This is a genomic window from Streptomyces sp. NPDC001980 (genome assembly GCF_040296885.1).
Classification (GTDB): domain Bacteria; phylum Actinomycetota; class Actinomycetes; order Streptomycetales; family Streptomycetaceae; genus Streptomyces.
Map to the genome: position 1 here is coordinate 56923 of NZ_JBEOYD010000030.1, position 57671 is coordinate 114593.

Genomic DNA, 57671 nt, shown 5'->3' on the forward strand with positions numbered 1-57671 from the left:
CCACCGCGGCAGTGTCTTCAGGTCCGCGACCGCCTCCGCCGCGGGCACATCCGGGTTGACCAGCGGCACGCCTTCGGGAAGCACCAGTTCATCGCGCTGTTCCTGCAGGCCGTTGCGCCGCCGGCGCGGGGCGAACTGGTAGACAAGCGTGAGGGCGCTTGCCCCGACCGATCTCCCCCGGATTCCCTCGACGACTATGAGATCGCATTCCCTGGGTCTGAGGCGGACCTGGGAGTAGAGCGTCGGCGATGCCACATGCAGCATCGGGAAGATCACGAATTCAAGCGGCGTCTGCGTCCGTCGCATGGTGATCACGGCAGACCGGTCGGCATACCCGGTCACCTCGATGATCTGCATGACCCCCTCCTTCGCAGGCCGCCGGGTTTGCCTTCCGCCCGCAGCAGGGCACGAACCCGCCCCGGTCCATGGTTCCCTGGCGACGGCGATGCGCCGGCCGTCGACGGTGATCGAGCTGCTGTTGCGGATGACAGCGCGTCCGATCCGGCCGAACGTCGAGTCGTACGGCAGGGAATGACGGAGAGCTCTGGCGGCCGTCGGGGGTCTCCGTCACTTCGCTCGCCGCCGGGAGCACTTGCCGGGGCAAGCCTCGGAGACGGCCATCTGAACTGCTCCCGATGTACGGGGTATTGACGCACAGCTGGTCTAGTCCATACCGTCTTCAACCATCGATAGTTCAGAAGTGGAACCTTCGTTCAGTTACGTGAACTTCCGCCTGAGCTCCCGAATGCTCCGCCTCGGCACCCCCACCTCGCGCTTCCCGCGTTCATGACAGGAGCCGTCCTGTGATCAGATCCGCTGCCAGAGCCCTCACCACCATTCCCGCTCTCCTCGCGACGGCTGCCACCGTCCTCGTCGCCAGCGGCGGCTCCGCGAGCGCCGCGACCAACCCCGGCCCCGGCTTCCCCGCCCACTACGCCGCGCCGTACGTCGAGACGTGGAACTCGCCCTCGGCCATGACCAACGCCCGCAACGCCACGGGCCTGAAGTACTTCACGCTCGCCTTCGTCATCGATGGCGGCGGCTGCAACGCCATGTTCAACGGCGACACTCCCGTCACCGACGCCGGCTGGACTTCGGCGATCAACTCCCTGCGCGCCGCGGGCGGCGACGTCATCGCCTCCTTCGGCGGCGCCTCCGGCACCGAGGAGGCCCAGGCCTGCACCACCGTGGCCTCGCTCAAGGCCCAGTACAAGAAGGTCGTCGACGCCCTCAACCTGACGCGGGTCGACTTCGACATCGAGGGCAGTGCGATCGCCGACACCTCCGCCAACGACCGCCGGAACAAGGCCCTCGCCCAGCTCCAGCAGGAGTACGCCGCCGCCGGGCGCAAGCTGGACGTCCAGTACACCCTGCCTTCCATGCCCAACGGCCTGGACGACAACGGCACGAAGCTGCTGTCCAACGCCAAGAGCAACGGCCTCAACGTCAATCTCGTCAACATCATGACGATGGACTACTACGACGGAACCCGGGACATGGGCAAGGCGGCCACCGACGCCGCCACCGCCCTGCGCACCCAGCTCGGCACCATCTGGCCGGAGAAGTCCGACGCGCAGTTGTGGGCGATGGAAGGCAACACCCCGATGATCGGGGTCAACGACGACACCAGCGAGATCTTCACCACCGGCAACGCCACCACGCTCGCCAACTTCGCCAAGTCCAAAGGCATCCAGGAACTCGCCTTCTGGGCACTCGGCCGCGACAAGGCGTGCGCCACCAACGGCCAGCTCTCCGACACCTGCAGCGGAACGCCGCAGAGCGCCTGGCAGTTCTCCAGCACCTTCAACACCGTGACCGGCGGTACGACTCCCCCGCCGCCCACCGGATCCACAGGCCAGATCACCGGCCTCGGCGGCAAGTGCGTGGATGTCGCGGCGGCGAGCAGCGCCAACGGCACCGCCGTTCAGATGTATGACTGCAACGGCACCACGGCCCAGCAGTGGACCGTAGGCTCCGACAACACCATCCGCAGTCTCGGAAAGTGCATGGATCTCACCGCCGCCGGCACCGCCAACGGCACGAAGGTCCAGTTGTACGACTGCAACGGCACCGGTGCTCAGGTCTGGCAGCAGAGCAGCGGCGACACCCTGGTGAACCCCGCATCCGGCAAGTGCCTCGATGTCACCGACAAGTCGACGGCCAACGGAGCCCGGCTGCAGATATGGACCTGCGCCGGCGGCACCAACCAGCAGTTCCACTTGCCTGCCTGACAGGCAAGAACATCCGCTGCGGCCCGGCGCAACGAGAACGCGCCGGGCCGCAGCGGATGAGGACCGGCCCATGAAGCTCACCGGTCTCAGGCACATGCCGGTCTCGACACCCTTCGTGAATCAGAACTTCGCGGGCGAACCGGACCGCTGCCCAACGCGCGCTCGCAGGTGTCCTGGTGCCGGAGCCACCCTTGCTGACCGTTGCTGACCCCGGCATCTGGCACGGTAATGGATGGCGATCTCTTCGTTCCGACGCTGCCGAGACCTGTTCATCAGTCCGGCAGGCAGGAGCGGAATCGGTGGAGCAGTTCAAGTGCGGCAGGGCTCTCTGCGTCGAAGGTCTGGCCTTGTTGTTCGACAGGAATACCCGGCCCCCAGATACGGGCACCATGGCAGCGGAAGCAGAAGGCGATCTCGAAGAGCTGATCGGTGGAGCTGTGCGCCCGGATTCCCCAGCCTGGGAGGAAGCAGCGGTACAGCTCACTTCCTGGTAGGTCGGCGATCAGGGACAGGGCCTGCTGGGCTTGGTCTCCCTCCCAGATCGCGGCAGTATCGCCGGCCAGGTTCTCCGAACTGAGGTGCCTGACGGGGTCGGTGATGCGGACGACCTCGATGAATTCGGTCTTCCCATGGGTTAGCGGCAGCAGCATGCCCCCAGGCTCTCCGATCGTGACTTCGCTGACCAGGGACGGCCGCGGCGGCCGAGGCGGCGGGTACGGAGATGGCGGCGCCGACGTTGATGTCAGTGGAACAGCACGGGCATCGGGCAGGTCTCCAACAGCTCCTCCGGCCGGTCGGCCCAGCGCCACCAGACATGCCGACTGGTACACCTCCACAGCGCCCGGCAGGTCCGCCGGCCATCGTCCTTCCGCTTGACGAGGACGAAGCCGCCGAAATTCATGGGCTGGCTGCACTCGGGACAGGCCGGGGCGTCGGTCATGTAGCGCACCCCAAGGGAGCGACCGTTTCATCCCGAAGCAACTTGGGTGGGGTACTGCCCTGGGCTGGTGTGGCTCTCACCCGTGCTGATCGTCCGTAGGCGTTCACGCTTGTTCGCCATCGGTCGCCGGCGTGGTCACGCAGTTGGACACTCACACCTCTGGCCCGGGGCGAGGGTAGCTTCTCGTTCTTGGGGTTGCTCAGAAGGCACTCTGCCACCAACGATGCGGAGGATGGCCGTACGGCACGGCGTCCGGACGTTTGAGGATCCTCCTATCCAGAGGCTCCACGATGGCGCGGAGCTCCCGAGCGCTCTTCTTGGGAAGCGCACAGATAGCGAGCTCCAACAGGTCTCGCTCGTCCGCCGGCTCAGGACAGCAGTCGGGTACACCACATCGGTCGCTGAACGGTGAAGGGAGCTGATCCCGCGGGGCCCTTGCGATGGCGGCCCACCGGGAGAGGGCCTGCTCGATGATGCCTGGCTGGAGCCGCGTCCGCTCCAACCGAATGACCTGCGCCTGGGCTGGGCCTGAAAGCCGACCGATCTTCGAGTAGGTGCCACGTGCAGCAGGAAAATGCCTGCTCTCTGCCCGTAGGCGTGAAGGGCGCCTACGCGGCATGGCCCTTTCGGTTGTGAGTCATGAACGGCAGTCTGGCACACGCACTCTCAGCTTGGGAAGCGACGGCGCTTGGGGGGTCGGATAGCTACTGACCTCGTGTTATGCGTCCAGGCCCTGCGCCTGGGGGGGTACGTCAGGACCGCTGTTGACCGTGGTTGACCGGTGTTAAGGGCACGCTGCGGGCACGCCCTCGGTTCGGCAGCGTGAGAGAAGGCCACTCGGGGCTCGATCCCGCCCAGGTTATGGAAGCCGGCAGCGGCTGGAAGGCCCTCTCGCAGAAGCACACCGAGTTCGGAGCAGTCCAGCATTCTGCCGGCCCGCCCCAGGTCCGCAACGAGAAGGTCCCGCTCAGCGCCACCCGTCTTCGGATGGGTTGCACTCGACCCGACCGGCATGGATGCCGTCACTCGACGCAGCCTTGCAGTCACACATCGCGGACGCGCGCCCGGAGCGCCACCCCTCATGTGCACAGCGGTCCGCTCAGCGGACTTCTGGCGTACTGGAACCGGACCGTTTGGCCGAATAATGAGCCCACTCGGTTCCAGAGGTCCCGCTGAGAGGCGGCTTCATGCGTCATACCGCCGCGAGAGCACCGACCGCACCCGTCGAACCCCACGCATGACTCAGGCCGACCTCCACAAGAGCTGGCCGAGCCGAGTACTCGCAGCGCAGAGTGCGACATCACGCACACCGACCGCAGTCCGGCGCTTGCTCGAAGTGCCGCGTCCACGCCACCCGTCGGCGGCCTTCCGGACACCCGCCCACACAGAGACCGTCCTGCCGCCCCAACCTCGCGCGGACCCACACCACGGAGCATCCACCACGACGGTGACCTCCTTCCCCACGCCCGGTGAACCCCGCGTTCCCATTCGATGCCTCAACGCCGGAGGTTCAGATGACACGCTTGCGCCTTACTCTCACAGTCACGGCCGGTGCCGCCGGGCTCGCGCTCCTGACCACCGCGTGCGGTGGCGGAAACAGTGCCTCGTCCGGCACCGCGAAGGCCCAGGACCCGAACGTCCTGACGGTCGCCTCGGCCATCGCACCCAACAGCCTCAACCCGGCTCTGGGCGGTTCGTCCGACCCCCAGCAGTATTTTTTCGAACTGGCATACGACACACTGATCCGCCAGGCGCCGGACGGGAAGTACACGCCCGCTCTCGCGACCAAGTGGGGCTTCGTCGGCTCCGACAGCAAGACCTTCGACCTCACCCTGCGGTCCGGCGTGAAGTTCAACGACGGCTCCGCACTCACCGCCGAAGGCGTCAAGAAGTCGCTTCAGTACTACGCCAAGGCCGGCGGCCCGCTGGCGGCCGACCTGGCCCCCGTGGGATCGATCGACGTCCTCTCCGGTCTCAGGCTCCGCCTCCACCTCAAGACGTCCGATCCGCTGTTGCCGCTCTATCTCTCCAGACCGACGACCGGAGAGATCATCAGCCCCACCGGCCTCGCCAAGTCGGGCGAACTCGGGACCACCACGCACGGCGCGGGGCCGTACATGATCGACACGTCGCAGACCGTCTCCGGCCAGACCTATACGTACGTCCCCAACCCCACGTACTACGACAAGTCGCGCGTGCACTGGAAGAAGGTCGTCGTCAAGATCATCAAGGACGAGAACACCACGCTCAGCGCCTTCCGCTCCGGAGAGGTCGACTACGCGCTCGGCGACTCCACCACCGCGAAGGCCGCGAAGTCCGCCGGATTCCAGGTCCTGTCGAGCCCCTACTCGATCATGCAGCTGATGATCCAGGACCGGGCGGGCACCATGGTCAAGGCCCTGGGTGACCTGCGGGTACGGCAGGCCATGATGTACGGCATCAACCGGGACTCGATCGCCAAGGCCCTGTACGGCTCGTACGCCAAGGGCTGGGACTACCCCGTCCTGGCCGGCACGAGCGGCTACACCGAGGGCAGCGAAGGAAAGTACTCCTACGACGTCACCAAGGCCAAGAAGCTCCTGGCCGAGGCGGGCTACCCCAACGGCTTCACGCTGCCCATCACCGTGAACCTCACGGGCGTGGGAGAGTCCCAGGCCGCGGAGGCCTTCGCCGCGGAGATGGCGAACATCGGCATCAACGTCAAGATCAACGTCCCGGCGAACGTGAACGAGCTCTTCTCCACCTACTCGAAGTACGCGGGGATGATGTTCGACTACGGCGCCGGCATCGCCCCGCCGTACGCCCAGGGCAACGATCTCCTGTACAGCTGGGGCAACCCGCTCAAGGTCAGCGACAAGCAGCTCGACACGCTGTACAGCCAGGCGTCCTCCGCACCGACCGCCCAGCTCCAGGAGCAGGGCTGGCAGAAGTTCGAACAGCGACTGTCCGACCTGTCCTGGACGATCCCGATGGTCTCCATGGAAAAGATCGTCTACGTACGGCCCGGCCTGAAGGGTGTCGACCTCTCGACCACGAACCTCACGCCCGACCTGACGTCCTTGTACGCCGCCAAGTGACCCTCCCGAGAAAGGCACCCAGTCATGTGGCGAACCAGCGGAATGCGGATCGTGCAGGCTGTACCCCTGCTGCTCTTCGTCTCGGCGCTCACCTTCTTCCTCCAGCTGTTCATCCCGGGTGACGCCGCCCGGTCCATAGGAGGCCTGACCGCCTCACCCCAGGCGATCGCCGCGCTGCGACACCGCCTCCACCTCGACCAGCCGGTCTGGGAGCGCTACTGGGCCTGGCTGAAGGACGCGGTGCACGGCGACCTCGGCCGGTCGATCAGCAGCAACGAGTCGGTCTCGGGCGCGCTCAACACCCGCCTGGGGGTGACGCTCTCCCTCGTGATCGCGACCACCCTGCTCGCGCTGGTCGTCGGAGTCGTACTGGGCCTGGCCAGCGCCCGCGGCGGGCGCACCACACGGGTCGCCGCGGACACCGCGTCCATCGCCGGCATGACCATCCCCGCCTTCTGGGTCGGTCTGCTGGGCATCTGGATCTTCAATACCCGGTTCGACCTGCTGCCCGCGAACGGATACGTGTTCTTCGGGACGTCCGCCGGCGGCTGGGCGCGCTCGCTGGTGCTGCCGGTGGCCGCCCTGGCCTTCGCGCTCATCACGGTGATCGCCAAGCAGACGCGAGAGCAGTTCGCCGACGTGCTGAGCCGGGACTTCGTGCGGAACCTGCGGGCCAACGGGGTCAGCGAGCGGTCGATCCTGTTCAAGCACTCCCTGCGGCACATCTCCGTCACGGTCCTCACCGTGGCGGGCAACAACCTCATCGGACTCCTCGGGTCGGCCGTGGTGATCGAGGAACTCTTCGGCCTGCCCGGCCTGGGCAGCGCGGCGGTCACGGCCGCGTCCAGTGGCGACATCCCGGTCATCCAGGGAGTGGCGGTGTATTTCACCCTCATCGTGGTCGGACTGAATCTCCTGCTCGACCTCGCCATCGGCTGGCTCAACCCTCAGGCGGTCGCCGCATGAGCGCACAGGAGACATCGATGACGAAACCCGAGCGTCCCGACCCCGAGCGTCCCGAGCAGGTCGAGAGTGCTCCGGCCGCCCCGGCCGCCTCCCCGGCGCGCTCGCCTCACGTGTCCGTCCTGCGCCGCGTCCTGCGCCGGCCGCGCATCGCGGTTCCGGCCGTGATCCTGGTCCTGGAGCTGATCGCGTCGTTCGGTGCCCGGTGGCTCGCGCCGTACCCGCCGCAGCAGGCGGACTTCACCGCGGCACTGACCGGACCGAGCGCGAAGCACCTGCTCGGCACCGACCGGCTCGGCCGCGACGTGCTGTCGCGTCTGATGTACGGCGGTTCGGACACGTTCCGGGAGATCGCGATCGCCGTGGGCATCACGCTGGTGATCGCCGTTCCCCTCGGCCTGGTCGCCGGCCTGCGTCGGGGCCGTATCGACGCGGTGCTGATGCGGCTGGCCGACGTGGTGATGTCGATCCCCGGCATCATCCTGCTGCTGATCGTGCTGGCCCTGTTCTCGCAGAGCATGACCGCGGCCATGGTCGTGATCGGCCTGCTGTCGGTACCCGGCATGATGCGGGTCGTCCGGTCGGCGTCGCTGGCGGTCGGCCGGGAGACCTACGTCGCCGCTGCCCAGGTGTCCGGACTCGGCACCTGGCGCGTGGCCCGTCGGCACGTGCTGCCGCGCATCACCGGACTGATCCTGGTGAACGCGGCGCTGGCATGCGTCAACACCCTGCTCATCGCGTCCGGCCTGAACGCCATCGGTCTCGGCGTGAAGCCGCCCGCTCCGTCCTGGGGCGGCATGATGGCCGACGCCGCGCAGACCCTGAACCAGAGCCTGTGGCTGGCCATCCCGACCGGCGGACTGGTCGCGGTCACGGCCGCCGCGCTGATCGTCCTCGGCGACGGCCTGCGCGACATGCTCGCCGAGCGCTGGTCCGGCGTGTCACCTTCGGCACCGACCCGCCGCCGCAAGGCAACCGCCGCAGCCGTGGCTGCCGCAACGGCACCGGGGTCCGACGCTGCCTGGCTGCTGGCGGAGCCGAATCCGGTAGTACGGCTCACCGGGGTGACCGTCACCGCGGACACCGCCGCCGGTGCGGTCGACCTGATCAGCGACGTGAGCCTGTCCGTGGGGCAGGGCCGCACGGTGGGACTGGTCGGCGAGTCCGGCTGCGGCAAGTCCATGACCGGGCTGGCGTTGCTCGGCCTGCTGCCGAGCGGAGCCCGCGTCTCCTCGGGCACGATCGGGATCGACGGCACCGACGTCGGCTCGTTCAGCACGGCTCAGTGGCGGGCCCTGCGCGGCGGCACCATCGCCTTCATCTCGCAGGAACCCATGGTCGGCCTCGACCCCCTGTTCACCATCGGCCACCTGCTGCGCGAGGCGGTACGCACCCACGAGCGGCTCTCCCGCAAGGAAGCCACGCTCCGGGCCCGTGAACTGCTCGTCCAAGTACAGCTCGCCGATCCGGACCGGGTCATGAAGCTGCGCCCGTCGCAGATCTCGGGCGGTATGGCGCAGCGCGTCTCCATCGCCGTCGCGTTGGCCGGGCGCCCCCGCATCCTCGTCGCCGACGAACCGACCACCGCGCTCGACGTCACCGTCCAGCGCGAGATCGTCCAGCTGCTGCGCACGATCCAGCGGGACACAGGCATGGCGCTGCTGATGATCAGTCACGACTGGGACGTCATAGCGGAGGCATGCGACACCGCCCTGGTCATGTACGCGGGCCAGGTGGTGGAGGCCGGTCCGACAGAGCGCGTCATGACCGCGCCGGTCCATCCCTACACCCGCAAGCTGCTCGCCGCGAACCCGCGGCTGGCGACGGTGGGCGAGCCGATCCCCACCATCCCGGGCACCGTGCCGCCCCCGGGGCAGTGGCCCGTCGGCTGTCACTTCGCCGACCGGTGTCCCGACCGTGTCTCCCGGTGCACCGAGGCGCCGATCGCCTTGACACAGCCCGACGACCAGGGTGTCGCCCGCTGTGTCCTGGCAGGCGAAGGGCTGGGCGAAGAACTGCTGGAGGTGTCCTCGTGAGCACGACCGAACGGCCCCTGCTCGACATCCGCGACCTGTCCGTGTCGTATCACCGTCGTGGCAAGGGCACTGCGGCCATCCGGGACGTGTCCCTGGACATCCGGCCCGGCGAGACCGTCGCTCTGGTCGGGGAGTCCGGTTCCGGCAAGTCCACCCTGGGCCGCGCCGTGCTCGGTCTGACGGCCGCCACACAGGGCACGATCCTCTTCGACGGCCAGGACATCACGCATGCCGGCGCCGCCCGGCGCAGGGAGCTGAGCAAGAGCATCCAGGCCGTCTTCCAGGACCCCAACGGTTCGCTCAATCCGGCGCTGACCGTGGGCCAGACCCTGGCCGAACCGCTTCTGGTGCACTCGCGTGACGAGCGGTCCGTGGTCCTGGAGCGGGTACGGGAGGTGCTGGCGCTGGTGGGGCTGCCGGCCGCGGCGGCCGACCGTTACCCGCGCCAGTTCTCCGGAGGTCAGCGGCAGCGGATCGCGATCGCCCGGGCTCTGGTGATGTCGCCGAAACTCATCGTGTGCGACGAGCCGGTCAGCGCGCTCGACCTGTCGGTCCAGGCACAGGTCCTGAACCTCTTCACCGATCTCCAGCGGGAGACGGGCGTCAGCTACCTGTTCATCTCCCACGACCTCGCCGTGGTACGCCACCTCGCCCAGCGGATCGTCGTCCTGTACCGCGGTGACGTCGTGGAGAGGGGTACGACCGAGGAGGTCTACGCCGGCGCGGAGCATCCCTACACCCGACGGTTGCTGGCGGCGGCCGGGGTCGACGGAACCCCGGCGTCTTCGGCCCGTTGACGCGGGCGGTCCCCAACTCCAGTACACGGAGGCACACATGCAGCAGTTCGCCGACCGTTTCGGCGTCACCAAGCCCCCGGAGCGGTCCGGTTTCAGCGCGGAACGGCTGGGGCGGATCACCGAGTTCTTCGACCGGCAGACGGAACTCGGGGTCATCCCGGGCTGGTCGGCGCTCGTGGCCCGCAACGGGGAACCCGTCTACGCGGCGGGCGGCGGACTCCGGGACCTCGAACTCGGACTACCGGTCGAGCCCACCACCCTGTGGCGTCTCTACTCCATGACGAAACCGGTGACGTCCGTCGCCGTCATGATGCTGGTGGAGCGCGGACTGCTCGGACTCGACGACCCGGTCGGCGCGTACATCCCCGAGTTCGCGGACATGACGGTGTACGACGGCGGGGCACCGGGGAGCGTACGGGTGCGCCCGGCCGCTCACCCGGTGACCGTGGGCCACCTGCTCACGCACACCTCCGGGCTGACCCTCGGGCTGGCCCACATGAACCCGGTGGACGCGCTGTACCGCCAGGCCGGCCAGGACGTGCTCCCGCTGCCGGGCACGACACTCCAGCAGATGTGCGCCGACGTCGGCGGGCTGCCGCTGCTGTTCGAACCGGGCACCGCGTGGAACTACTCCCTCGGTGTCGACGTACTGGGCCGGATCATCGAGGTCTGCAGCGGCGAGACCCTCGACAGGTTCATGGAAACCAACGTGCTCGGCCCGCTCGGAATGACCGACACCACGTTCTCGCTCGCACCCGAGCGGGTGACGGACCTGGCCGAGGTCTACAGTCCGGAACCCGAATCGGGCCGACTCGCCGTGAACCAGGAACTGCGTCCCACCTTCCGCGAGCCCGCGCAGTTCCCGTCCGGCAGCGGCGTTCCCGGACTGGTGTCGACCCTGGAGGACTACCACCGGTTCGCGACCATGCTCGTGCGCGGCGGCGAACTGGACGGCGAACGGCTGCTCGGCCCCCGGACGCTCTCCCTCATGACGGCCAACCACCTGCCCGGCGGCGCCGATCTGAACTCCTTCGCGCGCTACCCCGACGACGAGCACCGCGGCTGCGGCTTCGGGCTGGGGTTCTACGTCGTCACGGATCCCGTGACCGCGGGTTCGTTCGGCAACAAGGGAGAGTTCGGCTGGTCCGGTGCGGCGAACACCCACTTCTTCGTGGACCCTCTCGACAGCGTCACAGCCGTGTTCTGCACTCAGGTCGTCACCTGGGGCAAGCACCGACCTCCCCTACGCCGCCAGTTGCGGACCCTCGTGTACCAGGCCATGACCACCTGAACCGCGATCGGGACACCATGGCCCGCGGAACACGTCCCGTACGACGGCGGCGCCGCCACCCGTGATCATGTCCTCCCACCCGCCGACCTCGAAGAGGCACGCAGAAGTCAGCTCATCCTTGAATGGAACGAGACAACAAAGAACCCCCGGGTCCACGACCTGGGGGTTTCGCGTGGAGCGGGTGACGAGAATCGAACTCGCGCTCTCAGCTTGGGAAGCTGCGATCATCTGGCGCGGGGATGGCTACTGAACTGGACGTTCGTCCGGCACCGGGTCTCATCGCCCTTGGTCGCCTTCACCGTGGTTCCCCGCTGTTCCCCGACCCATCTGGTGCGCTTGTGGTGCGTCGGTCGAGTCCTGGCCTGGTGCCGTCGGCTCGTCGGCTCCCTGGTACAGGTTGGCGCGGAGACGCTCCTTGGCCTCTTCAAGACGTGGGCTGTAGGCGGGCATGAAGATCTCGCTCAGCGTCTTATCCAGCGTTCCGGAGATCGCGTACATCTGGCGACCAGACGGCTCGGTCGTGCACGATCCCCTCAAGGGGCCTTTCCCAACATGGCTGGGGGCGCCGGGTTGGCGTGGCAGAACGACGAAGCTCCTGGTAGAAGGGTTGTCGACCAAGATCAACCTTCGCTGCCGGAAGCCACCGCCCACCGCTACGTCACCGAGGCCGTGGACGTCCTGGCCGTCCTCGCCCCCACCCTCCAGCAGGCCATGGCGGTTGCCGCACGCAAGACGTTCGTGATCCTGGACGGAACCCTGCTGACCGTCGACCGCATCGCGGCCGACCGCCCCTTCTACTCCGGCAAGCACCGCAAGCACGGTATGAACGTCCAAGTCCTCACCGACCCGTTCGGGAAGCTCATCTGGGCTTCGCCAGCCGTAGCGGGCGCGGTCCACGACATCAGGGCAGCCCGCTCCCACGGCCTGCTCGACGCCCTCAGCGCCGGCGGCATCCGGTGCTGGGCCGATAAGGCGTACCAGGGCTCCGGCCCCGCCGTCCGCGTCCCCTTCCGCGGCCTCTGGAACAAGCTCTCCGCCGGCAAGAAGGCCGTCAACCGCGCCCACGCGAAGATCCGCGCACTCGGCGAACAGGCCATGGCCACCCTCAAATCCTGGCGCCTGCTGCGGAAGCTCCGCTGCAGCACCACCCGCGTCACCGACCTCGTCGAGGCTGTCCTCGCCCTGGAGCTGACCGCCTCAACCTGAGGAGGGAGCCTCACTGCCTCCTATAGTCCTGGCGTGTTCGCTGTCCTGTGCCAGCTGCCGTTGACTGCTTGCCATCGAAGATTGGGCGGTGGGGACCACCCATCCTCCGGCGAGCCGAGGATGCAATCAGTCATGACGGCGCGCTCTACCTGACTGGACCTTCGTCTTCTCCTGGCTGTTCGTCAGGCATGTCCAGGATGGCCTCTCGGGTGTAGTGAGGGCTCCCTGGGGGTGGGGCCGCCCCAGGGGCCATGAGTTCGGCGAGGAGCCTGCTCAGGTCATCCGTGGACAGCGCCAGTCCCAGGGTCTGCACGATGCGCAGAGCGCAGTCCCGGATGGACTGAGCGCTCTTCTCGGGCGCCGCCGTGCTCCTGATCTCGTCACACACTCGGCTGAACTGCTCAGCGCTGATCGTTGGCCGACTTACCGGTTGCGCCATGGTGCGTTCCTCCTGGAAGAGCGGGCCGTTCCACCCGCTCTTCCAGAAAGCGCTGAGCGCACCCCAACGGCAACTGGAGAGAGCCAGCGCGCAGACGCTCGACCAAAGCCGCATGAGGAATCGTTGGCACGCGCTCAAGGTGTGCTGTCACAGGGCATCCGCCACCTGACACGGTCTCTTTGCCGGCCTGAAAAATCGAACACATGCTTGAATTTGGCCATACGACCGTTTCCCGACCACCTTGCCCAGGCGCAGCAGGAGCGGAGTGCCATCTACCGGCAGCTTGCCGAGCGCCCCGGCTATACCGAGTTGCGCCGGCGTCTGTACTGGCTGTCGGCTCAGCTGTTCTTTCATCCCTACTGGCAGCAGCAGCGACCGAGCCCTGCAGCGTGGCGGGAACTGCGTGATCTGGGACGCTCGGACGGGGACGTGAGTGAGCGGCTTCATCGATGACACGCTGGAATGCGGGGCCGCATGTCCCGGATGATCCTGAACGCATGTCCGGACCGATTCACGTGATCGTGCATCCGCCGTCGTCCACGGGTGGCCGGCGCGTACGCGTGGACGGCGAGATCCTCGGCCTGGCCCACAGCGTGGTCGACGTTGCGGAGGTCCTGCGCCGGGCCGGACTGGAGATCGACCCGGTGGAGGTAGCAGGGGCCCCGTGGAGCGACTGGCGCGGAGTAGGGCCGGAGCGCTGGGGCCCGGAGACGTGATGCCCTGGGCGTGTCGCGCCGGGGCTATCGCCTTGTGATCCGTAGCTTCACCCAGATCGGTCGGTGACGGTCACTCCGGTCGATTCGAGGCCCCGGAGGGACGGCAGCGGACAGGCGCGGTCGCTGGGGTTGCGGTACTGCGCTGCCGTACAGCTCGCTTCGCTGCCGTTTTCCGAGCGTGAGCTTCGCGTCGTAGTCGGCGCTCGTAGTCGGCGATCTGACGGGCCACGGGGAGGCTGGTAGCAGTTCGGATCAGCCGCTCGTTTTCACGATCCACCAAGAAAGGACCGTTGCCTCCCAACCGAGGGCGCTGTCCGATCTGTCCATCACAGGCCGCTCCCCAGTAGAAGATCCACCCGAAGGGCAGGGCTGCTACGCGCAAGATCTGAAGGTCGTACTCGATGCAGCCCCGTATGCCTTCGATCTCGGCAAGCACCAGTCGGCGCGCGTCCTCCTCAGTCAGCATCACTCGATGATGACATGGTGCCCTCCACACGCGGGGACGTCTCACGCGCATCGAGTACCACCGCTTTAGGAGTGGGATTGGAACCTTGCCGGGGGGTGCTCGACGCTGCTGAGCGGTGCTGTTTTCACTGGTCAGCAGCGTGCAGATGCGTGCTCGATCCCCCGCATGACGCTTCGTGCCGGACAGTCCGCTCACGCATCGCGCACGCACGAAGCCCGCGTTCCGGAGGGTAAAGGTTCAGATGGTGGCCAGGCTGGCCTACTCAGGGACGGTTTGCTGCCAGCCCCCGAGCGAGTGGCGGAAGCGATGACGCGACACTTCTTAACGTGGCGGGGAAGTGAGGTCGAGTGCTCGTTGAGCGTTCTCGATCAGTCTGTCGTAGGTGGTCACGCTCACCCGGGAATGATCGGAGTTGTAGGTGCGGATCGCCTCGTCAACTTTCTTGGTAGTCATATCTCCGCCTACGAATCTGCTGTGCCCGATCACGACGGTCATGGAGGCACGCCGACAGTCGATTCCAAGGTCCGTGAGAATTTGGGAGCGATGCTCGTCCAGCTCGCGCAGATAGTTGATGGCTTGGCAGACTGCTTCATGGACCTTCGGGCCAGGGATGAGATGGTTGCGATGGCCAGTTACAAGATCCTCGATGTTGGCTCGCTTCAACTCGACGCCGTGCAGAGTCCCGTCGGGGCGGAGCAGCGCTAGGTCGAGTTGATCCCGCAATGTTAGATTGCGGCGGACCGTGCCAGGATCGAATTCGCTACCGAAAATCCAAGTCATGCGCTGGATCAGTTTTTGCAAATCGTTCTCGTTGCTGCCTGGATCCTCCACCGCTGCCCGCAATTCATTCAGATCTGCTTGCCGTCGGGATCGCTGGACAATAGCCGTGAGCACTTGCGCCTCATGGAGTTCTCCCAGCGATGCCGCGACGTCCGGTTCGCGCTCCAGGAGGGTTAGCAAACGACGGACTGCTACGTCTGCTTGACGATCGCTAGATGCGTGCAGGCTGAGGCTGATACGGGGAGCCGATCGAAACGCAATCCCGTCGATCGCTCCTATTGGTACTCCGCTCAACTGTTGTATTCGAAAGAGTGGCGCCTTGACGACCCGCACCTTTCGCTTGTCCCACCGGTATGTCCGCTCACCTACTGAGACCCACTCATGAACGGGTCGTTTCGAATCGATGGCGAACTCGCCGATATAGAGACTCTCGGTTTTCTCTGAAATAAAGACACGAAGCGGCACGCCGCGGCGGCGGTGGGCCAGCACGGCCAGGTTTTCCGTCGACGGGCTACGCAAATCTTGCCCATGTCCGAGAGCCTTGCTTGAGGTGCCATCCCACTGAGGGGATCGTCCATCTGCCTGACTGTTTCTGAGGAAGAGGAACGCATTCGGTGTTTTCCCGCTGGAGGAAGCTGTAACCAGGGGGTTGCCGCCGTACACTTCATGCAACTCGGCCCGCTTTACCACAGAACCCGGTGGAATATTCCAAGCGGCTGGCCAGGAATCGGGCTGTTGTACTTGACGGGAGAGTCGGTTTAATTCTTCCCATTCATGGTCCGTGAGAGTGAGGGTCTTAAGGTCGGATCTTGCGTTTGTGGCGCGCGCAAGTTTTGCCACATTCTGGAATCCTGCACCTTGAAGCGCCTCCCTGGTAAGGGGGGTGGAGAAAATGAGGTGTTCGAATTCCAGCGTTACTCTCACAGGGTCCGGTTCTAAGGTTTTTTCACTGTCGCGCCCGCGCATTCGAAGTAAGGTGAGTTCACTGCCAGACAGGTCGGTGGTTTTTGTGATCTCGCCGATCGCGACTACACCGCCGCCTCGGCCCCCGCGCCAAAGTAAGACTCCGTCCCCAGCGGCAGCGTCAACATTGGCAGTGGCTGACAGAGTCATGTCCAATTCCTCGGAATCCCGAGCCACGTCGTACGCTGCTGACTTATGTTCGGTGTTCAATAGCCAGTACTTCATGCGTGCTCCTTCTAATTCGTCATGTATGGCGAGCGCCGGACGGAATTGTCGATGGGAGATGGTTCACCCAGTCCAGATGCGAGTCTCTCAGGCTTGGATGGTGAAGGCTGGTTCGTAGCCTTCGTCGATTTTGATGTCCTCGTAGATCACGGTCTCGCACAGGCGGTTCCACCGGTTGCCGAGTAGGACGGCGAGTCCCATCGGGCAGGCGAGGAAGAGATGGATGCGCCGAACAGGACGCGCTACGCGGCGGATGTGGTCACGGATCCCAACGGCCAGGGCGTTGGCGGCCGAGCTGTCGGCAACTGAGCCGTCCTTCGCCACACCTCCAGGCGGGGCGTATACCACCAGCTTGGAGACGGGCAGGTTCTGTCCGCGCAGGTACTCCAGGACGTCATCAGTCAGATCGGTCGCGACTGCGATGCCGACGGCGAGTTCGTCGCCTTTGAGGACGTCGTGGTCGACGTAGGGTTCCCCTGCCATGTTCCGCTCACCTTCCGCTCAATTGGGTCAACTCGGCCGTAGCGCCAGGCATATCACCTGCCACTGACAATCCCGTCTGAAGTTGACAGCAGGGCGGCGCGCCGCCCTGCGGATCCGGGCGGACCCACCCCCCTGCCGGTGATGTCGGCGAGATCACTTCTCAGAGCCCAGTCGCGGAGGAGGGCCAGGTGCTCAGTCCGTTCATGCCACTTGCTGCTGCCTTGCTATGGCGCGAGGCCGACATCGCGGTGCAGTACGAAGGCGGTTCAGGGAAGCGCCGCACCGCTCACACTCGGCATGTCCGCGACTGATGGGCCCATACGTTCATTGCCCAGGCCAAAGAAAACGGGGATGGCCTGTATCCGAGGCGAATCTGGCGATCGCCGAGGCTGCAGCCCGTACTGCGTGCCCGCGCTACCTTTCTCGCCCCAAAGCGGATCTTGAGCCCGGAGCGCGGATGAGCTCGGAGTTCGTGCCGGAGTGCTGATCCTTTGGAGGATCGGGAGATGAACTGCCCCCGTACGTTCAGCAGGGCAGTCTGCGTTGGACACCATGCGCAGGTTAACGAGGCGGCAATTTCAGTATGGCGCCGGCGGCCCAGTGGAACTTGGTGAGAGCGAGGCGGGTGAGTCGCACATCCGGATGATTTGGGCCCAATTCTCGGAGCCCTCTTTCCAGGAGATCCGAGAGGATCGCTATAGCCCCCGCGAGGTCCCCGGACTTGCCCTTCCAGTAACCAAGATTATGAAGGAGGGCTCGGATGTTCGGATGGTGGGACTCAAGTTCTGATTCCTCCTCCAGGAGAGCGGTATAGTCAGCGATTGCTCCCGAGATATCGCCCGAGCATCCCTTCCACCAGGCAAGGCTTGTACGCAGGGAACGGACGGTTCCGTGGTTCAAGCCTAGATGCTGGCCGAGCCCCTCAACAAGTTCGGCGTATTGATCGACTGCTCCCGCTGCGTCTCCAGCTCTCCCCTGCTGTTCGATGAGGCTGGTGAGCCCGCTCAGAATTGCCTCGAATTCCTCCTCCGTCATGCGTTCGGGATCGATTTCCTGGTGGCGCATGGAGAGCACTTCTTTGATGCCGTCCGTGGCCAGCGTCGTGTCACCGGTCAGTCCTTGCCAGTAGGAAAGGTTATGGCGAACGTCCATGGAAAAGGGATCGGTTGCCCCATGGTCCTTCACGGCATCCTCAAGAACTTCCGCGAGTTCTGCTATGGCAGTGGATACCTCTCCGGCTTCTCCTCTGACGTTGGCTAGGACCCGGCGAGTTGCCAACGTGAGGTGGTCTGACGACCCGACTACGCGTCGTGTGTCGCCCAACAGATCTTCGAGCGCGGCTGAAGCACCACCCAGGTCTCCCGCGCGCCACTGCCAGTAGGCGAGGTTGTATCGCATTGCGAGCGTGTGCTGGCTGTCCGCACCTAGTCGGCGGTTGGTTGCGTCCACCAGTTGGCGAAAATGATCCAGAGTGGCATCGAATTGGTAATCGGCCCCAAGACTGGCGCCGAACAGCGCGAGCAACGGGTGCGGCTCAGGGCTCCACAGGTCGCTCTGTGCGTTCTGAATCACCGATTGAGCATTGGCAAGAAAGTGCCTCCTATTAACCCTGTCGCCTCGGAACTCGCTGACAGTAGCCAAAAGCGAGTCAGCGGCTGAACGCGTTGCATCAGCGTGATCGATGGGTGAGAGTGACTCGCGTGTGACGCGTTGGATGAGTTGATGGACTCGAACGCGTGGGTGGATCGCGTCCGGTGAATGCTCGATCAAGCTGAGACGGTGCAGGGCTCGCAGGGCCGCACGTGCTTCGTCGCTAGAGACGCTGTGCTCCGCCTGATCGCCATCAGAGCAGGCTCTGTGAGCGGTGAGGTAGGCGAGGGAGGGCTGGCTGGTAAGAACGTGTTCAGGAATACCGTTCGGGTCCATGGCCGAGGCAAGCTGGAGCACCGGCCGGGCCAGACCAGCGGGGCGCAAGGTATCGGCGCGGTCGAGGGACAGGCTCCAGGCAGCAGCCACGGTGTGAGTTTGGTCGTCGGGCAGGACGTCGGGGGCAGCGTCGGCCAGGGAACGAGTGCGGTCGGCCAACAGGTCCCGGTATTCCTGGCAGCTGATGCCAGCGTCTATGAGGTAGGCGGCAGCCTGGGACAGCGCAAGCGGCAGCTGGCCCAAGTCGCGGGCGAGGGCGGTGAGCTGCTCTTCGGGCTCGATGCGGCCGTGGTCGGCCAGAGCACTCGTGAGGTAGGCCAGGGCTTGGGTTTCAGTGAACAGACCGATCTCGATCACGCGTCTACCGGCCCCGGTCAGGGCGGCGTCCTTGCGGCGAGTGGTAGCCAGGGTGCGGCCGTGCGGGCTGGCTGGCGGCCACCACCCCCTCAAGTCGACGGGGTCGGCGACGTCATCCAGAACCACGAGCCAGCGGCACGGGCTCGGCTGCGGCTTGGGCTCCAGCCAGGCCAGGAACGTCCTCGCAGCCTCCGGATCACCGGAGTCGGCGCCCAAGATCTCTACCGCAGCTTGGGCATAGCCAGCTACGACGGCGCTACGGCTGCTCGCAGTGATCCACACCAGCAGATCCAGCGTGCCAGCCTGCCATGCAGTGCGCGCGTAGTGGGCGGCCAGCTGAGTCTTACCAACTCCGCCCATCCCTGCCAGCACCCCGCCCGCCGGCACTTGGTCTGCAGATTCGACGACCGCGGTCCCCCCGCTGGTCAGCAGCTGGGCCAGTCGGCCGGTCTCGACCCGGTCCTGGAACCACTCCGCTTGCGATGGGATCACTCCGACCTGATACGGCCATGTGGCTGGAGCGCGCGGCGCGGCGTGAAGGTGTTGGTTGACCTGGTCGATGCGCCCGGCCGCGACGCTGTGGTCTGCTGCGGTGACGACCACACTGGCGGCTGTCGTGTCGGGGAGCGGGCTCGCGTTGCTGGTGCCGGGGACGGTCAGCCCTTCTCCGAACCCGGCTGGCGAGGGTCTGCCACAGACCCGATCGATACGTCTCCCATGGTCAGCGCCGCCGCCGAGCCACTCTCCGCGTGGATGTCGACGTTCCCGCCGACTGCGGTTCCACCAGCGGTTACCACCACCCCGTCGGCTCCGGGAGCTGTGGCCGTGGCGGTCTGCAGCTCCTTCACGAGCTTCTCCAACTCTTGAGTGAAGCCAGGGTCGCGTTCTGCGGCTTCCTCCAGGGAATCGGTAAGTCGCCGCCGGGTCCGCTCCGTAGGCTCCGGCAGCCCCTGCTCGGCTTCCTCGATTGCTCGCGTCAGTGCAGGGTCGTTGCCGAGTCTGCCGCTGACCAGGTCGTGGAGGCGGTTCATCCCCGCGTCCAGCGAGCGGTCAACCTCCGCGTCCGCACGCTCACCGACCCGCTTGGCCTTCCGGAGCAGCCACGCGAACACGTACCCGACCGCGATCTCGACTCCCGTCATCACCCACCCCAACTCAGTGCTGACCTCGCATCAGACAGTACTGGCCACCATAGCCCCGGCCGCCGATCCTCCGGATTCGCTGGACGCAGGACTGAGCTGCCGAGTGATTCCAGCCAGGCCCCGAAAAGACGAGCCGGTGCTGGACCGACCACTGGCAGCGAGAGGGAAGATCATGAGGGTGGTAGCAGCCTGTCGGCTCACGAGTATCCGCTCACGTTGGGCCTGCAAAGCCTTGAGACGCATGTCCCGGCATTACCCCTGTCATCGCCTGCAACGAAGTGACGCAGAACCGGGCTCCGACGGTGCGGTGGTCATCCGCACCCCAGGCGCGCGTCATGGAGGCCAGTACTTCCTTGTACTCGGCGACAGCCTCCGCTAGATTCCCAGTCTTGACCCGCCAGCGGGCGAGGAGCATACGACTGGCGATGGTGTCCGGATGGTCCGCGCCCCGCGCCGAAAGGAAATCAGGCAGCAACCTCTCCAGCTCGGCCACAGCTTCTGACTGCTCCCCTGACATTCCCTGCCAATCAGCAATGACCATGCGAGTGGACAGCGTTTCCGGGTGACTCTCACCCAACTCTCGCTTAATGTCGGGCAGTAGTTCTTTTGCAGCGGCTACGGCGCCGGACGGATCTCCCGCCTTGCCTAGCCAATCGGCGAGAATTAGGCGAGTGGAGAGCGTCAGTGTGTGACTATCGCCGAACTCGCTCTTAATCTTTGGCAGTAGTTCCTCGAATGCGGCCACAGCCTCCGACGCATCCCCTGACGCGCCGCGCGAGTGGGCTAGGCTGAGTCGGGCGGAGAGGGTCTCCTTGTGATTTTCACCGAACTCATCCCTCATCTCGGGCAGCAGCTCCTTGATGGCAGCTAGAGCCCCCGACGCATCCCCTGAAATTCCGCGGTAATCGGCCAGGAGTCGACGGGCCACGAGAGCGTCAGGGTGGCCTGCCCTGAGATAGCGTGAGGCGGCTTCCGCCAGGTCTTTGAAATAAAGCACGGCGGCGTCGGCCAGACCGCTTTCCCCGAGGCTTTGTCCAGCGCGGTATTGGACGACGTGAATGTTCGGTTGATAAAGGGAATTTGTGGTGTGAGCAGTGAGTGCGGTGGCGTTGGCGCGCAATGTTGCGGCCAAGGCGGCGTCACGTTCGGCCTCAGGCCATGTGGACATCAGGGCGTCGGCGGCGGCGCGAGTGAGCTGGTGGTACTCGTCGAGGGCGAAGACATCATCACGGGTGGCGCGCTGAGTGAGCCGGTGGACGCGGACCGCCTGGTGAGGGCTGTCGGGTGTGTGGTCGATTAGGCTCAGGCGATGCAGGGCCCGCAATGCATCCCAGGCGTCCTGTTCCGTCACCTCGGCATCGCGGTCCAGTGCGGATGGGGTCGCAGAGCGGTGATTAGCGAGGTAGTCGCGTGCGGGCTGGCTGGTCAGGATGTCCTGGGGAATGCCGTTGGGCTCTAGCATGGCGGCGAGTTGGAGTGCCGGGCGTGCAAGGCCGAAGGGGCGGAGAACATTAGCCCGCTCGATAGAAAGCGACCATGCGGCAGCGACGGTGGTGCTCTGATCGTCGGGCAGGGCGCCCGGCTCAGGCAGCATGCTGGCGAGTTTGATGGAGCGGTCCGCGAGCCGACGGCGATAGCTGCGGCACTGTTCATGGGTACACCCAGGGCAGCCGACGGGGACGCCGGCGTCGACGACGTATGCAGCGGCCTGGGACAGGGCTAACGGCAGATAGCCAAGGTCCCCGGCCAGTGCGCTGATCTCGCCCGAGTCGTCGTGCCGTCCGTGCTCGGCCAGGAACCCGGTCAGGTAGGCGGCGGCCTGCTCTGGAGCGAACACGCTGAGAGCGATCCCGCGTCCGGGCACGGCAACGTCGCGGCGACGCGTGGTGATGATCGTGCGGCCGTGCGGATTTTTCGGTGGCCATAGGCCGGGCATGTCGGCGGGATCGGCGACATCGTCCAGCACGACCAGCCACCGGCAGGATTGTTCGGCTCCCGGCGGCCTAGCTTCCAGCCACGTCAGGAACGCCTGTGCGGACCGCTCGGAGCCCCCGGGGTCGAGGCCCAGGAGCTCTTCGGCCGCCTGGGCGTAGGCAGAAACGACGGCGGGTCGGCTGCTGGCACTGACCCACACCAGCACGTCCAGTTCGCCAGCCCGCATGCTGCTGCGGGCATAGTGGGCGGCAAGCTGGGTCTTTCCGACGCCGCCAGCGCCGCGTAGGACATGGCACAGCACCGCCATGCCGCCGTTGGCCACAGCGGCCCGCAACTGTTCAGTCTCGTCCCGGTCTTGGAAAGCCTCCGCTTCGCGGGGTATGGCACCGACCTGGTAGGGCCAGGAGGCCCGGGCGCGGGGCGCGGCCTGGTAGATGACCCCGACCGCTGCGCTGTTGTGGGCGGCATAGACAGTAATGCTCTCCGGCCTAGCGGTGCCCGCGGGCGGCGGTGGGCTTGGAGCTGCCGGTCCGTTCAGCCCTGGGACGGATCCGGCGCCGGAGGGCGGCCGATCTGCGCGCCTCCATGGATGACTCCGGCAGCGATCGAGCCTCCCTCGGCGCGGATGTCCACGTTGCCACCAACAGCCAGCCCGCCCTGGCCAGCCGATACCCCGCCGTGGGGGGTGTGCTGGGCCAGCAGAGCACGCAGTTCGTCGGCGGCCTGGTCGCGCTCCGTCGCATCCAGACTCTCCAGCGTGGCCTCGATCCGGGCCTGCCAGGCCGCCTCTTGGCGGATGCGTACCCGATCCACAGTGCCCGCATCAGAGGCTTCGAGCGCGGATGCGGTCTGGTCCAAGCGCTCCAGCTCTGCCTGCTCGCGTTGCTCGGCGCCCCGCCCGAACCACCGGGCAATCGCCTGCCGCAACCCTGTCCATGCCTCCGTTCCTGCGGCCTCGACCACGGCGATGCCGCCCGCTGCAGCCGCAGCTACCAATGCCTCTTCCAGCACCTTGCGCTCCCTTGCTTTTGCCGATCCGCGATAGGCGGCTGAAGAGTGCATTGGCCAACTATCGGTTACTCTGAACCTCCGACTGGATCACGCTGGGCAACATCTTATATGTCGAGGATCCGCCCGAAGCTCAATCCTCGGGCCAGTAATCGACGTCTCGAATCACTAAGCCAGCGATCGCACAGCACCCCTCGACATCGAAGGCGCCTTTCCGGGCCGCCGCGTTCACGTCGGGCCGTTCGGAGACGGTCGGGCTGTTCGTCGGGCCGGTCAGTGGCTCGCGCAGATCATTACAGTGAGCACTGGCGAGGCCGGTGGCGGCTGAGACCCTTTGGACGCTCAGAGGGTTGTACGGCAGACGTCCCGCACGTCGCGTGCCGTCGTCGGATCCAGGGAGAGCTTCGTGGAGTGCCGGCGCAGCGGGTGGGGTGCCTTCACGACACCAGGATCGCATCGCGTGGTACGGAGTCCTGCTCCCGTGTGTGACGGTTGTGGAGCACAGCGAGTTGCGAGATGTGCGATGAGGTCGGTGACCAGGTGCCGTTCAGGGTAGTGACGGGCTGCGTGCGGTTCGTCCCTCCCTCGCAGACGCCCGAAACGATGCCGGTCTCCCGCGACGGTCGTCGCGTAGGACCCCCGGGCGCGCGGGCCGCCTCCCACCAGTGGAGACGGCCCGGCTCTCTGCGATGGCGTGACTACTTCATCCGTCGTGCCTCACCAAGGTGCAGGGGCGGGTGGCGGGGCCACCGGGGGACGGTCGTCGCAGGTGATGGTGTTCGGCAGTTCCCAGGACGCCAGCCAGGGGCCGGTCGTGCCACCGCCGTCGTTGCCGCCGAGGTCGTTCACCGCGAACTCGGAGCCGGAGGGGGGAAAGTTGAAGGATCCGCAGTTGTTGATGCCGACCGCGCCGACGTTACGGGCGTCCACGTTCTCGAAGGACGCCGATCCGGCGGAGCGGGCGCTGAGCACAGAGGTGCCGGTGCCGTCCACGCGGATGTCCTTGAAACGGACGCCTCGGATCGCGTACTTGTCCTTCACCGGGAAGTCGGAGACCAGCATGATCGCGTTGTAGGTGTTGTCGAGGAAATGGTCGCCGGTGACCCGGATGTCGGCGTCGATGTCACGCTCCAGGGCGTAGAACCAGATGGCTCCCAGGCCGATCTTCCAGTTGAGCTCGAACGGCCCTGAACGCACTGTGGTGTTGTCCGAGATCTCCAGATGTCCGGTGAACGGCTGCGCGCCGAACCGGGAGCCGACCTGGATGGCGCTGCCCTCTCTGATCGGGTCGGCTATGAGGTTGCCGGTGACCGTGTTGTCGGTGCCGCCGTACAGGGCGATGCCGTTGGCGAGGACCGGGGTCTGCACGGTGTTGTGGGCGAAGACGTTGCGCGCGTCGCCCGTCTTCTCCGACCACATGGCCAGACCGTCGTCGCCGGTGTTGCGGACAAAGGTGTTGGAGACACTCGAATCAGCAACACCGGTGTGGAAGTTGAGACCGTCGGCGATCTGGTCGGCGATCTGGGTGCGGGTGACTCGCAGACGGGTCATCGGGCCGTCGAACCACATGCCGACCTTGGTGTGGTGGAGGTAGAGGCCGTCGATCGTCGAGTCGCTGAACGCCCCGCCGAGGGCGTTGACCTGGTCGGTGTCGATGCGTTCGCGTACGTCGCCCTCGACGGCGAAGCCGGACAGGTGGACGTCGTGGCTGCCGCCGTCCGCGGCGTCCTTGCCGTAGAAGCCCACGCCGGTGTGGACCGAGCCGTCGGGGGCGGGGGTGTCGAGGGTGACCTGGTGGCCCTTGACGATCGTGTACCAGCTGCCGGCCCCGACGATCGTCACGTCGTCCACGGTGATGTGGCGGTTCACCTGGTAAGTGCCCGGCGGCAGGTACACCTTGAGGTGCCGCTTCTTGGCGTAGGCGATGGCCCGGTCGAAGGCGTCGCCCGCGTCACGCCGGCCGGTGGGGTCGGCCCCGAAGGCGATGACGTTCGCGGCATGCGTCTCGACGTGGGGCGCGCCGACGAGTTGGGTGTCGAGCAGGTCGATGACGGTCCAGGCGGCCGTGGTGCTCTTGGGCGCGGTGAGACGGACGGTGTCGCCGGCCGCGTACCGCTTGCCGAGCAGCAGTCTCTGCTCGTCGTAGAAGTGACTCGGCCTGAACGGCTTGTCGATGGTGGGCGCCGGGGTGGTGGCAGCGGGAACGCAACCGCATTCGGTGATCCACCAGTCGGGGTGCAGCAGGTCGCCCTGGGGGTCGTTGCTGAACGGGTACTGGTTGTAGAGCCAGGAGTACTGCGAGGTGAGGGTCATCGTGGTGCGGTGCCGGCCGTCCACGGAGACATCGAGGGGTGCGGTGATGCCGCCGCCTGCGGGAGCGTCGGGGATGCTGTATCGCACAGTGAGAGCGTTGGCCGCGCGCGGCAGGGTGAACTCGACGTACTGGCCCGGCTGCAGGCGCACCGCCGTGCGGCCGGAGGCCTCCGAGGGCAGTGTGTAGGCGGTGCGGTCCGGGCCGATGACGGTGCCGTCCGTCGCCGCGTTCTCCGCCTCCTGTTCGTCGAAGTCCACCGCGGCGCCCCGCCCCGCGACAAGGGCGGGGTCGAGCCCGGCCCGGGTCACCGCCGGGAAGCCCTCACGGCCACCGTGCCACGACGCCGCCGGGGACGGAGCGCCGAGGCCGAGCACGAGTCCGGCGGTGACCGCGGTCAGCGCCACCAGGGTCCGAGCCGGTCTTCGGGCACGGCCTCTCAGCCGCTCCGCAGCCACGTGGTTGGTGTACCGCGCCATCGGATTCTCGTTTCTCTAGGAGCGGAGGTCACCGAGGGCAGCTCGGTGCGCGGCAGCACGACGGGAACGGGCCGTGCCGCTGCGTACCGGGACATTAGGGCGCGACAGGACAGCCGGACAAGACAGCGGGCGCTTCTTTCCATCTATCAGTAGAGATTCTGCGGATGACTGTCGATTATTTGCGAGTCATCCCGTTCCATGGAATGCCGCGCTCACGCTTCGGGACCGCGGTGGAGGGCGACGCGAGTGGTCGATGCGGCGGTGGCCGGACCGCTTGCGGCGCTGCCGGCCATCCACGTACAGAGGTCGCCGGTCAGCGCTCCTCTGCCCGCCGGGGACAGAAGCAGCAGGCGGTCTCGAACCGTTGCTCATCGGCCTGTGACCTGCGATGATCCAACCTCGATTCGTGATCACGGGGGGAGTCCGAGCGTGGGACCTTTGAGACCTGGCAGTCACAACACCCTGTCCCGTCGGAGCGTGAAACGAACACGTGTCACGCTCCTGGCGGCGCTGGGCATCACCGCCATCTTCGTTACGGGGTGCGGAAGTTCCGGCGATGAAGGACTGCCGGTGCGGTTGGTCAACGAGTCGGCCTGGGGTGCTCACGTGCTCGGCTGTCCGTCATGCGGCGAGCGCGGTGTCACGGTCGAGGGCGACCCTGACAGAACGCCGGGCGGGGGCGGCGGTACCTACTTCGGGTGGACCGAAGAACGCGCATGGCCTGTGACGTACAAGGTGGTCGTCCGGGGAGTCGAGTCGGTCTGCCCCGTCATCGACCCCGAGCCCGGCAAAGCAGACGGCGAACTCGGCACCCGAGACATCATCTACGTAGTGGACAAAACCGGGACGTGTGTCGCAGGACCGGCGAGCATGGACGACGTCTGACGTCGGGATGTGCGGGGTCGCCCGTTTCCAAATACGAAACGAGGTCGTCCGCAGGCGGCCGTCGACTCGCAGACCCGTCTGCCCGGGGCCGCGGCGGAGGTCGACCTCGGAGAGTTTCACACCATGCGCGCCGGAAGCCGAAGTTACACAGCCACCAGCGCAGGCTCCCGTGCGATTTCACCCTACGGTGACCGCTTCGGGTCACATGATCCTACTGGGAAGCCGCTCCTCGCGAGTCAGGGGGCTGCCGCGCAGGGTGGACGGTGAGGCAGCGGTGCCCCTGGTCGGACCCGCGCTCGGGGTGGGCAAACTGGTCAGCGATCACCTCAACAGGCAGCGGATGACCATGCTCACCAAGGCCCACCGACGGGCCGCCTGTCGGGGCGCCTGGCTGGCCGGGGCCGGCCTGGCCCTCCAAGGCGTCGAGATCGCCCTGAAGTTCTACGAGTTGGCCACCTCCGAGAAGCGGCTGGACCAGGCCGTCCGCGCGCAGCAGTGGCTGGACGCCCTGCGGTCCGCCCAGGAGACCCCGCTCGCCCGGCTGGATCACGGCTTCCGGGTCATCCGAGGCTCAGTACGAGGCGGTGCTCGCCTCCTACCCCTTCCACGCCCCTCCCGGCACCCTCGCCGAGGAGCTGCTGCTCACCCCTGGCGGCCGGACCCACCCACCGCTGCTGATCCCCGCCGACCCACTGGACCTCCCCGCCCACAGCCCCTGGACGGGAGTGCGCCACCGGACCGTGGGCGAGCTGCGGAAGTACCCGGGTGCGCCGGACGTGCGGGCCGCCGACCGGCCCTTCGAGCGGCCTCACGCCGAACTCCTCCGCCGCGACCTGGACGCCGTCCCTGCGGTCTACCTCCAGCTCGGCATGGCCGGATACGACTTGGTGGTGCGGCTCGGCGGCAGCGCCCTGCTGCCCGGCGAGATCCTCTCCGTGCTGCCCGCCGTCACCCTCCAGCGGGTCGGGTACCGGGAACCCGAGGAGTGGACGGCGGCGGAGCTGGCCGCGCTGGGTGCCCCGCGCAACCAGGACGACCTCGTGCCCCGCCTCGGCCAGCCGCGCTCTGATGGTTCCGCCGATCGCTCCCGCTCCGATGACGAGGTGGCGCATGCCGGCGCGGGAGACTTCCCGATCTTCGTGAGCGATGTGATTCATGATGGCTCTCTCGGAGTTGACGATGGCCGTTGCAGCACGTGACGGGGTGGGCGCCGTCTCCAGGGGGGTGTCGGCACCGAAGGAGCAGGTCCCCCGCGCGGCGTCGGCTGTCCTGCACGGCACACCCCCAGCAAACGGCACTCGCCGGCCGGCGGCAGTGCCTGGTCTTCCGGGTAATGCCAGTACCCGCCTCGTCCCCGGCCCTTCGCCCAGCGTGAAAGGCGTGGACGGCCGCACCGAGATCAAGGTTCCTCGCCTCCCGCCGGGTCCTCGTCACCCCCGAGCAGGCCGGACTCCGATCGAAGCCGTCCACCGCACCAGCACTCCCCCCAGCATCCCCGACTACGTCAGCGAACGCAGGCACGCCTTCCGGTGCCACGCGACGATGGCCCTGGTCGAGCATCGCACCACTTCGAAGTGCCCGATGCCATCTACGGCAGCGCGCGTTGTACGGCGCGTCGAGGACCTCGTCGACGCCCGCAATGCCCTGGCTGGTGGCGGGCGCACCTGGCATCTGGCCCAGCCGGATTCGATGCGTGTCCGCCGCTGGGCTCGGGCACCGGAATGGTCCTGGCCTCCGGTGGCCCGGCGTCCGTCACGTGGCGGACAGACTCCACGCCCCGGCCGAGCGGACCTAGTTTCGGCTGGAGACATAGACACCAAGGCGGTGACCGACCCGGTCGCCGCCGTCCGCGTCGACGTCGACATCCTCAGGCAGAGGCGAGCCTGATCCGGTTGGAGGCGCTGGACCGTCGTCTCGCCTACTCGGTGACAGTGGCCGAGGTTCCCGCGGGGGAACATACGTTTCAGTGGCCGGGCCGCGGCTACTACCCCGCATAATGGACGTCGCCCGGACCAGCTCATCCGTGTCGATCACCGTGACGACAGCCCCTTTGCGCTAGGAGCCCGGCCCCCGGCGACGCCGACGGGACCCCCGGACACCCCCCACCGTGGACCGCCACGGCCCCTCACGCCCACCCGATCGTGTCCGCCACCGGTCGGCCCGGGCGCCACGGTGGTGCGTTCCTGGGGTGCGGACGAAGGTGGCCAGTGGGATTCTGTACTTCCTGGAAGCCAACGGGCGACAACACGACCCTAGGCACCGGCGGCTGCCCGAGGTGGTTGAAGTGATGGGCATCATGAGAACCGGACGTCCACGACGACGGCCCCTCACGCCGCTGGCCGCCGTGGTCGACGGCGTCGTCGCCGGTGTCGCGGGGACGGTTTGCATGGATGCCACGCGCTATCTGCAATATCGCGGCGCAGGAGGCACCGAAAGCCCCAAGGACTGGGAGTTCGCGCCGGTCGAAGGCTGGGACGAGGCCCCGGATCCGGGCAAGGTGGCGAAGCGGCTACTGGAGGGGTTCACACAGCGCGAGGTCCCCGACCGGTGGGCGTGGCTCATGAGCACCGCGATGCACTGGTCGTACGGCTCCGCCTGGGGTGCGCTGTACGGGATCGCTGCCGGATCGGCCCGGCGCCCGAACCCGTTGCTCGGCATTCCCTTCGGCGCGGCTGTGTGGAGCAGCGCATATCTGCTCCTGCCGCAGGCCGGACTCTACAAGCCGATCTGGAAATACAGCCCGAAGACATTGGCTGACGACCTGAGCGCGCACCTCGTGTTCGGGCTGGGAGCCGGCACCTGCTTCTGGCTCACCAGCAGACACTGTTGACGTGGCGCTCTGCCAGAGTCTCCGCGCGCCGCGCCAACTCCGCTGTCGCACACCACCAGCGGAGAGCGCACCCTCATGCCGTGACCGCCCAGACAGCCAATCGCCCATGAACGCAGGTGAACAACCCCGTCCGAAAGCCCCCGCAAGACGACCACCACAGGTGGACGGCGTGTGGGTCAGTGCAGCTGCTCGGCCAATCCGACGATGATGCCCTCCGGGCCGCGGAGGTAGCAGAGCAGAAAGCTGTCCTCGAACCGGGCGATCTCGCCGACCAGTTCGGCGCCGTGAGGGCGCAGACGGGCAACGGTGTCCTCAATGTCGTCGACGGCGAACATGACGCGGTGCGTGCCCAGAATGTTGTGCGGCCGGTTGCGCGGACCGGCGCTGATCGCCGCGGGGCTGCGGTACTTCGCCAGCTCAAGCCGGCTGTGACCGTCCGGGGTCCGGACCATCGCGATGTCGCACCGGACGCCGTCGAGTCCAGTGCACTGGTCGGCGAAGCGGCCCTCTACCTCCGCCCTGCCTTCCAGCTCCATACCGAGCTCCACGAAGAACGCGATGGCGGCATCCATGTCCTCGACGACGATGCCGACGTTGTCCATCCGCTGAATCGCCATGCTGGTTTCTCCTCCTTCCTCGTGCGGCCAGTGGTGGCCGCTGTCGTCCCTGGGACGGGGCTGGTGGCACGTTCTCGACATCCACAGACCACCGAGCTCCGAAGGATCTGGATCGCGCCTCAGGTGAGACTCATCCACATGTACCGCCCCTCCGCCAGCACGATGAAAATGGCTCCCTCGTAGGTCCACACCCTGGTTGCCGCGCGATGCGAGGTTTAGGTCTGTGTACCCGAACCGGGCCCGGGTCTCCACGGTCGTCCCACCCGTTGCGGTGGCCTGGCCGACGACGGGACGGTCCGCCAGACACCGCTGGCGGCAGCAGCACACACGCGAGGTTCTCCATCGGACAGCAGGACAGCAGATGCCGATCGCTGTGGGAGGCACGAGCGTCCGGCGCTGCGCGCTTGCCGGACGGCTAGAAGAGATCGGCCGAGGTGCCCTGCGTGAGGTTCTCGAGGATCGTGCGCAGCCACGGGCTGCGAGCGGCTGGTAGCCGGGCCAAGGTGTGCTGGAACGTTCCCCGGTCGGCACGGAATACGTAGGTGGGGAGCAGCGGGAGCGGGTCGTCGCGGAGGACGTCCTGGGGCATGCGGCCCGACGCGGGAACCGGCGGGTACGGCTCGGGACAGACCAGCCACAGATACACCCCCAGCGGCAGGGGCACCAGGTATGCCGACGCGACCGGGCCGGCGGGGGTCCAGGTCCGGCCCGTCTGGGGACGGACCGGTACGAGGAGGATGTCGACGCCCGCGTCCGGGGAGGGCCGTCCCGGTCCAGCCAGGGCGGCGCGCCGCTTCGGGTTGCCTGCAGGCAGCAGGGCGTCGAGCGCGCGTTGGAACACGTTCGCGGTCAGACCGGCCGGGACCTGCACCGGCTGCCCTTGGGAGGCAACCAGCAGGTGGGCCAGCGCATGGCCGGCTGCCGCCTCCCACTGCGGACTCCACGACCAGTAGTGGCTCGACCCCAACCGTCCTCCCCACGTGGCGATCGGCTCGAACGGGGGCGTCTTCTCCCCCTTCTCCGCCAACTCCGCCCAGGAGAGGGGCGCAGTGTGGACGCCGTCGACCGGGACACGGCGCACGGCGTCCGAACTGAGCCACACTGCCTGCCGGAGCGAGCAGTCGTCGACCCTGGTCGCCACGGGAAGGCCGCATGCCTCGCAGGCCATGTTCGGCCCGTCGGCTCCGTCGAGACCACAGCAGGCACCGCCACGCTTCTCGGGAATCAGCCGGGTGCCACGGATATCACCGGGCGCGATGACACTCGCCCCTGGTGTGCTGTCGGACAGGGCGTGGACCGGTGCGTAGATGCCCGCGTGCCTCGGCCTCGCCCGGATCGATCTCGTCCCACCTCCGCCAGGGCCATCCCCACGGGTCCGAATCCACCGCGAACGTCCCTGACTGCAGGAGCACCGGAAGCTGGGCCCCGTTCCCGTACTTCTGACGGGCGTGGACCGGCAGTGAGACCTGGGACAGCGGAGTGGTCAACTCGGCGCCGCATCCCGCACACACGAAAGCGAACAAATGTCCTCCGCCTGGGAATCAGGCGCATCGTCGCAGCTCGTCGGCAGCCGGCCAACAGGATTTCTCATCTGTGCCGGAACGGCACCTGCCGGTGTCGTGGAGTGTCGACGCGGCGCGGGCCACTGCCGGCTGTCGCCTCCGGCCGCGACGGCCCGACCGGGGTTCGAACTCCCGGCGTGCTGTCACTTGCCCGTTGTGCAGCCCGTCAGGGCCGCACAACCCGAGGGGCGTGCTGAGGGCGCGGTCACAGGCTCAGGAGAACGCGGCCGAAGGGGCCGCCTTCGATGAGATGGCGCTGGGCCTCGGCGGCCTGCTCCAGCGGGAAGACGCGATCGACGAGGGGAGTGATCTCCTTGCCGGCGACCAGATCCAGGAGCGCCGCATTGGCCGCGTTGACCTGCTCCTGCGTGAACAGGGCGAACAGGAAGCCGTGCACGTGGGCCGCCTTCCAGATCAGGTCGGTGACGTTGATGTCAGCCTGCGTGCCGGCGGAGTAGCCGATGCTGATCAGGGTGCCGCCCCAGGCGAGCGCGCCGAGGGCCGGCCCGGTGATCGGCCCGGCGACCCCGTCGAGCACGACGTCGACGCCCTTGCCGTCGGTGAGCCGGGCGACCCCGTCGCCCAGCGACTCCCGGCTGAGGTCGATGACCTCGTATCCGGCGGCCCGACTCCGCTCGGCCTTGGCCGTGGAGGTGGCGGTGGTGATCGCGAGCGACGCGCCCAGGTGCCGGGCGATCTCGACGCCGCCCTGGCCCACCGCGCCGCCGCTTCCCGGGGCGAGCACGGTGCCGCCCGGCTGGAATCCGGCCAGTTCGGTGAGCGCGAGGTATGCGGTCAGGTAACCAGCGCCTGTGGACAGCGCCGCAGCGGCGGTGTCGTCGATCCCGTCCGGGACGGCCAGCAGGTGCGCCGGGTCGACGGCGACGTACTCGGCCCAGGTGCCGTCGGCGGAGACGCCGTACCGACCGCCGCTGATCACGACCCGGATGCCAGCCGCCGGACCGCTCCGACCGGGCTCTTCGACCGTCCCCACGCCGGCGCCTCCCGGAGTGATCGGGAACGGCTTGACCGCGCCCCGCTTGCCGCTGCGCACGGTGTCGTCCAACGGCTGGATGCCCGCCAGGGTCAGCCGGACCAGGGCTTGCCCGCTACCGGGCTCGGGCCTGGGCACGTCCACCGGGCGAAGGACGTCGTAGTCGCCGAACTGGTCGTACTGGATTGCTCGCATCGTCCTGGCCTTTCCGCTGTGCCGATGCGCGAGGCTCGAGGCGCTTGTGTGCGGCGCGCTCCGTCGTGGTGCGGCGTTGACGAGGGGCCCCAACGGCAGGAGCACAATCCACTGTTCGACCGTAAGACTCCGGGTGATGTCGAACAAACCGACATCGCGACCTCGAACGCAAGGCCGTCCCGAAGCCCGGCGTCTCCGTGCCCGAGCGGCCGCAGTCCCACGCCGCCGGCCGCGAGTCCGGCAGCCGCCGTCGACCCGCTTCATCGTCGAACGACCCGCGAGTGCCTCAAGGACCGCGCTCATCCACACCAGCGGCTGCACCAAGGGGTTCACGGGAGCCGGCCCGTCAACGCCAGCCTTGCCCGCCAAGCGCTCATGAACGACCCCAAGGGTTTCACTGCCTGCGGCGCCTGCCGTCCGGACACCGAGCTGGGCCTCGACGTCGCATGACCGGTCAAGGCGCCGACTCCGCCACTGCCCGCCCTCGCGCCCTGGGCGAGCCACGCAGCAGCCGCCGCGCCAGCGCCACACCTGCTGGCAGAAGGCACCGGAACCCGGCCCGGCTCATGGCAGCGGGCGGGCAAGACGCTCGGGCCGGGCCAGGCCGCCGCAGGTCAAGGGAGGGACGATGCCCCGTACCGGATTCACTCGTTTGACGGAGCGGCCAGTTGCGCCATCAGGAACTGCAGACCTGGCTCGCTGTACACCGCAGCGGAGAGGGATCCGCCTGACCGGCGGATCGCCCCCGCGATAGACCTGCGAGCGGGCCCCACGACTGATCTTCGTCCGACTCGTGGTGCTCTCTCGGGAACCTGCTCCGGCAGGATTCCGGCCGGAGCAGGCTGTGGGCCGCCGCCGACTCCGTACCCTGGCGGCATGCGCATGCGCCCCACCCTGAGCTGGACCCCTGCCGCGGATCTGCCGCCGGGCACCACCGACCTGGAACCGGTCGTCCACGCGCTGAGCACCGGCCGTGTGCTGGTGCTCAGCGGCGCGGGAATCTCGACGGAGTCAGGCATCCCGGACTACCGGGGCAAGGGCGGGAGCCTGAGCCGGCACACCCCGATGACCTACCAGGACTTCACCGGCAGCGCCCACGCGCGGCGCCGCTACTGGGCGCGCAGCCACCTCGGCTGGCGCACCTTCGGCCGCGCCGTCCCCAACGCCGGGCACCGGGCCGTGGCTGCTTACGTGCGCCATGCCCATGTCTCGGGTGTGATCACCCAGAACGTCGACGGCCTGCACCAGGCCGCCGGCAGCGAGGGCGTCGTGGAACTCCACGGCAGCCTCGACCGGGTCGTCTGTCTCTCCTGCGGCCTCTTCAGCCCGCGCAGCGAACTCGCCCGGCGGTTGGAGGCCGAGAACCCGGGCTTCGACCCGGTGGCCGCCGGGATCAACCCGGATGGTGACGCCGACCTCACCGACGCGCAGGTCGGGGATTTCCGCATCGTGCCCTGCGCCCACTGCGGCGGCGTTCTCAAACCGGACGTGGTGTTCTTCGGCGAGGCGGTTCCGCCGCAGCGCGTCGAGCACTGCCGGCGGCTGGTCCGTGAAGCATCCTCACTGCTGGTCCTGGGCTCCTCGCTGACGGTGATGTCCGGGCTCCGGTTCGTCCGCCAGGCGCACCAGGAGGGAAAGCCGGTGTTGATCGTCAACCAGGACCCGACCCGGGGCGACCCGCTCGCCCTCACCCGGGTCGCGCTCCCCCTCGGGTCGGCCCTGACGACCGTGGCCCACCGGTTGGGCATCCCGGTCGACGGCGGGTCTGCGGTCTGAGGCGGCGCCCACCCGGTGCACGGTCACAGCCGTTTCATCTGGAGGCGTAGCCGCAGGAGAGGACGGTGTCCGGACGTACCGGCCGCGGGCCCGGGCCGTCCTCGTGTCCGGCAGTGGTGGAAAGCGGCGCATGCGAACAGAATGGTGATCCGTGGGACCGTCTTCTCACCGCCGCGCGCCGCAAGGCCGGTGTCCCGCCGACGGAAGGTGGAAGACATGCGGCACTACGATCTCGTCATCCTGGGGGCAGGCAGCGGCAACATGCTGCTGTCCGAGGAATTCGATCGTCTGCGGATCGCCATCGTCGAGCCGGGCCGTTTCGGCGGCACGTGTCTGAACCGGGGGTGCATCCCGAGCAAGATGTTCGTCGTCGCCGCGGACGCCGCCGAGGGAGCGCGGGAGGCGCGGCGTCTCGGTGTCCACGCGAGCGTCTCGCACGTCGACTGGAAGTCCGTCCGCGACCGCGTGTTCGACCGCATCGATCCGCTGCACGAGAGTGCGGTGGCATACCGGAGAAGTCAGGGCGTCGACGTGTTCACCGAGGAGGCCCGCTTCGTCGGCCCGAAGGTGCTGGACGTCGGGGCGGAGCGGATCACCGCCGAGACGTTCGTCGTCGCGGTCGGGTCGCGGCCGGTGGTGCCGGACATCCCGGGCCTCGACACCGTGCCCTTCCACACTTCGGACACGATCATGCGGATCGACGACCTGCCCGCGTCCATGCTGGTGCTCGGCGGCGGCTTCATCGCGGCCGAGTTCGGCCACGTGTTCGCCTCGTTCGGCGTGGACATCACGATCGTGCAGCGCGGGCCACGTCTGCTCATGGCGGAGGACGAGCAGGTGTCGCAGCGCTTCACCGATCTCGCCTCACAGCGGCACCGTGTGCTGCTCGGTTCCGAGGTCACCTCCGTCGGACCGAAGGGGGACGGTGTGGCGGCACGGGTGGCGTGTCCGGACGGTGAGCACGCCGTCGAGGCCGACATGCTGCTGGTGGCCGTCGGCCGCAGGCCCAACACCGACCGGCTGCGGGCCGTCGACGGCGGGCTGGAGCTGGACGAACACGGCCACATCGTCACCGACGACGCCTACCGCACGTCCGTGCCCGGGGTGTGGGCACTCGGCGACGCGGTGAACCACTTCCAGCTCAAGCACGTGGCGAACGCCGAGTCGCGGGTGGTGCGGCACAACATCCTCCATCCGCAGGACGTGCGGACGCTGCCGAACAAGGTGGCGCCGCACGCGGTGTTCACGCACCCGCAGATCGCCAGTGTCGGCCTCACGGAACAGGAGGCGCGACGGCACGGCACCGACTGCCTGGTGAGCGTCCGCGACTACGCCGAGACCGCCTACGGATGGGCCCTGGAGGACACCACCAGTTTCGTCAAACTCCTCGCGAGCCCCGCCGATCGCATGCTCCTGGGCGCGCACATCATCGGGCCCCAGGCCGCCACGCTCATCCAGCCCCTGATCCAGGCCATGTCCCTGGGACTGACGGTGGACCGGATCGGGCACGACGTCCTGTACATCCACCCGGCTCTGACGGAGGCCGTCGAGCAGGCGCTGCTGGAGCTGTAGTCAGGCGTGGCGGACGGGACGCGTGACGCCGGGTGAGTTGTGGGTGACGTGACGTTCGGGGGCACGAGGAGGTGAGCCGCCTGGGGCGGTGACGGCGGGGACGATCAGGCGGTGACGATCAGGCGGTGACGTCGAGGACGACGCGGAACCGTGCCTTGCCGGAGAGCATCCGTTCGTAGGCGTCCATGGCCCGCTCGAAGGGCATCGTCTCGATGGAGGGGTGGATGCCGTGGGCCAGGCTGAAGCCGAGGTTGTCCTCGTTCTCGATCGACGAGCCGGTCAGGCTGCCGACGATGCTCCGGGTGCCGAAGATCAGGTCGGCGGTGTTCACCGACAGCGGGTCGGGCGCCGCACCCACGACGACGAGCTTCCCGCCGGGCGCCAGGCCGCGCAGCAGCGGGTTCATGGACGCGCCGCTCGACGCCGTGGCGACGACGAGCGAGGCGCCGCCCAGGCCGGCCAGTGCCGTGCCGGGGTCGGTCTCCGAGCTGTCGATGTACTCGTGAGCGCCCAGCTCACGGGCGAGCGGCTCCTTGTCCTTGCCGCGGGCGACGGCGGCGACCCGGTATCCGAGGCTGCGCGCGTACTGGAGGGCGAGGTGTCCCAGCCCGCCGATGCCCTGCACGGCCACCAGGCTGCCCGCCCTGACGGAGTCCTGCTGGAGCGCGGAGAAGGTGGTCAGTCCGGCGCACAGCAGCGGGGCGGCCTCTGCCGCGGGCATGCCGTCGGGGATGCGGACCAGTCCGCTGGCGCGCGCGTAGGTCACCTCGGCGTAGCCGCCGTCGACGTTCGTGCCGGTCTGCCCCTGGTCGAGGCAGTTGACGAAGTCGCCCCGGCGGCACGGCTCGCACTCCCCGCAGTGCCCGTTCAGGAAGCCGACCCCGACGCGGTCGCCGGGGTGCCAGGCGGTGACGCCCGGTCCTACGGCGTCGATCACGCCGACGATCTCGTGGCCGGGCACGATCGGACTCGACGGGTCGGCGCGCAGGCCCTCCACGGCGAGGACGTCGGAGTGGCAGACACCGCAGGTCTCCACTCGGAGGCGGACGTGTCCGGGCGCCGGGTCGGCCAGCTCGCGCTCGACCAGCCGCAGGTTGTGGACTCCGGTGGCCTCGAAGGCTCGGTAGGTGGTGGACATGGAGGCTCCTTGGTGCCGCCCGCCGGGCATGGGCCGACGGGCTCGATGTGACGATACCGAATCAATATGACCGGTCGTCTTAGATGGCGTCAAGCCTGGCCGGCATGGGTGCGCAGGGCCCGCCGTCCGAGCTTGACAGCCGTCAAGACGACCGGACATATTGAACGAGAGGTGATCCGAATGGCACGTGCGTCGAAGCGCGAGGAGATCGCGCAGGCGGCACTGGAGCAGTTCCGCACCCGGGGGTTCAACGCCACCGGCATCAGCGACATCACCTCGGCCGCCGGCGCCCCGAAGGGTTCGTTCTACAACCACTTCGCCAGCAAGGAGGACAGCGCCTTGGAGGCGCTCGACCGCTACGCCGCCGGTCTGCGCTTCGACATGCTCGACGCGGCCGGGCGTCCTCCGCTGGAACGCCTCCGGGCGCACTTCGAGTTCATGGGCTCGGACACAGTGGACAGCGGCTTCGTCCGCGGCTGCCTGGTCGGCAATTTCGGTGCCGAGGTGGCCGACCACTCCGAGGAGATCCGCTCGGCGGTCCAGCGCGGCTTCCGGCAGTGGGCCTCGCACATCGAGCGCGTACTCGCCGAAGCCCAGGAATCGGGTCAGGTCGGCGCCTCGCTCGACGTGCCGGCGACCGCGCTCTTCGTCCTCAGCGCCTGGGAAGGCGCCCTGATAGCGGCCCGCGCCGACAAGTCCTCCGCCCCCATCGACGCGTTCTTCCACATGGTGTTCGACGTCGTGCTGCGCTGAGCCCGCCCGTCACCGTCCCGGCCGCTCTTCGGAGGTCGACAGGGTCGTCCGTCACCCGACCGAGACCCGCGTTCGAGAAAAGCAGCGAGGGTCATACCGCTGTACAGATCATCGGGGCCGCGGCGCTGAAATGAAGCCCGCGTCGTCACTCGCCCGAGTTGCACAGTCACGCACGGATAGATAGCGTTACTGACAGTGAAATGCCGCTGGCGCCTCACGAACCAGGCGGCGCGCGATTTCATCCTAGAGTCGCTTCGCGCTTTCTCTCCGTGCCGACGAGTCGACTCACTGAATCAGCACTCCCTTCGCACGCTTCGCGACTGCGGGCCCACCCAGGAATTCTTCAGGGAGATCCACTATGTCCGAATTTCTTCGTTCGTACTCCCGCAGGAACTTCATCTCCACGTCCGCGACCGCGGTGACCGCCGCGACAGGGGCTTTCGGGCTGCGAGCATGGAGCAATTCCGGAAAGGCTGAATCGCTGAGCGAGAGGGAGAGCATCCGCCCTTTTCGCGTGCACGTCCCGGAGCAGGATCTGGCTGATCTTCGTCGGCGCATCAAGGCGACCCGATGGCCCGACCGCGAAACCGTCCGTGATCAGTCCCAGGGTGTCCAACTGGCCACGATGAAGGAGCTCGTCCGCTACTGGGAAACGGCATACGACTGGCGGAAGATCGAAAAGACGCTCAACTCCCTGCCGATGTACATAACGGAGATCGACGGGCTCGACATCCAGTTCATTCATGTCCGCTCTCGCCACAGCGACGCCCTCCCGGTCGTCCTGACCCATGGTTGGCCGGGTTCCATTCTGGAGTTCCTGAAGGTCATCGGGCCCCTCAGCGATCCCACCGCCCACGGGGGGCGTGCCGAGGACGCCTTTCACCTCGTCATACCGTCGATGCCCGGATACGGCTTCTCGGAACGGCCGACGACCACCGGCTGGAATCCCGACCGCATCGCGCGTGCTTGGGCCGTGCTCATGGAGCGCCTGGGATATCGGCACTATGTCTCCCAGGGTGGGGACTGGGGTGCCGTGATTTCCGACAAGATGGCCGTGCAGAAGCCCCCCGGACTGCTCGGAATCCACGTCAATTTCCCCGCCACCGTCCCGCCGGACATCGCGAAGAGGCTCGCCTGCGGTGACCCGGTACCCGCCGGCCTCAGCCCGGACGAGAAAGCGGCCTATGGCCAACTGGCCGCCCTCTACAAGACGGGATCCGGCTACTCGGCCATGATGGTCACCCGCCCGCAGACCGAGGGATACGGACTGACCGACTCGCCCGTCGGACTGGCCGCCTGGATGTACGACAAATTCGCGGCATGGACGTACAGCGGCGGCCACCCCGAGCGCGTACTCACCAAGGACGAGATACTCGACGACATCACCCTGTACTGGGTGACGAACACCGCGGTCTCCTCGTCGCGTCTCTACTGGGAGAACAACGCCAACAACTTCAACGCCGTGTCCGTGTCCATCCCGGCCGCCATCACGGTGTTTCCCGGCGAGATCTACCAAGCCCCACGCAGCTGGGCGTCACGCGCTTACCACGACCTCTTCTACTACCACCGTGCCCGCAGCGGGGGCCACTTCGCGGCCTGGGAGGTCCCGGGCATCTTCACGGACGAACTCCGGGCCGCCTTCTCACCACTGCGCAAATCGCAACAGTCCGCCGGCAAGTAGGCACCCACCCGGCACAGGGCGGACACTGACCAGACGCCGGTGCGGGCAGGAATCGGCTGATCGAGGGGCATTCAAGCGTAGGCGTCCTCTACGGCGACTCGTCGCACTGTACGCAGTGTCGACTGAAGGCTGTCGAGATCGGTTGAGCCCAGGGCGAGGCGGATCGCCTGCGGTGTGTGGATCGTGGTGGTGAACGGCTCGGCCGTGGTCACCGAGATGTGCTGACGCGCGAGGGCGGCGGTCAGTCGATCGGCGCGTGCGTCGTCGGGCAGCGGCAGCCACGTGAAGTAGGACGAGGGGTGGCCGACGAGCGGCAGGCCTGCCAGCTCTTGCCGGGCGAGGGCTTGGCGGACCTTGGCGTCGTCTCGTTTCTGCGCTTCCAAGTGGTCCACCGTGCCGTCGTCGAGCCAGCGGCAGGCGATCGCAGTGGTGAGGGCCGGGGTGTTCCAGGTGGTCGCCCTGATCGCGCGTTCGAGCGACGGCACCGCGGACGGCGGGGCGACGACGAAGCCGACCCGGAGGCCGGTGGCGACGCTCTTGGACAGTCCCGAGACGTAGACGGTGATGTCCGGCGCGGTTGCGGCCAGTGGCGGTGGAGGGTCCTCCACCAGGTAGGCGTAGGAGGCGTCTTCGATGATGAGCGGACCGTGCTGTCGGGCGATCCTGATCAGGCGGGTCCGGTCGGTTGCCGACATGACCCAGCCCAGGGGGTTGTGCAAGGTGGGCATGGTGTAGATCGCGCGCACAGGGCGGGTCGCGCACAGCTTCTCGAGGACATCGAGATTCGGTCCGTCGGCGGTTGCGGGTATGGGCTCCAGGTCGAGATGGAAGGCATGGGCGAGCACCTTGAAACCCGGGTAGGTGAGTGCGTCGACCGCTACGACGTCGCCGGCGTTGAGCGCGGCCATGACGGTGACGGCCAGACCGTGCTGCGCACCGTTGGCGATGAGGATCCGGTCCGCGTCGGTGGTGATTCCCCGACGCCTGAGGTGCCGTGCGATCGAGGCTCTGTCCTGCGGGCGCCCTCGATGTGGCTGGTAGCGCAGCAGCGAGTCGATGTCACCGGAGGTGGCCACCTCTCGCAGGGCCTGCCGAAGGAGATCCGCCTGCCCGGGCAACGACGGATAGTTGAAGTTGAGGTCGACCGCATCCGTGGCGACGACCTGCTGGTCGATGCCGTGGCCGGCGGGAACCGCGATGTCACGCACGAACGTACCGCGGCCCTGTTCCCGGCTCACCAGGCCCATCGTCTCCAGCTCGGCGTACACCCGGGTCGCGGTCACCACGGCGATGCCCTCACGAGCGGCGAGCCCCCGGTGTGTCGGCAGCCGCACGCCCGCGGCGAGCCGCCCGGCCCGGATGTCGGATGCGAGCGCGTCGACCAGCGTCTTGTACCGCGAGGCTGCCATGCACCGGATTGTACGCATGACAATTCTTTGACTGTCCTGATCGCGGCTCCTTACCGTCAAGCCCCACCCACCCATGCGGAAGGACAGCCGCCGTGCACATCGCCATCCTCACCTTCGAGGGCTACAACGAGCTCGACTCCCTGATCGCACTCGGGGTGCTCAACCGCATCAAGACCGACGACTGGCGCGTCACCATCGCCACCCCCAGCCCCAAGGTGATGTCGATGAACGGGGTGGTCATCGAGCAGATGTCCACTCTTGAGGAGGCGTGCGCCGCCGACGCCGTGATCGTCGGCAGTGGCATCGCCACCCGCGAGGTCGTCGAAGACCCGGCGATCATGAACATCCTGCGCAACCTGGACCCCTCGCGCCAGCTCATCGCGGCGCAGTGCTCCGGCGCGCTCGTGCTGGCCAAGCTCGGCCTGCTCGACGACATCCCCGCCTGCACAGACCTGATCACCAAGCCCTGGGTCATCGCCGCCGGCGTCGAGGTGCTCAACCAGCCCTTCTACGCCAAGGACAACATCGCCACCGCCGGCGGCTGCCTGGCCTCGCACTACCTCGCCGCCTGGGTCATCGCCCGCCTCAAGGGCAAGGAGGCCGCCGACGGTGCGCTGCACTACGTCGCCCCGGTCGGCGAGAAGGAGGAATACATGGAGCGCGCCTGGCGCAACATCACCCCGTACCTGCCCGCTCCCACACCGGCGCTCGTCTGAACAACCACTCGCAAGCAGCAACCGGCCCGGAAGCCACGACCCCGGCAGCCTGGCCGGTCGTTCGCGGCCCGAACACCTACCGGGCCCCTGGACAGGGAGGTCTCAAAGCGATGAACGACGCGGAGAAAGACACGGCGCACGGCAGCACGCCACCGGCGCCGAGCGACAACCGACCGGGCATGAGCCGCGACGAGGTGACGGCTGCGATCGTCTTCAGCAGACTGGCCAAGGGCTTCACGTGGCAGCAGCTGGCTGACGCAATCGGCCGGCCGCTGGTGTGGACCACCGCGGCGCTGCTCGGGCAACATCCACTCCCACCGGACAGCGCACGTCAGATCGCCGAGCTGCTCGATCTGCCTGCGGAAGCTGTGCCGGTGCTCGCCGCCGTTCCGTATCGCGGTGGCCTTCCCACCGCGGTACCCACCGATCCGACGATCTACCGCCTCTACGAGACGCTGCAGGTCTACGGCCCGGCCTTGAAAGAGCTGATCCACGAGCAGTTCGGCGACGGGATCATGAGCGCGATCAACTTCAAGCTGGACATCGGGCGCGCGACCCACGACGGGGCCGAACATGTCGTGATCACCTTCGACGGGAAGTTCCTGCCCTACGACTGGCCCAGCGACTGAGGTCTTCCAGCGCGGCCATCGATCGGATGGCAGAGGCACGACCACAACGCGCAAGGCTCCCGCGAGCTCTCGCCGCACCAGCGTGCCCTCGTCACTCTGGTGTACCTGTGCAGGCACGAGCCCCTCGCGCTGACCGCCGCCGGGTTCAGCATCTCGGTCGGGACCGCACACACCTGTACGACCGCGGTCATCGGTCTGCCGGCAGCCCGTGCGCCCGGTCTGCTGCGCGCTCTGCGCGAGGCAAACCCCGGGTTCGTACTGCTCGACGACGTCTTCGGGGTGTTGCACAGGAGTCCGATCGTCGCGGGCTTCTGCTACACGCAGTTCATGGACACCGCCCAGGAGACCAACGGCCTCCTTTGCGCGCACGGTTCGCCGAAGCTGCCGCTGGAGACGATCCGCCGTAGCGTCGCCGGCACCGAGTCCGCCCCCGAGGAGAAGCCCCGGTCACCGGCGCTGGCCGACGGGGTGCAGTGATCCGCGGCAGGCCTCGGCACGCCGACCGCGCCGAGGCCTGCCAGGCCCTGTCGCCAAGCACGACATGCGCGGCAGGGCCCGCTCGAGTAACCGCCCTTCTACTTGTACGCGATGGCCGCGGCAGCGCGGATGCTCTGCGCGGGCAGGGTGATCCGCAGGAGTTGAGTGTCGGCGTCCCAGTGCCAGGCCGAGGTGGTCGATCGGGCGCCGCCCACCGTGACTTCCTTCGGTGGTGCGGTCACGCCGAGGAAGGACACGGTCCAGGTGCGGCGGCCGACCTGTCCGTGGAAGGTTCCCTTGGCCGGTGCGATCGTCAGCAGGTGGGTGCCCTTGTGTTCGGCGTAGCGGATCCGGGTGGTTGCCGTACGTCCGGGAGCAGGGCTGGTGCCGTCGTCCTCGTAGAGAGAGAACGCGCCGGATGTGCCCTGGGCCACCGTGACGCTGACCTTGTCGAGTGGGCTCTGGCTGTCGTTGGGCACGTTGTCGGACCGGGTGGTGACGATGCCGCCCGCCCGGACGAAGACCGGCATGGTGTCCAAGGTGGTCGTGATGTCGTGCGTGGCTCCGCCGGCCGGTGCGGTGTAGGTGCGGCCGGTGAAGTAGTCCGTCCACCGGCCCGGAGGGAACCACACCGACGTGGTCGTGTCGGTGCCGGGGGTGGTGACGGGGGCGACCAGCATGTCGGGGCCGTAGAGGTACTCGCTGTCCGCCTTGGTGTAGGCGTTCCCCTCCTCCGGGTACTGCAGGTACAGCGGGCGCACGATCGGGGTGCCGGTGGTGGTGGCCTCGTGCGCCAGGGTGTACGTGTACGGCACGAGGGCCTCGCGCAGCCGGAGGAACTTCTCGGCGGACTTCTGTGCTTCGGGGCCGTACTGCCAGGGAAGTCGGTCGCTGTGGTTGCTGTGCAGACGGTCGACGGGCTGGAAGGTGCCGAACTGCACCCACCGGGCGTACAGGTCGTCGGGCAGCTTGGTGGTGCGGTGGGTCTGGCCGTTCGAGGTGTAGGTCTCGGCCCCGGGGATGCCGTATCCGTCGTTGTGGCCGCCGATGTCGTGGCTGACGGCGGCGAGGCCGGTGGCGGCCGACTCCCCCGGTGTGTAGCCGATTTCGGCCCGCAGGGTGCCCCAGTTCGAGGTCGTGTCACCGGTGAAGTGGAGAGTGCTGCGCTTGTCGGCCCAGGGGCCGGTGGGCAGGCCTACGCCTCCGCTGTAGCCGCCGGCCTGCAAGGAACCGTAGGCGCGGGACAGGACGAAGCCGCGGTCGCCGGTCTCCGAGGAGGTGAGGTCGGCGTACTCCTGGTTGATCCATGCGTCCGGGGTGGCTCCGGACCGGGAGGAGCGGGAGGCGTCGCAGCACCAGTCCAGCCACCAGAAGTCGTTGCCGGCCTGGTCCATCGGCCGGTGCAGGTCGAGGTAGGCCTTGAGCTGGTCGGGGTCGCCGAAGTCGAAGGTGTAGCAGTCCGAGCCCGCGCTGCCCGCGCAACCGCCCTTGCGCAGCTTGCCCTTGGCCGTGTCCTGGGCCTTCGCGAACTGCGGGTCGGTGCCGAGGATGCTCGGGTGCACGTTCAGGGTGTTGTGCAGCCCTTGGCCGGTGGACCAGTCGAAGAAGGCCTTGGGGTCGGGGAACTTGGCCGGGTCGAAGTTCCAGCCGCTCCAGGTGTTGGGCGACTTGAAGTCGGTGTCCGTCACCAGCACGTCCAGGGGGACGTCCGCGGCGCGGAACGCGGGCAGGATGGTGTTCTCGTAGTCGCTCGCGGTGCGGTCGATGTATTCGGAGTACCAGACGCCGTAGGCCCATCGGGGCAGCAGCTGTGACGGGCCGGTCAGGGTGGCCAGGTCGGACAGGCCCTGCTGGTAGTCGTGTCCGAAGGCGAAGAGATAGCCGTCCTGGTAGGGCCGGCCGCCGTGGGCGGGGCGTGGGGTGGCCTTCTTGGTGCCGGTGTCGTAGACCGCGGAGGGGGTGTCGTCGAGCAGGTACCAGCCGTCGCGGTGCAGGAGACCGGGTGTGGTCCAGGGGGTGGAGTCGTTGTCGCCGTTGAGTCCGTCGAGGCTGCGGCGGTAGCCGCCCAGGGCGAGGTGGGGTGCGGGGGCGGGCTCTCCTTGCCGGCTCAGGGCGAGGGTGTCCAGGTTGACGTGGCAGCTGGTGGACTCCGGGCAGCTCAGGGTGACTTGATCGGTGCCCGCCGTCAACTCGACGGGGACGGACGCCGACTGCCAGGCGTCCCAGTCGTCGGTGGCCGGGAGCGTGAGGGTGTGGGAGGTGCCGTCACCGGTGCCGACTTCGATCGTCCGTGGCTGGTGCAGGCCGTCGCCGCCGGTGCCGTTGGCGTAGCGCAGGGTGAGCAGGTAGGTGCCGTCGGCGGGTACGCCGGTGATCCGGTCCGAGACGGCGGATCCCTGGTTGAGTTCGGCGGTGAAGCCGTAGCCGGCGTGGCTCTTGTGATCGGTGGCGGTGATCGCGGAGCCCGACAGGAGGGCGTCCTCGGCCTCGCAACTGGTCCCGAAACGGCAGCCGTTGACCGTGGTCTGAGCCCGGCCGGGGTAGGTGGCGCCGGTGGTGAGGAGGGCGAGGCTGTCGATGTTGACGGTTCCGGAGTCGGTGGCGGTGCGGTGCAGCCTGACGGTGTGGGGACCGGGGTCGAGCGTCAGCGGCAGGCGGGCCACACCCCAGGTGTTCCAGTCCGATGTCGCGGGGAGCGTGAACGTCCTGTCGGCGCCGCCGTCCACGCTGAGGCTGAGGGTGCGTGCCTCGTGGTGGCCGTCGCTGCCCACCGCGTTGGCGTAGCGCACGGCGAGGTCGTAGGTGCCGGCGGACGGTGCCCGCACGTCGGCGGCGAGGGAGTTGTCGTCCACCTCGAAGCCGGCGAGGAAGCCCTTGCCGGTGAACCCGCTGTGATCCGTGGCCAGGCCCGGACCGTCGTACAGCTGGTCCTCCGCCTCGCACAGGGCGCCGACGGCGCAGACGTCGTGCTGCCAGGGTGCCGCGAGCGCCGGCGTCGGCCCCGCCTTGAAGGACGTCGTCAGGTTGTCGGCGTCGAAGGGGCCGGAGCCGACCCGGTAGCGCAGGGTCATGGCGCTGGTGGTGATGGTCAGGACGCCGCCGCTGACGGACGAGGTGTAGGGGGGCGGGGTGAAGGAGTCCCGGCCGACGGCGTTGAAGGTGGGGCTGTCCTCGAAGCGGCCGTCCCCCGCGTACTCAGTCCGGATCAAGGTCGGTGACAGGACTTCGAAGCGGGCGTCCTGGACGGTCACCGCGGCGGGGTGAGTCGGCCGGCCGCCGGTGTCCGCCGCCCCCACGCCCGGGGTGACCAGACAGAACCCCAGTGCCGCGACGGCCACCGTCTGGACGACGACGGGGCGGCGCAGCCTGCGGCGGGATCTCGGCAAGGAAGGTTTCACAGCACTCTCCGTCTCCGGCCCAGCCAGGTCTGGGCGACCACCACCACGGCCAGGAACGCCCCGCTGACGACCTGCTGGTAGGCAGAGTCGAGCGAGCCGATCTGGTTGATCACGTTCTGGATGACCTTCAGCAGCAGCACCCCGACGAGGGAGCCGCTGATGAAGCCGAACCCACCGCTGAGCAGGGTGCCGCCGATGACCACGGCGGAGATGGCCTCCAGCTCCATGCCGCTGCCGAGAATCGTCACGCCGGACAGCAGCCAGGCCGCGTTGAGGGCGCCGGCGAGCCCGGCGCACAGGCCCGAGAGCGTGTAGACGGAGATCTTCGTACGGGCCACCGGTGCGCCCATCAGGGCTCCCGCGTCCTCGTTGCCGCCGACCGCGTAGACGTACTGCCCGAATCGGGTCCGGCGCAGCACGACGGCGCCGAGCACGAACAGCGCCACGGTGATCCACACGGGCACTCCGATGCCGCCCAGGGAACCCTGTCCGAGGGCGGCGAAGAAGGAGTCCTTGTCGACGAGATACGTCGTCGAGCCCTCGTCGGTGATGGCCAGCAGGATGCCCCGGGCGCCCAGCATCGCCGCCAGGGTGACGATGAACGGCGCGAGCCGGACCCGTGCGATCAGCACTCCGTTGACCAGACCGATCAGTCCGCAGACGGCGACCGGCAGCAGCAGGGCCACCGCCGTGCCGTACCGCGAGCCCCAGGCGGCGAGGACGCCGCCGAGGGCGAACAGCGATCCCACCGACAGGTCGATGCCGCCGGTGACGATCACGAACGTCATGCCGAGGGCGACCACGGCGAGGAACGCCGAGGACAGCGCCATGTTCTCCAGGTTGTCGCCCGTCAGGAAGGTGTCGAAGCTCAGCGATGCCACGGCCATGGCGATCACGAGGGTGACCAGGGCGCCGTGTTGCTGCGCGAGCCCGCTCAGCCGCTCGGAGCGGTTCATGCGCCCCGGCCCGGCGCCCCTGCGGCTCGCGGTGTCGGCCCGCATTCCGGCCTCTTCGGTCTTCGTGGTCATCGCCTGCCTCGTTCCCGGGCCGCGTAGACGGCGAGGACGATCACCACGGCCTGGGCGATCTGGGTCCACGACGGCGGCAGATCGTGCTTGATGAGGGTGGTGGTGAGCAGCTGAATGAGCACGGCACCCGCGACCGTCCCGCCGATGCGCACCCGACCGCCGCTGAGCGGGGTGCCGCCGACGACCACGGCGGTGATGGCGGACAGTTCCATCAGGGTGCCGAGGGAGGTGGGGTCGCTCGCGGCGAGGCGGGCGGTGGCGAGCACGCCCGCGATCGCGGCGAGGGCGCCGGAGCAGACGTAGACCACGACCAGGACCCGGCGTACCGGGAGTCCGGCGAGCCGGGCCGCGGCACGGCTGTCGCCGATGGCCAGGACCTGCCGTCCGAAGGTGGTGCGGCGCATCACGAACGCGACCAGCACCGCGAGCGCCGCGGCGATGAGGACCAGGTAGGGCACGCCGAGGACGTCACCGGAGCCGAGTGCCGCCAGGCCGGGATCGCGTACGTCCTTGAGCTGGGGCAGCAGGACCAGGGCCAGTCCGCGGCCGGCGACCATCAGGGCGAGGGTGGCGACGATGGGCTGGACGCCGACGAACGCGATCAGCGCGCCGTTCGCGACGCCGACCACGGCACCGGCGATGACCGCGATCAGCGTGGCGATCCAGGGCCCGTAGCCGAGGTAGAGGGAGAGCAGGGAGGTGGCCAGTGCCATCACCGAACCCACCGACAGGTCGACGCCCTCGGTGCCGATCGCCAGCGCCATGCCCAGCGCGACGATCAGAACCGGGGCTACCTGGACGGCCTGGGTGCGGAAGTTCTCGGCGGAGGCGAAGTGGGGGGTGAAGGCGAAGTTGAACAGCAGCAGCACCAGGACGCCGGTGTACACGCCGTACTCCTGCAGCAGGCGCAGCAGCCGGGCACGGTCCAGCGCGCCGCGCGCGAAGGTGAGTTCAGTCATCGCTCCCTCCAGCGGGTACGGCGGCGATGGCGCGCATCAGCTCGCCCTCGGTGACGGCGTCACCGGTCAGTTCGCGGACCACGGCGCCGTCCTTGAGGACCACCACGCGGTCGCTGCCCTCGATCAGTTCCTCGGTGTCGGAGGAGATCAGCAGCACGGCGAGGCCGTCGTCGGCGAGTTCGTCGATGAGTGCCTGCACCTCGGCCTTGGCGCCGACGTCGATGCCGCGGGTCGGCTCGTCCAGGAGCAGGACCTTGGGGTGCAGGGCGAGCCAGCGGGCCAGCAGGACCTTCTGCTGGTTGCCGCCGGAGAGTTCGCCGACCTTCTGGTGCGCTCCCGCGGCCTTGATGCGGAGCCGTTTCATGAACGTGTCCACGATCCGGTCGACGCGGGCGTCGTCGACGAGGCCGAAGCGGGACAGGCCGGGCAGCGCGGCGAGCGCGATGTTCTCGCGGACCGACAGACCCGGCATGATGCCCTCGCTCTTGCGGTCCTCCGGCAGCAGGCTGATGCCGGCGCGGATGGCGGCGGCGGTCGAGCCCGGCCGTACCGGGACGCCGGCGACGACGACCCGGCCGGTGTCGGTGGGGAGGGCCCCGGCGATGGCCTTCGCGGTCTCGCTGCGGCCGGAGCCGAGCAGCCCGCCCAGGCCGACGACCTCGCCGGGGCGGACCGACAGCGACACGTTCCGCAGTTGATGACGTGCCGTCAAATCGGTTGCGGTCAGGACCGGTTCGGCGTCGGTGTCGTGCGAGCCGGAGAACTTGGTCAGGCCTTCCGCGCGTACCTCGCCGATCTCCCGGCCGAGCATCATCGCCACCAGCCGCAGCCGGTCGAGGTCGGCGAGCGGGCCGGTGTGCACGACGCGGCCGTCGCGCAGGACGGTGATCGTGTCGCAGAGTTCGTACAGCTCGTCCATGCGGTGGCTGACGTAGACGACGGCGACGCCGCGTTCGCGGAGCATGCGGATCACCTCGAACAGGGTCCGCACCTCGCGTGGTTCGAGGGAGGAGGTCGGTTCGTCCATGATGACGACGCGGGCCTCGACGGCGATGGCGCGGGCGAGCGCGACCATCTGCTGGGCGCCGACGCCGAGTTCGCGCAGCGGCCGGTGCACGTCGACCCGGATGCCGAGTCCGCGCAGCGCCTCGTCGGCCTCGCAGTGCATGCGCCGGAAGTCGATCAGGCCCAGCCGGCCGAGCGGTTCGCGGCCGAGGAACAGGTTGCGGGCCACGCTCATCGGCGGGACGAGGTTGACCTCCTGGTAGATGGTGGAGATGCCCGCCTGCTGGGCCTGGAGCGGTGTGGTGAAGCGGACGGATTCACCGTCGTACGTCACCTCGCCTTGGTCGGGCCGGTACACGCCGGTGAGCACCTTGATGAGGGTCGACTTGCCCGCGCCGTTCTCGCCGACGAGCGCGTGCACCTGTCCGGCGCACGCGGTGAAGTCCACGTCGGACAGCGCGCGCACGCCGGGGAAGGTCTTGGACAGCTGGGTGACCGAGAGCACGTCAGTAGGCCTTGCCGAGGTCCGACCGGGCGTTGCCCTTGTCGTAGGCGCTGTCCTTGATAACGATGTCCTGCCCGACCTTCTCGCCCTTGGTGAAGGTGTCGAGGGTCTGGAAGGCGAGCGGCCCGAAGCGCGGGTTGGACTCGATGACCGCGTAGATCCAGCCGTCCACGATGCTCTGTACGGCGTTGCGGGTTCCGTCGATCGTCACGATCTTGACGTCGCCGGGCTTCTTGCCCGCGCCCTTGAGGGCGTTGACGGCGCCGAGGCCCATCTCGTCGTTCTCGGCGTAGATCCCGGTGATGCCGGGCTTGGACTGGATGAGGTTCTCGGTGACCGACTGGCCCTTCTCGCGGGCGAATTCGCCGGTCTGGCGGAACACGACCTTCAGGCCGGGTGCCTTCTCCTTGATGCGGTCCTCGAAGCCTTTGGTGCGCTCGGTGGTCACGTTGTTGCCGGCCGCGCCGAGGAGGATGGCGATCTCGCCCTTGCCGCCGGTCGCCTGGATCATCTGGTCCGCGGCCCGCTTGCCCTGCTCCACGAAGTCGGAGCCGATGAAGCTCACATAGTCCTTGCAGGCCGCTGCGTTGATCTTGCGGTCGATGGTCACGATCGGGATGTGCCTGGCGGCCGCGGTGCGCAGCACCGGCTCCCAGCCGTCGGAGTTGAGCGGGGCGATGACCAACAGGTTCGCGCCCTTGGCGATGAGGTCCTGGACGTCGCTGATCTGCTTGGAGAACTGCGACTGGGCGTTGGCGGTGAGCAGTTTGACGCCCTCCGCCTTGGCCTCGGCCTTGATGGAGGCGGTCTCCGCGATCCGGAAGGGGTTGGCCTCCTTCTCGGACTGGGAGAAGCCGACGGTGGCGTTCTTCAGGTCGAGTTCCTGTCCGCCGTAGGCGTCGATGGCGCAGGTCGGGCCGGAGGCGGTGCCGGGCGAGGCGACCACCTGGCCGGCGTCGTCCTGCTGCGAGGTGGAGGGCTTCGTGTCCGAGTCGTCCTCGGACTTGGTGCATCCGGTCGTGAGCGCGAGGCTCGCCAGGAGGCCGGCGGCGAGAAGTGTTCGAGCGGAGGTGCGACGGGCAAGTGCGGTGGGCTTCATGAGTGTCCCCAAACGGCACGGCCCCGGAGCTGAGAGCGCTCTCGGGGAGGCTTGCTCTTGCGTCAACTCGGCGTGCTCGTCGTTCAGGGGAGGTTTTTACATCGTTGGAAGGGTCGTGTAAAGCCTTCCGTCCGAAATCTCGTCACCGCCGGCCCAAGGTGCTCTCCCGCTCCACCAGCTCGAATTTCGCGGTCAGTTCGCGGCCGCCGGGCTCCGCGCGGCCCGACAGGCTGCGCAGCAGCGAGGCCACGGCCATCTTGGCGATGGCCTGCTTGTCCGGCGAGACCGTCGTCAGGGTGACGGCACCGAACCGCCCCTCCACGATGTCGTCGAAACCCACCACCGCCACGTCCCAGGGCACCCGCAGACCCCGCTCGTGCAGCACCCGCATCGCGCCGATCGCGATCAGGTCGTTGAAGGCGAAGACGGCGTCCGGACGCACGCCGGAGTCCAGTAGCTCGGCCATCGCACGCGCGCCGTCGTCCCGGTCCCAGCCGCCGACCGGCACCACGAGGCTGTCCGGCGCGGGCACCCCGGCCGCCGCCAGCTCCGCACGCCAGCCGTCCAGTCGCAGGTGGGCGGGCCGGTTCACGGAGTCGGTGCGCACGCCGAGGTAGGCGATCCGGGTCCGGCCGCGGCCCAGCAGATGACGCACCGCGCACCGGGCCGCCGCCACGTTGTCGATCGCGATGTGGTCGAAGGGCAGGCCGTACTCGCGCTCCCCGAGCAGCACCAGCGGCACGTCGCCGGACCGGCCCCGCAGGTCCTCGGCCTCCAGGGTCAGCGGGCTGAGGATCAGGCCGTCGATCACCCCGCCCCGGAAGCCCTGGCTGACCAGGATCTCCTGTTCGCGTTCGCCCCGCGTGTGGTCGAGCAGGACGGTGAACTCGTGCTCCGCGGCCGCGTCGATCACCGCGCCGGCCAGCTCCGCGAAGTACGGGTTGCCGAGCTCGGGAACGGCGAGCGCGATGATCCCCGTCCGGCCCTTGCGCAGATGTCGCGCGGTCAGATTGGGCCGGTAGCCGAGCTCGTCGATCGCCGCCTGCACCCGGGCGCGCATGGCCGGGGTGACGTGCGGATAGTTGTTCACCACGTTGGACACGGTCTTGATCGAAACGCCCGCGCGTTCCGCCACGTCCCTCAGGCTGACCCGCAAGGGATCTCCTCAGCGTCGATGAGTGCCCCGCGCCCCGGGGATTGTCATGTCCCTGGACACAGGCCGAGAGCCGTGCTCTCATGCCAACTGCCGTTCCTTCCAACGTTGTACAGACAGAAGCAACGAGCCGCCACCCTTCCTCACCCAAGGAGGATTCGTGCGCATCAGACCTCTCGGGCAACGCCTCGCCCTGCTGCTCGCCGCGGCACTGGGCCTGGCCGGCCTCACCGCGGCACCCGCCGCCACCGCGGCCGACGATCCCGTGGAAGTCCACGGCCTCAAGGGCGACTACTACACCCAGTCCGCCCCCGGCGCCTTCGACTTCCACGAGCTCAAAGCCACCGGGTTCGACCCGAACCTCGACTTCGACACCCTGGAGCCGCGTCTGAACTTCGCCACCGGTCAGTCGGACGACGTCAGCGTCCGCTGGACCGGGAAGATCGTCCCGGAGAAGACCGGCCCCACCACCTTCTCGATCATCGGCGACAACGGCTTCCGGCTGTGGGTGGACGGGCAACTGGTCATCGACCACTGGGTGGACGACTGGGATCGTGAACAGACGGGCCAGCCGGTCGAGTTGACGGCGGGCAAGGCCTACGACATCAAGGTCGAGTACTTCGAGCACTACGGCGGCTCCAACCTCCACCTGCGCTGGACCCCGCCCGGCGGCACCAAGACAGCCGTACCGCAGTCCGCGTTCCGCCTGCCCGACGGCTTCGACTACGACGGAGCCGTCTCCACCGCCGTCCAGGCGAGCGGCCGTACCCTCGCCCTCGATTTCGCGCGGCCGCTCGGCGCGCCGCCGGCCGGTCTCGGCGAGCACCTGAACGCCGTGATCGGGGGCGCCACCTGGCCCCTGGGCGATGCCCGACTGGACTCCGCCGACCCCCGGAAGCTGCTGATCACACTGAAGGAGCCCGTCGTCGGCAACAAGACCGGCACCGCGTCGGGTCTCGCCGACGTGCGCTACGACGGTCAAGGCGGCCTGGCCGGCACGGATGGCAACGTTGTCCACTCCTTCTGGAGCAGCGGTGCCAACAGGTCGACGTACGAGTTGCGCACCAAGTGGGCCGACCAGGTCGGGCCGGGCAACGCCCACCCCGAGTACCCGAGGCCCCAACTCACGCGCCGTGACTGGCAGAACCTCAACGGCACCTGGCAGTTCGCCGCCGCCACGGCAGGAGAACAGCCGCCCGTGGGCAAGAAGCTCGCCGAGAAGATCCTCGTCCCCTACCCCGTCGAGTCACAGCTGTCCGGGCTGGAACGGCACGAGGACCGCATGTGGTACCGGCGTACCTTCACCGTCCCGGCCGGCTGGAAGATCGGCTCCGGCAAGCGGCTGCAGCTGAACTTCGGCGCGGTCGACTGGCGGGCGGAGGTGTACGTCAACGGCACCAAGGTGACCGAACACCAGGGCGGGTACGACAAGTTCAGCGCCGACATCACCGACGCGCTGAAGCCCGGCCGCACCCAGGAGCTGATCGTCGGCGTCTACGACCCCACCGACGCCGCCGACGGCGAGAACCCGCCGGTCGGCAAGCAGCGCCTGGACCCGAGCGGCATCTGGTACACGCCGACCTCCGGTATCTGGCAGACGGTGTGGATGGAGCCGGTGGCCGCCGACCACGTCGACCGGCTCAAGCTCACCCCGGACGTCGACGCCGGCACTCTCACCGTCGAGCCGCAGGGCGTCCGCGACGGACTGCCGGTCACGGCGACGGCCTACGAGGGCAAGCACAAGGTGGCCACGGTCACCGGGCGCAGCGGCGAGCCTCTGACCCTGCGCATCCGGAACCCGCGTCTGTGGTCGCCCGACGACCCGTACCTCTACGACCTGAAGGTGAGCGTCGGAGCCGACCGCGTCGGCAGCTACTTCGGGATGCGGTCGGTCAAGGTGGAGAAGGTGAACGGCGTTCCGCGCACCCTCCTCAACGGCAAGCCGGTCTTCATGATGGCCACGCTGGACCAGGGCTTCTGGCCGGACGGCCTGTACACCGCCCCGACGGACGAGGCGCTCGCCTACGACCTGAAGATGCACAAGAGCATGGGCTTCAACGCGGTGCGCAAGCACATCAAGGTCGAGCCCGACCGCTGGTTCTACTGGGCCGACCGGCTCGGACTGATGGTGTGGCAGGACATGCCCGCGATGACGGCCGGGGTGAACCCGTCCGCGCAGGCGCGCGCCGAGTACGAGCGCGAGATGAAGCAGATGATCGACGAGCACTACAGCAGCCCGTCGGTCGTCATGTGGGTCACCTTCAACGAGGGCTGGGGCCAGTACGACATGGCCCGCATCGCCGACCAGGCCAAGTCCTGGGACCCGACCCGGCTGGTCAACTCCATGTCCGGGCTCAACCTCGGCGAGGACGGCGGCACCGGCGACATCATGGACGAACACGGCTATCCCAGTCCGGCCCTGCCGCCCCACCCCGACGGCCGACGTGCCCTGGTCAGCGGCGAGTACGGCGGCCTCGGCCTCGCGGTACCGGGACACGCCTGGTCCGTGCAGCAGTCGTACGTCGACGTCGACCCGGCGACCTACACCGACGACTACCTGGCCAAGCTCGCCGAGGTCCACGCGCTGGCCTGCCAGGGCGGCAACGGCGCGGTGTACACCCAGATCTCGGACGTCGAGGGTGAGCTCAACGGCCTGCTGACGTACGACCGCAGGGTCGTCAAGCCCGACGTCCAGCGGCTCAGGACGGCCCAGCAGGCGCTGATCTCGGACGCCTCACGGGCCACTCCGGCCGGGTGCGCTCCCTGACGCCCGCCCGGAGTCGGCGAACGCCTCCCCGGGCCGCGCCAAGTCTCCTGCGCCGACCATGAAAAGGGTGCGGTCCGCCACCGTACGGGCGACGGCGGACCGCACGCCCGACGTCGCCACCGGGTTCATCACCGCACTGCTCGCCGGTCCGTGCTGTCATGCCGATTGGTCTCTACCTTCCAACGTTGAAATGCCCCAGCCGCCCCGGTGATCAGCCCGCGGGTCCTGGTCCCTTCACGTCCGGATCGTGCCAGCAGGCTCCCCCATGCCCCTGAACCGCAGACACCTCGTCGCCGGCGCGGTCACCGCACGCGGCTGGCCGCAGCTCCGACTTCAGCACCATCCACTGCGGCCTGCCCGCCCGATCCTCGGCGGCGCTGATTGACATCACCGGACTACCTCGGGCGGACTCCGTCCAGCACGTTGTTCACGAGTCCGACGACGAAGTCGTCGGTGACGGGTTCGTCGGGGATGAGCAGCCGGTGGTAGACGGCGCCCCAGAGCTGGTCGACGAGAATCTGCACGTCGATGTCGGTGCGGATCTGGCCGAGTTCCTGGGCTCGGTGGAGACGTTCTCCCGCCAGCCGGCGCCGCTGCGACGAGTACAGCTTCCGGTAGGCGGTGGCCAGGTCCTGGTCCGTCTGTGACTCGCCGATGAGCTCGGCCAGGATGCGCCCTCCCGGGGTCTGGGTCATGACCTGGGCGAAGGCGCGGAGCTGGGCGAGCAGGTCGGCGCGGATGTCCCCGGTGTCGGGGAAGGCGAGCGTGTCCTCGACGGCGTGGAAGTAGCCGTCGAGGGCGAGCGCGCCTCTGGAGGGCCACCATTTGTAGAGGGTGGTCTTGCTGACGCCCGATGCCCGGGCGACGCGTTCGAAGGTGAGGTCGGCGATGCCTTCGCCGAGCAGCAGTTCCCCGACGGTGTGCAGGACGTCCGCCCGCACCTCGTCCGCGGGCCGGCGCCCCCGGCCGCGACCGCTGCCCTCCCCGGCGGTGGGTCGGTTCGTATCGTGCGCCATGTGTGCTCCTGCTCGGTTGCCGGGAGGCGGGTCGGTTTCTGTGTCAGGTCACGCGCGGTGTCACGGAGCGATCCGCAGGCTCGCGATCAGCCCGTCGTGCAGGCGGAAGGTCATGGGGCCGGTGCCGTTGTAGCCGTTGCCGGTCACGGTCAGGGTCGCGACATAGGTGTCGGACGACGCGCCGGGCTCGATCGCGTCGAGCGTGAGATGCGCCTGTACGCCGATGTTGTCGGTCCGGTCCCAGGCGCGCACGCCGTCGCGGCCGCGGTACTCGCGGCCCCAGTCGTCGAGCTCGGCGTCATGGGTGAACGCGGCGGCGAACGCCTCGGCGTCGCCGCGGTTGGTCGCCTCGACGAAGGTCTGGATGGCTGCGGGGATTTCGATGTTGCTCATGGTAAATGTCTCCACCGTGAGTGGCCCCGGGACGCACGGTCTGACGTCCCTCTTGCCGTCCCGGGCCAGGGGTTTCAGCTCTGGACGGTGAGCAGGTCGGCAAGGCCGATGCGGGTGAGGAAGCAGAGGCGGATACGGTCGGCGGTCTCGGAGACCTCCTCGGATCCGTCGTCGGCGGGGTCGACGTGCACGCGGTAGGGGCGCTTTCCGGCGGGCAGGGCGACGATGCGGGCGATCTCCTCGGAGACGAGCGACGCGGGCGCGTCCTCGGGGGCGAGGGCGGCGAGCTTTGTCGCCATCTGGTCCATGAGGCCGGGGTACCGGCTCTCGTACTCGGCCTCGACGGCGGTGTCGTCGGGGTGGCCGGAGTGAGCGAAGTGGTTGGTGCCGCTGGTGAACGAGCCGGGGACGACGATCGAGGTCTCCACGCCCCAGCGGGCGAGTTCGCCGGCGTAGGACACCGCGAGGGAATCCATGGCGGCCTTGGCCGCGAAGTAGGGGGCGAGGTAGGGCGGGGTACCGCCTTTGACGCTGGTGCTGGACACCCAGAGCACCAGTCCTCGCCGGCGTCGGCGCATGCCCGGCAGCACGGCGCGGTTGACGCGCTGGGTGGACAGGACGTTCACGTTGTAGAGCTCGGCGAGCTGGTCGGGGGTGAAGGCTTCGGCCGGCCCGGTCACCATGTGCCCGGCGTTGTGGATCAGCACGTCGACGCGGCCGTGCTCGGCTTCGATCTGTGCGACGGCGGTGTCGACCGAGAGCTGGGAGTTCACGTCGAGCTCGATGGACCGCAGGTCGACGTGGTGCTCGTCGGCGTAGTGGGCGGCGGCCCGGACCTGGGGCGCGTTGCGGCCGGTGGTCTGGCGCATGCCGGCGTAGACGGTGTGGCCGGCGTCCGCCAGCGCACGGGCGGTGAGTGCTCCGAAACCGCTGGAGGCGCCGGTGATGACGACGACGTTGCCGGTGGTGGACATGGACGTGGTTCCTTTCCGCGATGACAGTGCAGGGGCGGGGCGGTGCGGGTGCGGCGGGGGTCAGGCGAGTCCGCCGTTGGCGTAGAGGACCTGTCCGTTGACCCAGCGGGCGGGACCGGCCAGGAACGAGACGACCTCGGCGATGTCCTCGGGCCCGCCGAGCCGCTCCAGCGGGGTCGCCTTGGCGAAGTTCGCGATGGTGGCGTCGTCCTTGCCGTCCAGGAACAGCGGTGTGGCGGTGGGGCCGGGCGCGACGGCGTTGACGGTGACGTCCCGGCCGCGCAGCTCACGGGCCAGGATGAGGGTCAGGCCCTCGACGGCGGCCTTGCTGGCGACGTAGGCGCCGTAGCCGGGCAGTTGGGTGCGGAC

General features: G+C 68.2%; 43 protein-coding genes and 3 pseudogenes (2 of these 46 only partly in view). 19 read left to right on the forward strand and 27 right to left on the reverse strand.

The window, feature by feature from the left end; genetic code table 11:
• A protein-coding gene (locus ABT137_RS35530) for a hypothetical protein (RefSeq protein WP_351715260.1) crosses the window boundary here: on the reverse strand, positions 1–357 show its 5' portion. 228 nt of this gene lie to the left of the window's left edge; only the first 357 of its 585 coding nucleotides appear in the window; it begins with the start codon at positions 355–357; its stop codon lies off the left edge, out of view.
• Positions 358–803: 446 nt separating this feature from the next.
• On the opposite strand from ABT137_RS35530, the gene ABT137_RS35535 reads away from it, so the two are divergent.
• Entirely contained in the window at positions 804–2231 is a 1428-nt protein-coding gene (locus tag ABT137_RS35535; protein WP_351715261.1) for an RICIN domain-containing protein, read from the forward strand.
• Positions 2232–2503: 272 nt separating this feature from the next.
• Here ABT137_RS35535 and ABT137_RS35540 read toward each other — a convergent pair whose 3' ends face one another.
• Complete coding sequence (locus ABT137_RS35540) at positions 2504–2881, reverse strand: hypothetical protein (protein ID WP_351715262.1); 378 nt, start codon at positions 2879–2881, stop codon at positions 2504–2506.
• A 92-nt stretch (positions 2882–2973) separates the two neighbouring features.
• Complete coding sequence (locus ABT137_RS35545; RefSeq protein WP_351715263.1) at positions 2974–3171, reverse strand: dehydrogenase; 198 nt, start codon at positions 3169–3171, stop codon at positions 2974–2976.
• A gap of 1514 nt (positions 3172–4685) precedes the next feature.
• Between ABT137_RS35545 and ABT137_RS35550 the strand changes: the two genes are divergently transcribed.
• From ABT137_RS35550 to ABT137_RS35570, 5 genes are read left to right on the forward strand one after another with little or no spacing between them, the layout of a single operon-like run.
• Positions 4686–6248: an ABC transporter substrate-binding protein gene (locus tag ABT137_RS35550; protein ID WP_351715264.1), complete on the forward strand. Its 1563-nt coding sequence runs from the start codon at positions 4686–4688 to the stop codon at positions 6246–6248.
• 42 nt (positions 6249–6290) lie between these two features.
• Complete coding sequence (locus tag ABT137_RS35555; RefSeq protein WP_351715315.1) at positions 6291–7214, forward strand: ABC transporter permease; 924 nt, start codon at positions 6291–6293, stop codon at positions 7212–7214.
• A 17-nt stretch (positions 7215–7231) separates the two neighbouring features.
• Positions 7232–9247: a dipeptide/oligopeptide/nickel ABC transporter permease/ATP-binding protein gene (locus ABT137_RS35560; RefSeq protein WP_351715265.1), complete on the forward strand. Its 2016-nt coding sequence runs from the start codon at positions 7232–7234 to the stop codon at positions 9245–9247.
• Positions 9244–10044 carry an ATP-binding cassette domain-containing protein gene (locus ABT137_RS35565; RefSeq protein WP_351715266.1) on the forward strand — a complete coding sequence of 267 codons (801 nt, stop codon included), beginning with the start codon at positions 9244–9246 and terminating at the stop codon, positions 10042–10044. Before ABT137_RS35560 ends, ABT137_RS35565 begins: the two co-directional genes overlap by 4 nt.
• Positions 10045–10081: 37 nt before the next feature.
• Positions 10082–11335, forward strand: a complete 1254-nt coding sequence (locus tag ABT137_RS35570) for a serine hydrolase domain-containing protein (RefSeq protein ID WP_351715267.1) — start codon at positions 10082–10084, stop codon at positions 11333–11335.
• A 276-nt stretch (positions 11336–11611) separates the two neighbouring features.
• Here the strand turns inward: ABT137_RS35570 and ABT137_RS35575 are convergent, their stop codons facing one another.
• Positions 11612–11833: a hypothetical protein gene (locus ABT137_RS35575; protein WP_351715268.1), complete on the reverse strand. Its 222-nt coding sequence runs from the start codon at positions 11831–11833 to the stop codon at positions 11612–11614.
• A gap of 141 nt (positions 11834–11974) precedes the next feature.
• On the opposite strand from ABT137_RS35575, the pseudogene ABT137_RS35580 reads away from it, so the two are divergent.
• The 3 genes and pseudogenes from ABT137_RS35580 to ABT137_RS35585 form a co-directional block, all read left to right on the forward strand.
• Positions 11975–12541, forward strand: a pseudogene (locus ABT137_RS35580) (transposase family protein); the annotation flags it as partial.
• A gap of 580 nt (positions 12542–13121) precedes the next feature.
• Positions 13122–13433 carry a DUF8825 domain-containing protein gene (locus ABT137_RS51100; protein WP_502984626.1) on the forward strand — a complete coding sequence of 104 codons (312 nt, stop codon included), beginning with the start codon at positions 13122–13124 and terminating at the stop codon, positions 13431–13433.
• A 44-nt stretch (positions 13434–13477) separates the two neighbouring features.
• A complete protein-coding gene (locus ABT137_RS35585) occupies positions 13478–13696 on the forward strand; it encodes a hypothetical protein (protein ID WP_351715269.1) in 219 nt (72 codons plus the stop codon).
• A gap of 787 nt (positions 13697–14483) precedes the next feature.
• On the opposite strand, the gene ABT137_RS35590 is transcribed toward ABT137_RS35585, so the two are convergent.
• From ABT137_RS35590 to ABT137_RS35620, 7 genes are all read right to left on the reverse strand, one after another.
• Complete coding sequence (locus ABT137_RS35590; RefSeq protein WP_351715270.1) at positions 14484–16130, reverse strand: Shedu anti-phage system protein SduA domain-containing protein; 1647 nt, start codon at positions 16128–16130, stop codon at positions 14484–14486.
• An 87-nt stretch (positions 16131–16217) separates the two neighbouring features.
• Positions 16218–16613, reverse strand: a complete 396-nt coding sequence (locus ABT137_RS35595; protein WP_351715271.1) for an SAVED domain-containing protein — start codon at positions 16611–16613, stop codon at positions 16218–16220.
• 561 nt (positions 16614–17174) lie between these two features.
• Entirely contained in the window at positions 17175–19499 is a 2325-nt protein-coding gene (locus ABT137_RS35600; RefSeq protein WP_351715272.1) for a DUF7779 domain-containing protein, read from the reverse strand.
• Between the two features lie 53 nt (positions 19500–19552).
• Positions 19553–20038: a hypothetical protein gene (locus tag ABT137_RS35605; RefSeq protein WP_351715273.1), complete on the reverse strand. Its 486-nt coding sequence runs from the start codon at positions 20036–20038 to the stop codon at positions 19553–19555.
• Between the two features lie 211 nt (positions 20039–20249).
• Positions 20250–22295: a tetratricopeptide repeat protein gene (locus tag ABT137_RS35610; protein WP_351715274.1), complete on the reverse strand. Its 2046-nt coding sequence runs from the start codon at positions 22293–22295 to the stop codon at positions 20250–20252.
• 212 nt (positions 22296–22507) lie between these two features.
• Positions 22508–23035: a hypothetical protein gene (locus tag ABT137_RS35615; protein ID WP_351715275.1), complete on the reverse strand. Its 528-nt coding sequence runs from the start codon at positions 23033–23035 to the stop codon at positions 22508–22510.
• A 663-nt stretch (positions 23036–23698) separates the two neighbouring features.
• Positions 23699–25771, reverse strand: a complete 2073-nt coding sequence (locus tag ABT137_RS35620; protein ID WP_351715276.1) for a glycosyl hydrolase family 28-related protein — start codon at positions 25769–25771, stop codon at positions 23699–23701.
• A 477-nt stretch (positions 25772–26248) separates the two neighbouring features.
• On the opposite strand from ABT137_RS35620, the gene ABT137_RS35625 reads away from it, so the two are divergent.
• Positions 26249–26656 carry a hypothetical protein gene (locus ABT137_RS35625; RefSeq protein ID WP_351715277.1) on the forward strand — a complete coding sequence of 136 codons (408 nt, stop codon included), beginning with the start codon at positions 26249–26251 and terminating at the stop codon, positions 26654–26656.
• A gap of 560 nt (positions 26657–27216) precedes the next feature.
• On the opposite strand, the gene ABT137_RS51105 is transcribed toward ABT137_RS35625, so the two are convergent.
• Entirely contained in the window at positions 27217–27813 is a 597-nt protein-coding gene (locus tag ABT137_RS51105) for a ketopantoate reductase family protein (protein ID WP_502984622.1), read from the reverse strand.
• 1031 nt (positions 27814–28844) lie between these two features.
• Here ABT137_RS51105 and ABT137_RS35635 point away from each other — a divergent pair.
• Positions 28845–29486, forward strand: coding sequence for a hypothetical protein (locus tag ABT137_RS35635; RefSeq protein ID WP_351715278.1), 642 nt, complete (start codon positions 28845–28847; stop codon positions 29484–29486).
• Between the two features lie 176 nt (positions 29487–29662).
• On the opposite strand, the gene ABT137_RS35640 is transcribed toward ABT137_RS35635, so the two are convergent.
• From ABT137_RS35640 to ABT137_RS35650, 3 genes and pseudogenes are all read right to left on the reverse strand, one after another.
• Positions 29663–30103 (reverse strand): VOC family protein, encoded by a 441-nt coding sequence (locus tag ABT137_RS35640; protein WP_351715279.1) that lies wholly within the window; start codon positions 30101–30103, stop codon positions 29663–29665.
• Positions 30104–30518: 415 nt separating this feature from the next.
• Positions 30519–31626 (reverse strand): annotated as a pseudogene (locus ABT137_RS35645) (hypothetical protein).
• Positions 31627–31870: 244 nt separating this feature from the next.
• Positions 31871–32854, reverse strand: coding sequence for a quinone oxidoreductase family protein (locus ABT137_RS35650; RefSeq protein ID WP_351715280.1), 984 nt, complete (start codon positions 32852–32854; stop codon positions 31871–31873).
• A gap of 876 nt (positions 32855–33730) precedes the next feature.
• On the opposite strand from ABT137_RS35650, the gene ABT137_RS35655 reads away from it, so the two are divergent.
• On the forward strand, positions 33731–34630 hold the full coding sequence (locus ABT137_RS35655) for an NAD-dependent protein deacetylase (protein ID WP_351715281.1): 900 nt from the start codon (positions 33731–33733) through the stop codon (positions 34628–34630).
• Between the two features lie 216 nt (positions 34631–34846).
• The gene (locus ABT137_RS35660) at positions 34847–36202 is read left to right on the forward strand and encodes a mycothione reductase (RefSeq protein WP_351715282.1); all 1356 of its coding nucleotides are present in this window, start codon (positions 34847–34849) and stop codon (positions 36200–36202) included.
• A 118-nt stretch (positions 36203–36320) separates the two neighbouring features.
• On the opposite strand, the gene ABT137_RS35665 is transcribed toward ABT137_RS35660, so the two are convergent.
• A complete protein-coding gene (locus ABT137_RS35665; protein WP_351715283.1) occupies positions 36321–37340 on the reverse strand; it encodes an alcohol dehydrogenase catalytic domain-containing protein in 1020 nt (339 codons plus the stop codon).
• A 180-nt stretch (positions 37341–37520) separates the two neighbouring features.
• On the opposite strand from ABT137_RS35665, the gene ABT137_RS35670 reads away from it, so the two are divergent.
• Positions 37521–38093 (forward strand): TetR/AcrR family transcriptional regulator, encoded by a 573-nt coding sequence (locus ABT137_RS35670; RefSeq protein ID WP_351715284.1) that lies wholly within the window; start codon positions 37521–37523, stop codon positions 38091–38093.
• 358 nt (positions 38094–38451) lie between these two features.
• Positions 38452–39774, forward strand: coding sequence for an epoxide hydrolase family protein (locus tag ABT137_RS35675; protein WP_502984623.1), 1323 nt, complete (start codon positions 38452–38454; stop codon positions 39772–39774).
• 71 nt (positions 39775–39845) lie between these two features.
• Here ABT137_RS35675 and ABT137_RS35680 read toward each other — a convergent pair whose 3' ends face one another.
• The gene (locus ABT137_RS35680) at positions 39846–41183 is read right to left on the reverse strand and encodes an aminotransferase-like domain-containing protein (RefSeq protein ID WP_351715286.1); all 1338 of its coding nucleotides are present in this window, start codon (positions 41181–41183) and stop codon (positions 39846–39848) included.
• A gap of 92 nt (positions 41184–41275) precedes the next feature.
• On the opposite strand from ABT137_RS35680, the gene ABT137_RS35685 reads away from it, so the two are divergent.
• The 3 genes and pseudogenes from ABT137_RS35685 to ABT137_RS35695 form a co-directional block, all read left to right on the forward strand.
• On the forward strand, positions 41276–41899 hold the full coding sequence (locus ABT137_RS35685) for a DJ-1/PfpI family protein (RefSeq protein WP_351715287.1): 624 nt from the start codon (positions 41276–41278) through the stop codon (positions 41897–41899).
• A gap of 179 nt (positions 41900–42078) precedes the next feature.
• The gene (gene cynS / locus ABT137_RS35690) at positions 42079–42528 is read left to right on the forward strand and encodes a cyanase (protein ID WP_351715316.1); all 450 of its coding nucleotides are present in this window, start codon (positions 42079–42081) and stop codon (positions 42526–42528) included.
• Positions 42529–42591: 63 nt separating this feature from the next.
• Positions 42592–42795 (forward strand): annotated as a pseudogene (locus tag ABT137_RS35695) (transposase family protein); the annotation flags it as partial.
• Positions 42796–43103: 308 nt separating this feature from the next.
• Here the strand turns inward: ABT137_RS35695 and ABT137_RS35700 are convergent.
• From ABT137_RS35700 to ABT137_RS35725, 6 genes are all read right to left on the reverse strand, one after another.
• A complete protein-coding gene (locus tag ABT137_RS35700; RefSeq protein ID WP_502984624.1) occupies positions 43104–46403 on the reverse strand; it encodes a TIM-barrel domain-containing protein in 3300 nt (1099 codons plus the stop codon).
• Positions 46400–47431 (reverse strand): ABC transporter permease, encoded by a 1032-nt coding sequence (locus ABT137_RS35705; RefSeq protein ID WP_502984625.1) that lies wholly within the window; start codon positions 47429–47431, stop codon positions 46400–46402. Before ABT137_RS35705 ends, ABT137_RS35700 begins: the two co-directional genes overlap by 4 nt.
• A complete protein-coding gene (locus ABT137_RS35710) occupies positions 47428–48390 on the reverse strand; it encodes an ABC transporter permease (RefSeq protein WP_351715288.1) in 963 nt (320 codons plus the stop codon). Before ABT137_RS35710 ends, ABT137_RS35705 begins: the two co-directional genes overlap by 4 nt.
• The gene (locus tag ABT137_RS35715; protein WP_351715289.1) at positions 48383–49900 is read right to left on the reverse strand and encodes a sugar ABC transporter ATP-binding protein; all 1518 of its coding nucleotides are present in this window, start codon (positions 49898–49900) and stop codon (positions 48383–48385) included. The genes ABT137_RS35710 and ABT137_RS35715 overlap by 8 nt, the downstream gene beginning before the upstream one ends.
• Before the next feature lies 1 nt (position 49901).
• The gene (locus ABT137_RS35720) at positions 49902–50999 is read right to left on the reverse strand and encodes an ABC transporter substrate-binding protein (RefSeq protein ID WP_351715290.1); all 1098 of its coding nucleotides are present in this window, start codon (positions 50997–50999) and stop codon (positions 49902–49904) included.
• 142 nt (positions 51000–51141) lie between these two features.
• Entirely contained in the window at positions 51142–52155 is a 1014-nt protein-coding gene (locus ABT137_RS35725; protein WP_351715291.1) for a LacI family DNA-binding transcriptional regulator, read from the reverse strand.
• 157 nt (positions 52156–52312) lie between these two features.
• On the opposite strand from ABT137_RS35725, the gene ABT137_RS35730 reads away from it, so the two are divergent.
• Positions 52313–54919: a PA14 domain-containing protein gene (locus tag ABT137_RS35730; protein ID WP_351715292.1), complete on the forward strand. Its 2607-nt coding sequence runs from the start codon at positions 52313–52315 to the stop codon at positions 54917–54919.
• Positions 54920–55314: 395 nt separating this feature from the next.
• On the opposite strand, the gene ABT137_RS35735 is transcribed toward ABT137_RS35730, so the two are convergent.
• From ABT137_RS35735 to ABT137_RS35750, 4 genes are all read right to left on the reverse strand, one after another.
• The gene (locus ABT137_RS35735; RefSeq protein ID WP_351715293.1) at positions 55315–55935 is read right to left on the reverse strand and encodes a TetR/AcrR family transcriptional regulator; all 621 of its coding nucleotides are present in this window, start codon (positions 55933–55935) and stop codon (positions 55315–55317) included.
• Positions 55936–55995: 60 nt separating this feature from the next.
• Positions 55996–56328: a nuclear transport factor 2 family protein gene (locus ABT137_RS35740; protein ID WP_351715294.1), complete on the reverse strand. Its 333-nt coding sequence runs from the start codon at positions 56326–56328 to the stop codon at positions 55996–55998.
• Positions 56329–56402: 74 nt separating this feature from the next.
• Complete coding sequence (locus ABT137_RS35745) at positions 56403–57302, reverse strand: SDR family oxidoreductase (protein ID WP_351715295.1); 900 nt, start codon at positions 57300–57302, stop codon at positions 56403–56405.
• Between the two features lie 60 nt (positions 57303–57362).
• Positions 57363–57671 carry the end of an SDR family oxidoreductase gene (locus tag ABT137_RS35750; RefSeq protein ID WP_351715296.1) on the reverse strand. It continues 432 nt past the right edge of the window, so the window shows 309 of its 741 coding nt (coding positions 433–741); its start codon lies beyond the right edge, outside the window — the gene reads right to left on this strand; it ends in the stop codon at positions 57363–57365.

What these genes read in the sequence shown, in the direction of transcription:
- ABT137_RS35650 (WP_351715280.1), bottom strand. Translation starts at nt 32,854, where the DNA reads ATGCGAGCAATCCAGTACGACCAGTTCGGCGACTACGACGTCCTTCGC.
- ABT137_RS35670 (WP_351715284.1), top strand. Translation starts at nt 37,521, where the DNA reads ATGGCACGTGCGTCGAAGCGCGAGGAGATCGCGCAGGCGGCACTGGAG.
- cynS (WP_351715316.1), top strand. Translation starts at nt 42,079, where the DNA reads ATGAGCCGCGACGAGGTGACGGCTGCGATCGTCTTCAGCAGACTGGCC.
- ABT137_RS35740 (WP_351715294.1), bottom strand. Translation starts at nt 56,328, where the DNA reads ATGAGCAACATCGAAATCCCCGCAGCCATCCAGACCTTCGTCGAGGCG.
- ABT137_RS35675 (WP_502984623.1), top strand. Translation starts at nt 38,452, where the DNA reads ATGTCCGAATTTCTTCGTTCGTACTCCCGCAGGAACTTCATCTCCACG.
- ABT137_RS35570 (WP_351715267.1), top strand. Translation starts at nt 10,082, where the DNA reads ATGCAGCAGTTCGCCGACCGTTTCGGCGTCACCAAGCCCCCGGAGCGG.
- ABT137_RS35720 (WP_351715290.1), bottom strand. Translation starts at nt 50,999, where the DNA reads ATGAAGCCCACCGCACTTGCCCGTCGCACCTCCGCTCGAACACTTCTC.
- ABT137_RS35680 (WP_351715286.1), bottom strand. Translation starts at nt 41,183, where the DNA reads ATGGCAGCCTCGCGGTACAAGACGCTGGTCGACGCGCTCGCATCCGAC.
- ABT137_RS51105 (WP_502984622.1), bottom strand. Translation starts at nt 27,813, where the DNA reads ATGAATCACATCGCTCACGAAGATCGGGAAGTCTCCCGCGCCGGCATG.
- ABT137_RS35585 (WP_351715269.1), top strand. Translation starts at nt 13,478, where the DNA reads ATGTCCGGACCGATTCACGTGATCGTGCATCCGCCGTCGTCCACGGGT.
- ABT137_RS35745 (WP_351715295.1), bottom strand. Translation starts at nt 57,302, where the DNA reads ATGTCCACCACCGGCAACGTCGTCGTCATCACCGGCGCCTCCAGCGGT.
- ABT137_RS35660 (WP_351715282.1), top strand. Translation starts at nt 34,847, where the DNA reads ATGCGGCACTACGATCTCGTCATCCTGGGGGCAGGCAGCGGCAACATG.
- ABT137_RS35705 (WP_502984625.1), bottom strand. Translation starts at nt 47,431, where the DNA reads ATGACCACGAAGACCGAAGAGGCCGGAATGCGGGCCGACACCGCGAGC.
- ABT137_RS35605 (WP_351715273.1), bottom strand. Translation starts at nt 20,038, where the DNA reads ATGACGGGAGTCGAGATCGCGGTCGGGTACGTGTTCGCGTGGCTGCTC.
- ABT137_RS35560 (WP_351715265.1), top strand. Translation starts at nt 7,232, where the DNA reads ATGACGAAACCCGAGCGTCCCGACCCCGAGCGTCCCGAGCAGGTCGAG.
- ABT137_RS35555 (WP_351715315.1), top strand. Translation starts at nt 6,291, where the DNA reads ATGCGGATCGTGCAGGCTGTACCCCTGCTGCTCTTCGTCTCGGCGCTC.
- ABT137_RS35655 (WP_351715281.1), top strand. Translation starts at nt 33,731, where the DNA reads ATGCGCATGCGCCCCACCCTGAGCTGGACCCCTGCCGCGGATCTGCCG.
- ABT137_RS35710 (WP_351715288.1), bottom strand. Translation starts at nt 48,390, where the DNA reads ATGACTGAACTCACCTTCGCGCGCGGCGCGCTGGACCGTGCCCGGCTG.
- ABT137_RS35615 (WP_351715275.1), bottom strand. Translation starts at nt 23,035, where the DNA reads ATGCACTCTTCAGCCGCCTATCGCGGATCGGCAAAAGCAAGGGAGCGC.
- ABT137_RS35640 (WP_351715279.1), bottom strand. Translation starts at nt 30,103, where the DNA reads ATGGCGATTCAGCGGATGGACAACGTCGGCATCGTCGTCGAGGACATG.
- ABT137_RS35545 (WP_351715263.1), bottom strand. Translation starts at nt 3,171, where the DNA reads ATGACCGACGCCCCGGCCTGTCCCGAGTGCAGCCAGCCCATGAATTTC.
- ABT137_RS35735 (WP_351715293.1), bottom strand. Translation starts at nt 55,935, where the DNA reads ATGGCGCACGATACGAACCGACCCACCGCCGGGGAGGGCAGCGGTCGC.
- ABT137_RS35550 (WP_351715264.1), top strand. Translation starts at nt 4,686, where the DNA reads ATGACACGCTTGCGCCTTACTCTCACAGTCACGGCCGGTGCCGCCGGG.
- ABT137_RS35575 (WP_351715268.1), bottom strand. Translation starts at nt 11,833, where the DNA reads ATGTACGCGATCTCCGGAACGCTGGATAAGACGCTGAGCGAGATCTTC.
- ABT137_RS35590 (WP_351715270.1), bottom strand. Translation starts at nt 16,130, where the DNA reads ATGAAGTACTGGCTATTGAACACCGAACATAAGTCAGCAGCGTACGAC.
- ABT137_RS35620 (WP_351715276.1), bottom strand. Translation starts at nt 25,771, where the DNA reads ATGGCGCGGTACACCAACCACGTGGCTGCGGAGCGGCTGAGAGGCCGT.
- ABT137_RS35595 (WP_351715271.1), bottom strand. Translation starts at nt 16,613, where the DNA reads ATGGCAGGGGAACCCTACGTCGACCACGACGTCCTCAAAGGCGACGAA.
- ABT137_RS35665 (WP_351715283.1), bottom strand. Translation starts at nt 37,340, where the DNA reads ATGTCCACCACCTACCGAGCCTTCGAGGCCACCGGAGTCCACAACCTG.
- ABT137_RS35540 (WP_351715262.1), bottom strand. Translation starts at nt 2,881, where the DNA reads ATGCTGCTGCCGCTAACCCATGGGAAGACCGAATTCATCGAGGTCGTC.